Annotated in this window: 71 protein-coding genes and 2 other annotated features (1 of these 73 only partly in view); all 71 genes read left to right on the forward strand. The window is 41.8% G+C overall.

The window, feature by feature from the left end; genetic code table 11:
- Positions 1-532 precede the first annotated feature (532 nt).
- Positions 533-994 (forward strand): CtsR family transcriptional regulator, encoded by a 462-nt coding sequence (locus Q1B03_RS20305; RefSeq protein ID WP_148971217.1) that lies wholly within the window; start codon positions 533-535, stop codon positions 992-994.
- Between the two features lie 19 nt (positions 995-1,013).
- The gene (locus tag Q1B03_RS20310; RefSeq protein ID WP_299746067.1) at positions 1,014-1,562 is read left to right on the forward strand and encodes a UvrB/UvrC motif-containing protein; all 549 of its coding nucleotides are present in this window, start codon (positions 1,014-1,016) and stop codon (positions 1,560-1,562) included.
- On the forward strand, positions 1,559-2,641 hold the full coding sequence (locus Q1B03_RS20315) for a protein arginine kinase (protein ID WP_299746070.1): 1,083 nt from the start codon (positions 1,559-1,561) through the stop codon (positions 2,639-2,641). The genes Q1B03_RS20310 and Q1B03_RS20315 overlap by 4 nt, the downstream gene beginning before the upstream one ends.
- A gap of 1 nt (position 2,642) precedes the next feature.
- A complete protein-coding gene (gene clpC / locus Q1B03_RS20320; RefSeq protein ID WP_299746073.1) occupies positions 2,643-5,090 on the forward strand; it encodes an ATP-dependent protease ATP-binding subunit ClpC in 2,448 nt (815 codons plus the stop codon).
- Between the two features lie 480 nt (positions 5,091-5,570).
- A complete protein-coding gene (gene radA / locus Q1B03_RS20325) occupies positions 5,571-6,947 on the forward strand; it encodes a DNA repair protein RadA (RefSeq protein WP_044340501.1) in 1,377 nt (458 codons plus the stop codon).
- Positions 6,948-6,950: 3 nt separating this feature from the next.
- Positions 6,951-8,024 carry a DNA integrity scanning diadenylate cyclase DisA gene (gene disA, locus Q1B03_RS20330; RefSeq protein WP_113970866.1) on the forward strand — a complete coding sequence of 358 codons (1,074 nt, stop codon included), beginning with the start codon at positions 6,951-6,953 and terminating at the stop codon, positions 8,022-8,024.
- A gap of 214 nt (positions 8,025-8,238) precedes the next feature.
- Positions 8,239-9,330, forward strand: a complete 1,092-nt coding sequence (locus Q1B03_RS20335) for a PIN/TRAM domain-containing protein (protein ID WP_299746078.1) — start codon at positions 8,239-8,241, stop codon at positions 9,328-9,330.
- 76 nt (positions 9,331-9,406) lie between these two features.
- The gene (gene ispD, locus Q1B03_RS20340) at positions 9,407-10,111 is read left to right on the forward strand and encodes a 2-C-methyl-D-erythritol 4-phosphate cytidylyltransferase (protein WP_299746080.1); all 705 of its coding nucleotides are present in this window, start codon (positions 9,407-9,409) and stop codon (positions 10,109-10,111) included.
- Positions 10,104-10,580 (forward strand): 2-C-methyl-D-erythritol 2,4-cyclodiphosphate synthase, encoded by a 477-nt coding sequence (gene ispF / locus Q1B03_RS20345; RefSeq protein WP_299746083.1) that lies wholly within the window; start codon positions 10,104-10,106, stop codon positions 10,578-10,580. Before ispD ends, ispF begins: the two co-directional genes overlap by 8 nt.
- Before the next feature lie 87 nt (positions 10,581-10,667).
- A complete protein-coding gene (gene gltX / locus Q1B03_RS20350; RefSeq protein WP_299746086.1) occupies positions 10,668-12,125 on the forward strand; it encodes a glutamate--tRNA ligase in 1,458 nt (485 codons plus the stop codon).
- 43 nt (positions 12,126-12,168) lie between these two features.
- Positions 12,169-12,390, forward strand: a binding site (T-box leader).
- Between the two features lie 72 nt (positions 12,391-12,462).
- Positions 12,463-13,113, forward strand: a complete 651-nt coding sequence (cysE, locus tag Q1B03_RS20355; protein WP_148971226.1) for a serine O-acetyltransferase — start codon at positions 12,463-12,465, stop codon at positions 13,111-13,113.
- Complete coding sequence (gene cysS / locus Q1B03_RS20360) at positions 13,110-14,510, forward strand: cysteine--tRNA ligase (RefSeq protein WP_299746090.1); 1,401 nt, start codon at positions 13,110-13,112, stop codon at positions 14,508-14,510. The genes cysE and cysS overlap by 4 nt, the downstream gene beginning before the upstream one ends.
- A complete protein-coding gene (locus Q1B03_RS20365) occupies positions 14,510-14,929 on the forward strand; it encodes a Mini-ribonuclease 3 (RefSeq protein ID WP_113970873.1) in 420 nt (139 codons plus the stop codon). Before cysS ends, Q1B03_RS20365 begins: the two co-directional genes overlap by 1 nt.
- A 2-nt stretch (positions 14,930-14,931) precedes the next feature.
- Positions 14,932-15,675 (forward strand): 23S rRNA (guanosine(2251)-2'-O)-methyltransferase RlmB, encoded by a 744-nt coding sequence (rlmB, locus tag Q1B03_RS20370; RefSeq protein ID WP_148971229.1) that lies wholly within the window; start codon positions 14,932-14,934, stop codon positions 15,673-15,675.
- A gap of 6 nt (positions 15,676-15,681) precedes the next feature.
- Positions 15,682-16,191, forward strand: a complete 510-nt coding sequence (locus Q1B03_RS20375; protein WP_299746109.1) for an NYN domain-containing protein — start codon at positions 15,682-15,684, stop codon at positions 16,189-16,191.
- A 116-nt stretch (positions 16,192-16,307) separates the two neighbouring features.
- On the forward strand, positions 16,308-16,913 hold the full coding sequence (gene sigH, locus Q1B03_RS20380; protein ID WP_229597131.1) for an RNA polymerase sporulation sigma factor SigH: 606 nt from the start codon (positions 16,308-16,310) through the stop codon (positions 16,911-16,913).
- A gap of 72 nt (positions 16,914-16,985) precedes the next feature.
- Positions 16,986-17,132, forward strand: coding sequence for a 50S ribosomal protein L33 (gene rpmG, locus Q1B03_RS20385; protein WP_079534455.1), 147 nt, complete (start codon positions 16,986-16,988; stop codon positions 17,130-17,132).
- Positions 17,133-17,180: 48 nt separating this feature from the next.
- Entirely contained in the window at positions 17,181-17,360 is a 180-nt protein-coding gene (gene secE / locus Q1B03_RS20390) for a preprotein translocase subunit SecE (RefSeq protein ID WP_044340513.1), read from the forward strand.
- A gap of 171 nt (positions 17,361-17,531) precedes the next feature.
- Positions 17,532-18,065, forward strand: coding sequence for a transcription termination/antitermination protein NusG (nusG, locus tag Q1B03_RS20395; protein ID WP_098353402.1), 534 nt, complete (start codon positions 17,532-17,534; stop codon positions 18,063-18,065).
- A 175-nt stretch (positions 18,066-18,240) separates the two neighbouring features.
- The gene (gene rplK, locus Q1B03_RS20400; RefSeq protein WP_032085258.1) at positions 18,241-18,666 is read left to right on the forward strand and encodes a 50S ribosomal protein L11; all 426 of its coding nucleotides are present in this window, start codon (positions 18,241-18,243) and stop codon (positions 18,664-18,666) included.
- A gap of 74 nt (positions 18,667-18,740) precedes the next feature.
- A complete protein-coding gene (rplA, locus tag Q1B03_RS20405) occupies positions 18,741-19,487 on the forward strand; it encodes a 50S ribosomal protein L1 (RefSeq protein ID WP_299746265.1) in 747 nt (248 codons plus the stop codon).
- 50 nt (positions 19,488-19,537) lie between these two features.
- Positions 19,538-19,682 (forward strand) — a sequence feature (ribosomal protein L10 leader region).
- 42 nt (positions 19,683-19,724) lie between these two features.
- The gene (gene rplJ / locus Q1B03_RS20410) at positions 19,725-20,225 is read left to right on the forward strand and encodes a 50S ribosomal protein L10 (RefSeq protein WP_299746133.1); all 501 of its coding nucleotides are present in this window, start codon (positions 19,725-19,727) and stop codon (positions 20,223-20,225) included.
- A gap of 57 nt (positions 20,226-20,282) precedes the next feature.
- Entirely contained in the window at positions 20,283-20,642 is a 360-nt protein-coding gene (rplL, locus tag Q1B03_RS20415; protein WP_299746135.1) for a 50S ribosomal protein L7/L12, read from the forward strand.
- A 157-nt stretch (positions 20,643-20,799) separates the two neighbouring features.
- Positions 20,800-21,408: a class I SAM-dependent methyltransferase gene (locus Q1B03_RS20420; RefSeq protein WP_299746137.1), complete on the forward strand. Its 609-nt coding sequence runs from the start codon at positions 20,800-20,802 to the stop codon at positions 21,406-21,408.
- A gap of 232 nt (positions 21,409-21,640) precedes the next feature.
- Positions 21,641-25,198 carry a DNA-directed RNA polymerase subunit beta gene (gene rpoB / locus Q1B03_RS20425; protein ID WP_299746140.1) on the forward strand — a complete coding sequence of 1,186 codons (3,558 nt, stop codon included), beginning with the start codon at positions 21,641-21,643 and terminating at the stop codon, positions 25,196-25,198.
- 51 nt (positions 25,199-25,249) lie between these two features.
- A complete protein-coding gene (rpoC, locus tag Q1B03_RS20430) occupies positions 25,250-28,849 on the forward strand; it encodes a DNA-directed RNA polymerase subunit beta' (protein ID WP_219166393.1) in 3,600 nt (1,199 codons plus the stop codon).
- Positions 28,850-29,009: 160 nt separating this feature from the next.
- Positions 29,010-29,258 carry a 50S ribosomal protein L7ae-like protein gene (locus tag Q1B03_RS20435; protein WP_148971237.1) on the forward strand — a complete coding sequence of 83 codons (249 nt, stop codon included), beginning with the start codon at positions 29,010-29,012 and terminating at the stop codon, positions 29,256-29,258.
- A gap of 99 nt (positions 29,259-29,357) precedes the next feature.
- Positions 29,358-29,780 carry a 30S ribosomal protein S12 gene (rpsL, locus tag Q1B03_RS20440; RefSeq protein ID WP_032085266.1) on the forward strand — a complete coding sequence of 141 codons (423 nt, stop codon included), beginning with the start codon at positions 29,358-29,360 and terminating at the stop codon, positions 29,778-29,780.
- A gap of 44 nt (positions 29,781-29,824) precedes the next feature.
- Complete coding sequence (gene rpsG, locus Q1B03_RS20445; protein ID WP_034765993.1) at positions 29,825-30,295, forward strand: 30S ribosomal protein S7; 471 nt, start codon at positions 29,825-29,827, stop codon at positions 30,293-30,295.
- A 51-nt stretch (positions 30,296-30,346) separates the two neighbouring features.
- Positions 30,347-32,425, forward strand: coding sequence for an elongation factor G (gene fusA, locus Q1B03_RS20450; RefSeq protein ID WP_299746152.1), 2,079 nt, complete (start codon positions 30,347-30,349; stop codon positions 32,423-32,425).
- 130 nt (positions 32,426-32,555) lie between these two features.
- Positions 32,556-33,746 carry an elongation factor Tu gene (gene tuf / locus Q1B03_RS20455; protein ID WP_299746155.1) on the forward strand — a complete coding sequence of 397 codons (1,191 nt, stop codon included), beginning with the start codon at positions 32,556-32,558 and terminating at the stop codon, positions 33,744-33,746.
- Positions 33,747-34,478: 732 nt separating this feature from the next.
- On the forward strand, positions 34,479-34,787 hold the full coding sequence (gene rpsJ / locus Q1B03_RS20460; protein ID WP_007085291.1) for a 30S ribosomal protein S10: 309 nt from the start codon (positions 34,479-34,481) through the stop codon (positions 34,785-34,787).
- Positions 34,788-34,822: 35 nt separating this feature from the next.
- Positions 34,823-35,452 carry a 50S ribosomal protein L3 gene (rplC, locus tag Q1B03_RS20465; RefSeq protein WP_044340523.1) on the forward strand — a complete coding sequence of 210 codons (630 nt, stop codon included), beginning with the start codon at positions 34,823-34,825 and terminating at the stop codon, positions 35,450-35,452.
- 30 nt (positions 35,453-35,482) lie between these two features.
- Complete coding sequence (gene rplD, locus Q1B03_RS20470) at positions 35,483-36,106, forward strand: 50S ribosomal protein L4 (protein ID WP_299746166.1); 624 nt, start codon at positions 35,483-35,485, stop codon at positions 36,104-36,106.
- Positions 36,106-36,390 carry a 50S ribosomal protein L23 gene (rplW, locus tag Q1B03_RS20475; protein ID WP_098353388.1) on the forward strand — a complete coding sequence of 95 codons (285 nt, stop codon included), beginning with the start codon at positions 36,106-36,108 and terminating at the stop codon, positions 36,388-36,390. The genes rplD and rplW overlap by 1 nt, the downstream gene beginning before the upstream one ends.
- Positions 36,391-36,421: 31 nt before the next feature.
- Complete coding sequence (rplB, locus tag Q1B03_RS20480; protein ID WP_044340525.1) at positions 36,422-37,252, forward strand: 50S ribosomal protein L2; 831 nt, start codon at positions 36,422-36,424, stop codon at positions 37,250-37,252.
- A 60-nt stretch (positions 37,253-37,312) separates the two neighbouring features.
- Positions 37,313-37,591, forward strand: coding sequence for a 30S ribosomal protein S19 (gene rpsS, locus Q1B03_RS20485; protein WP_044340526.1), 279 nt, complete (start codon positions 37,313-37,315; stop codon positions 37,589-37,591).
- 19 nt (positions 37,592-37,610) lie between these two features.
- Positions 37,611-37,952: a 50S ribosomal protein L22 gene (rplV, locus tag Q1B03_RS20490; protein WP_034765976.1), complete on the forward strand. Its 342-nt coding sequence runs from the start codon at positions 37,611-37,613 to the stop codon at positions 37,950-37,952.
- Positions 37,953-37,955: 3 nt separating this feature from the next.
- Positions 37,956-38,612 (forward strand): 30S ribosomal protein S3, encoded by a 657-nt coding sequence (gene rpsC, locus Q1B03_RS20495; RefSeq protein WP_034765973.1) that lies wholly within the window; start codon positions 37,956-37,958, stop codon positions 38,610-38,612.
- A 2-nt stretch (positions 38,613-38,614) separates the two neighbouring features.
- Positions 38,615-39,049, forward strand: coding sequence for a 50S ribosomal protein L16 (rplP, locus tag Q1B03_RS20500; RefSeq protein ID WP_044340527.1), 435 nt, complete (start codon positions 38,615-38,617; stop codon positions 39,047-39,049).
- On the forward strand, positions 39,039-39,242 hold the full coding sequence (rpmC, locus tag Q1B03_RS20505; RefSeq protein WP_032085278.1) for a 50S ribosomal protein L29: 204 nt from the start codon (positions 39,039-39,041) through the stop codon (positions 39,240-39,242). Before rplP ends, rpmC begins: the two co-directional genes overlap by 11 nt.
- A gap of 20 nt (positions 39,243-39,262) precedes the next feature.
- Positions 39,263-39,526 (forward strand): 30S ribosomal protein S17, encoded by a 264-nt coding sequence (gene rpsQ, locus Q1B03_RS20510; protein ID WP_032085279.1) that lies wholly within the window; start codon positions 39,263-39,265, stop codon positions 39,524-39,526.
- A gap of 44 nt (positions 39,527-39,570) precedes the next feature.
- Positions 39,571-39,939, forward strand: coding sequence for a 50S ribosomal protein L14 (gene rplN, locus Q1B03_RS20515; protein WP_032085280.1), 369 nt, complete (start codon positions 39,571-39,573; stop codon positions 39,937-39,939).
- A 39-nt stretch (positions 39,940-39,978) separates the two neighbouring features.
- Positions 39,979-40,290 (forward strand): 50S ribosomal protein L24, encoded by a 312-nt coding sequence (gene rplX, locus Q1B03_RS20520; RefSeq protein WP_034765969.1) that lies wholly within the window; start codon positions 39,979-39,981, stop codon positions 40,288-40,290.
- Positions 40,291-40,316: 26 nt separating this feature from the next.
- Positions 40,317-40,856 (forward strand): 50S ribosomal protein L5, encoded by a 540-nt coding sequence (gene rplE / locus Q1B03_RS20525; RefSeq protein ID WP_034765967.1) that lies wholly within the window; start codon positions 40,317-40,319, stop codon positions 40,854-40,856.
- 24 nt (positions 40,857-40,880) lie between these two features.
- Positions 40,881-41,066, forward strand: a complete 186-nt coding sequence (locus tag Q1B03_RS20530) for a type Z 30S ribosomal protein S14 (protein ID WP_044340528.1) — start codon at positions 40,881-40,883, stop codon at positions 41,064-41,066.
- Between the two features lie 30 nt (positions 41,067-41,096).
- Positions 41,097-41,495: a 30S ribosomal protein S8 gene (rpsH, locus tag Q1B03_RS20535; RefSeq protein WP_299746197.1), complete on the forward strand. Its 399-nt coding sequence runs from the start codon at positions 41,097-41,099 to the stop codon at positions 41,493-41,495.
- A gap of 30 nt (positions 41,496-41,525) precedes the next feature.
- Entirely contained in the window at positions 41,526-42,065 is a 540-nt protein-coding gene (rplF, locus tag Q1B03_RS20540; protein ID WP_044340529.1) for a 50S ribosomal protein L6, read from the forward strand.
- A gap of 33 nt (positions 42,066-42,098) precedes the next feature.
- Complete coding sequence (gene rplR, locus Q1B03_RS20545) at positions 42,099-42,461, forward strand: 50S ribosomal protein L18 (protein ID WP_044340530.1); 363 nt, start codon at positions 42,099-42,101, stop codon at positions 42,459-42,461.
- Positions 42,462-42,484: 23 nt separating this feature from the next.
- Positions 42,485-42,985 carry a 30S ribosomal protein S5 gene (gene rpsE, locus Q1B03_RS20550; protein WP_044340531.1) on the forward strand — a complete coding sequence of 167 codons (501 nt, stop codon included), beginning with the start codon at positions 42,485-42,487 and terminating at the stop codon, positions 42,983-42,985.
- 13 nt (positions 42,986-42,998) lie between these two features.
- Positions 42,999-43,181: a 50S ribosomal protein L30 gene (gene rpmD, locus Q1B03_RS20555; RefSeq protein ID WP_044340532.1), complete on the forward strand. Its 183-nt coding sequence runs from the start codon at positions 42,999-43,001 to the stop codon at positions 43,179-43,181.
- 32 nt (positions 43,182-43,213) lie between these two features.
- Entirely contained in the window at positions 43,214-43,654 is a 441-nt protein-coding gene (rplO, locus tag Q1B03_RS20560; protein ID WP_113970897.1) for a 50S ribosomal protein L15, read from the forward strand.
- The gene (gene secY / locus Q1B03_RS20565; RefSeq protein WP_044340534.1) at positions 43,654-44,946 is read left to right on the forward strand and encodes a preprotein translocase subunit SecY; all 1,293 of its coding nucleotides are present in this window, start codon (positions 43,654-43,656) and stop codon (positions 44,944-44,946) included. The genes rplO and secY overlap by 1 nt, the downstream gene beginning before the upstream one ends.
- Before the next feature lie 61 nt (positions 44,947-45,007).
- On the forward strand, positions 45,008-45,658 hold the full coding sequence (locus Q1B03_RS20570; protein WP_299746202.1) for an adenylate kinase: 651 nt from the start codon (positions 45,008-45,010) through the stop codon (positions 45,656-45,658).
- Entirely contained in the window at positions 45,658-46,404 is a 747-nt protein-coding gene (gene map / locus Q1B03_RS20575; RefSeq protein ID WP_044340536.1) for a type I methionyl aminopeptidase, read from the forward strand. The genes Q1B03_RS20570 and map overlap by 1 nt, the downstream gene beginning before the upstream one ends.
- 15 nt (positions 46,405-46,419) lie before the next feature.
- Entirely contained in the window at positions 46,420-46,743 is a 324-nt protein-coding gene (locus tag Q1B03_RS20580; RefSeq protein WP_201716425.1) for a KOW domain-containing RNA-binding protein, read from the forward strand.
- A complete protein-coding gene (infA, locus tag Q1B03_RS20585; RefSeq protein WP_034765945.1) occupies positions 46,736-46,954 on the forward strand; it encodes a translation initiation factor IF-1 in 219 nt (72 codons plus the stop codon). Before Q1B03_RS20580 ends, infA begins: the two co-directional genes overlap by 8 nt.
- Before the next feature lie 38 nt (positions 46,955-46,992).
- Positions 46,993-47,106 carry a 50S ribosomal protein L36 gene (rpmJ, locus tag Q1B03_RS20590; RefSeq protein WP_003156543.1) on the forward strand — a complete coding sequence of 38 codons (114 nt, stop codon included), beginning with the start codon at positions 46,993-46,995 and terminating at the stop codon, positions 47,104-47,106.
- A gap of 24 nt (positions 47,107-47,130) precedes the next feature.
- The gene (gene rpsM, locus Q1B03_RS20595; protein WP_034765943.1) at positions 47,131-47,496 is read left to right on the forward strand and encodes a 30S ribosomal protein S13; all 366 of its coding nucleotides are present in this window, start codon (positions 47,131-47,133) and stop codon (positions 47,494-47,496) included.
- Positions 47,497-47,521: 25 nt separating this feature from the next.
- Positions 47,522-47,911 carry a 30S ribosomal protein S11 gene (gene rpsK / locus Q1B03_RS20600; RefSeq protein ID WP_032085294.1) on the forward strand — a complete coding sequence of 130 codons (390 nt, stop codon included), beginning with the start codon at positions 47,522-47,524 and terminating at the stop codon, positions 47,909-47,911.
- A 171-nt stretch (positions 47,912-48,082) separates the two neighbouring features.
- A complete protein-coding gene (locus Q1B03_RS20605; RefSeq protein ID WP_034765941.1) occupies positions 48,083-49,027 on the forward strand; it encodes a DNA-directed RNA polymerase subunit alpha in 945 nt (314 codons plus the stop codon).
- 46 nt (positions 49,028-49,073) lie between these two features.
- Complete coding sequence (gene rplQ, locus Q1B03_RS20610; protein ID WP_299746220.1) at positions 49,074-49,436, forward strand: 50S ribosomal protein L17; 363 nt, start codon at positions 49,074-49,076, stop codon at positions 49,434-49,436.
- Positions 49,437-49,721: 285 nt separating this feature from the next.
- Positions 49,722-50,558 carry an energy-coupling factor ABC transporter ATP-binding protein gene (locus tag Q1B03_RS20615; protein ID WP_299746223.1) on the forward strand — a complete coding sequence of 279 codons (837 nt, stop codon included), beginning with the start codon at positions 49,722-49,724 and terminating at the stop codon, positions 50,556-50,558.
- Positions 50,534-51,403, forward strand: coding sequence for an energy-coupling factor ABC transporter ATP-binding protein (locus tag Q1B03_RS20620; RefSeq protein ID WP_299746225.1), 870 nt, complete (start codon positions 50,534-50,536; stop codon positions 51,401-51,403). Before Q1B03_RS20615 ends, Q1B03_RS20620 begins: the two co-directional genes overlap by 25 nt.
- A complete protein-coding gene (locus Q1B03_RS20625) occupies positions 51,400-52,197 on the forward strand; it encodes an energy-coupling factor transporter transmembrane protein EcfT (protein ID WP_299746228.1) in 798 nt (265 codons plus the stop codon). Before Q1B03_RS20620 ends, Q1B03_RS20625 begins: the two co-directional genes overlap by 4 nt.
- A gap of 14 nt (positions 52,198-52,211) precedes the next feature.
- Positions 52,212-52,964, forward strand: coding sequence for a tRNA pseudouridine(38-40) synthase TruA (gene truA, locus Q1B03_RS20630; RefSeq protein ID WP_299746231.1), 753 nt, complete (start codon positions 52,212-52,214; stop codon positions 52,962-52,964).
- Positions 52,965-53,146: 182 nt separating this feature from the next.
- Positions 53,147-53,584 carry a 50S ribosomal protein L13 gene (gene rplM, locus Q1B03_RS20635; RefSeq protein ID WP_113970906.1) on the forward strand — a complete coding sequence of 146 codons (438 nt, stop codon included), beginning with the start codon at positions 53,147-53,149 and terminating at the stop codon, positions 53,582-53,584.
- A gap of 22 nt (positions 53,585-53,606) precedes the next feature.
- Entirely contained in the window at positions 53,607-53,999 is a 393-nt protein-coding gene (gene rpsI, locus Q1B03_RS20640) for a 30S ribosomal protein S9 (RefSeq protein WP_034765933.1), read from the forward strand.
- Positions 54,000-54,207: 208 nt separating this feature from the next.
- Complete coding sequence (locus tag Q1B03_RS20645; RefSeq protein ID WP_299746240.1) at positions 54,208-54,654, forward strand: DUF2521 family protein; 447 nt, start codon at positions 54,208-54,210, stop codon at positions 54,652-54,654.
- Between the two features lie 106 nt (positions 54,655-54,760).
- On the forward strand, positions 54,761-55,489 hold the full coding sequence (cwlD, locus tag Q1B03_RS20650; RefSeq protein WP_299746243.1) for an N-acetylmuramoyl-L-alanine amidase CwlD: 729 nt from the start codon (positions 54,761-54,763) through the stop codon (positions 55,487-55,489).
- A gap of 391 nt (positions 55,490-55,880) precedes the next feature.
- Positions 55,881-56,832, forward strand: partial view of a P-loop NTPase gene (locus tag Q1B03_RS20655; protein ID WP_299746245.1) — the 5' portion only. It continues 98 nt past the right edge of the window; 952 of the gene's 1,050 nt are visible here — the first part of the coding sequence; its start codon is at positions 55,881-55,883; its stop codon lies off the right edge, out of view.

A 56,832-nucleotide genomic window follows, 5' to 3' on the forward strand; every position in this document is an offset into this window, starting at 1 on the left:
CACGGAAGTTAAGCTCTTCAGCGCCGATGGTAGTTGGGGGATCTCCCCCTGTGAGAGTAGGACGTCGCCAGGCAAATATGAAAAAGAGTAGCTCTTAGGAGCTGCTTTTTTTGTCGTTTGAATTTTTGAGATTGTGGATTGAACATCACTCCTCTATACAGCTGAAAAGATAAACTAATGCCCAATAAATCCAACTTTTTAGTGTAAGTAATCCATCCAAATTACTAACTTTCACTCTTCCTCAATCACACCAATAGACCATTCACCATTCCATCACATCACAGGTCGACCATCCTTCCACCCCTCTCCAAAAATCAACTCCCGACCCTTATCACTGCCCTCCCCGTATAAAAAAACACTCCCTCTCAATGCCCCATTTCCTAAAATCTATCCAACAAACTCACATTTTCACGTTTAAAACCTTCCTAAAACAGGAAAACTTCTAAGGTCAAACTTCATAATTGCAAAGTTTAAAACACGGTTGTATAATTATAGTCAAATATAGTCAAAGTCAAAATGAGGAGGAGGTTTGATGAGGAACATATCCGACATCATTGAACGTTATTTAAAGAATGTTTTAGAACTGAGTGAAAGTGAGATAGTCGAGATTAAAAGAAGCGAGATCGCTGATAAGTTTCAATGTGTTCCTTCTCAAATTAATTATGTGATCAATACCCGGTTCACGATAGAAAGAGGGTATGTAGTAGAGAGTAAACGAGGTGGCGGGGGCTATATCAGAATTATGAAAGTAAAGGCCCACGATCAAGTTCATCTAATTGACCAGCTGGTAGCACTCATTACTCAGACGATCAGCCAGAATACGGCAGCTGATATTGTGTTTCGATTAGTAGAAGAGGATATTATCTCTGAACGGGAAGCAAAGATCATGCTGAGCGTAATGGACCGTTCGGTGATCATGGTCGATTTACCTGAACGGGACGTATTGAGGGGAAGAATGCTCAGGGCCATGCTGGATACATTGAAGTACGAGTAAGTTTTGAGAGGTGAGTAGGATGATTTGTCAAGAGTGTAATGAAAGACCTGCAACCCTTCATTTTACCAAGGTGATAAATGGGGAAAAGACAGAGGTTCATTTATGCGAGCAATGCGCTCAGGATAAGGGTGAAATGTTTATGTTTGATTCTTCTTCCGGCTTCTCAGTGAACAATCTATTGGCAGGTCTTCTTAATATAGCCCCTGCATTTAAGCAGGCAAAGGAAGCGGAAATACCCAAGACAGAGGTTTTACAGTGTGAAAAGTGTAAAATGACCTTGCAGCAATTCATTAATGTGGGAAGATTTGGGTGTGCTCATTGTTATGAGACGTTCAAAGATGAGCTGACTCCTCTATTAAAACGTGTTCATAGTGGAAATGTGGAGCATCACGGGAAGGTTCCGGAACGCATGGGCGGGGCCATTCATGTGAAGAAAAAAATTCAGCAGTTGAAGTCAGAACTGCAAACGATGATTGCGGATGAAGAGTTTGAAAAAGCAGCAGAGATACGAGACGAAATTCGCTCCCTGGAGAAAGATGTTAAAAAAGAGGGAGGAGATAAAGGATGAGTCTAGAGAGATTTTTACAAAATGCTGTTAGTTCTTGGATGAATGAAGAGGGACCGAATTCGGATATTGTTCTCAGCTCACGGGTTCGCCTCGCGAGGAACCTGACAGACTTTCGATTCTCTACTCTTTATTCTTCTGAGGAAGCAAAAGAAATTGTGGATCGCGTGAAGGATAAGCTCTCTTTATACCCGAAGAAATTAGGTGAATTAGAATTTTTACCTACAAGTGAGATTCAGCCACTCCAAAAGAGGGTATTGATGGAGAAACACCTTATTAGCCCTAACTTGGCAGAGGACACGAACTATGGGGCTGTCCTTTTATCCAGTGAAGAAGATATTAGCATAATGGTAAACGAAGAGGATCATATTCGAATACAGTGTTTATATCCAGGTTTACAATTGAAGGAAGCTTTACAGAGAGCGAATCAGATTGATGATTGGTTTGAAAGCGAATTTGATTTTGCTTTTGATGAGAAACATGGATATTTAACGACTTGTCCTACCAATGTAGGAACGGGGCTTAGAGCTTCTGTCATGATGCACTTGCCTGGTCTGGTCCTGACCCAGCAGTTAAATCGTATCATTCCTGCCATTAACCAATTAGGTCTGGTGGTAAGAGGGATTTATGGAGAAGGCAGCGAGGCGTTGGGAAACATCTTCCAGATTTCGAATCAAACGACACTCGGTAAGTCAGAGGAAGATATTGTGGAAGATTTGTTAAGTGTTGTGAAACAGATCATCGATAAAGAACAATCGGCAAGGGACGCATTAGTTAAAACGTCTAACATACAATTAGAAGATAGGATCTTTCGTTCACTTGGTGTGTTGGAGCACAGTCGAATTATTGAGTCCAAGGAAGCAGCTAAGTGTTTATCGGATGTCAGGCTTGGGATTGATTTAGGATACATCAAAGTCATATCTAAGAATATATTGAATGAACTAATGATTTTAACCCAACCGGGATTTTTACAACAATATTCTGGAGGTCCATTGAGACCAAATGAAAGAGATATAAGAAGGTCTTCTTTGATTCGAGAGCGAATTAAGTTAGATAAGGATACATGTGAGGAGGAAAAATAATATGATGTTTGGTCGATTTACAGAAAGAGCACAAAAGGTATTAGCGTTAGCTCAAGAAGAAGCGATTCGTTTGGCGCACAGTAATATTGGTACTGAACATATTTTATTGGGACTTGTCCGCGAGGGTGAAGGAATTGCCGCTAAAGCACTTACGGCGTTGGGACTGAGCCCTGAAAAGATTCAGAAAGAAGTGGAGGGGTTGATCGGGAAAGGAACCGAGAAATCTCAAACGATTCATTATACACCCAGAGCGAAGAAAGTGATTGAGCTTTCTATGGATGAGGCTCGTAAACTGGGACACTCATATGTAGGAACAGAACATATTTTATTAGGGTTAATTCGTGAAGGTGAAGGAGTAGCCGCTCGTGTACTCGGAAATCTTGGTGTCAGCTTAAATAAAGCAAGACAGCAAGTATTGCAGTTACTAGGAAGTAATGACTCAAGCAACCACCAGGGCGCGGGCAATGCCAATGCCAATACGCCTACCCTTGATAGCTTAGCCCGGGACTTAACGGCAATCGCCCGTGAAGGAAGCTTAGATCCGGTTATCGGACGAAGCAAAGAAATTCAGCGTGTCATTGAAGTTTTAAGTCGCCGTACGAAGAATAACCCGGTGTTAATCGGTGAGCCTGGTGTAGGTAAGACAGCGATTGCCGAGGGCCTTGCACAACAGATCATTGCAAATGAAGTGCCTGAAATCCTTCGGGATAAACGCGTAATGACCCTGGATATGGGTACAGTGGTAGCCGGTACGAAATACCGCGGTGAATTCGAGGATCGATTAAAGAAAGTAATGGATGAAATTCGTCAGGCAGGTAATATCATCCTGTTCATCGATGAGCTTCATACGTTAATCGGAGCAGGCGGAGCTGAAGGCGCCATCGATGCATCGAACATTTTAAAACCATCTCTTGCTCGTGGAGAGTTACAATGTATCGGTGCGACAACATTAGATGAGTACCGTAAATATATTGAAAAGGATGCTGCGCTGGAGCGTCGTTTCCAACCAATTCAAGTCAATGAGCCAACGGCAGAAGAGTCTATTCAGATTCTCAAGGGCTTACGCGATCGTTATGAAGCCCATCACCGCGTATCGATCACAGATGAAGCGATTGATGCGGCAGTGAAACTGTCTGATCGCTACATTTCAGACCGCTTCTTACCGGATAAGGCAATTGATTTAATTGATGAAGCTGGGTCTAAGGTGCGCTTACGTTCTTATACAACGCCGCCAAACCTGAAAGAGCTTGAAGCAAAGCTGGAAGAAATCCGTAAAGAGAAGGATGCAGCGGTTCAAAGCCAAGAGTTTGAAAAAGCAGCTTCTCTAAGAGATTCAGAGCAAAAGCTTCGTGAAGAGCTGGAAGAAACGAAGAACACATGGAAAGAAAAGCAAGGTCAGGAAAATACGGAAGTGACGGTAGAAGATATTGCGAAGGTTGTATCGAACTGGACGGGAGTGCCGGTATCGAAACTTGCCCAGACTGAGACGGATCGATTACTTAAGTTAGAAGAGATCCTTCATTCCAGAGTCATTGGTCAATCTGAAGCAGTCGTAGCAGTATCGAAAGCGGTCCGTCGTGCAAGAGCAGGGCTGAAAGATCCGAAGCGTCCGATTGGTTCCTTTATTTTCTTAGGACCGACAGGAGTAGGGAAAACGGAACTTGCCCGTGCATTAGCGGAATCTATGTTCGGTGACGAGGATGCCATGATCCGCATCGATATGTCTGAGTACATGGAGAAGCATTCGACTTCACGTTTAGTAGGTTCTCCTCCAGGGTATGTAGGATATGAAGAAGGCGGTCAGTTAACAGAAAAAGTTCGCCGTAAGCCATATTCCGTCGTACTTTTAGATGAAATTGAAAAGGCACATCCTGATGTATTTAACATCCTCCTTCAAGTCTTGGAAGATGGTCGTTTGACAGACTCAAAAGGAAGAACGGTAGACTTCAGAAACACGGTGTTGATCATGACATCCAACGTTGGCGCCCAGTCCCTTAAGAGCAACAAATATGTTGGGTTCAATATTCAAGATGGAAAGCAGGATTATAAGGATATGAAAGGTAAGGTAATGGAAGAGCTGAAACGTGCGTTCCGACCAGAGTTCCTTAACCGTATCGATGAAATCATTGTCTTCCACTCACTTGAAAAAGATCACCTGAAAGAGATTGTGACACTAATGTCAAACCAACTGACAAGTCGCTTGAAAGAGCAGGATATTCATTTAGAGCTATCTGCTGCTGCTAAAGAAAAAATAGCAGATGAAGGATTCGATCCTGAATACGGTGCGCGCCCACTGCGTCGGGCCATTCAGAAACATGTAGAGGATAAACTGTCAGAGGAGTTATTAAGAGGCAAGGTGCTGACAGGTCAGAATATTGTTATTGATGTAGAAGATAGTGAGTTTGTTGTAAAGGTAAAAGAAGAAGAAGCAGCTAATACTCCTACTTAATACAAAGGTGAAAAAAGAGGTACACGTTTATGTTTTTCGTGTACCTCTTTTATAATAATGGATACCTTTGATGAGCTCTGGAAAAGCTTGTCGCCTCTGGGCAAGCCACCTGCGCTTTTCTTATTGTCTGGCTCCGCCGGCTAGGCCCTCGAGGTCATAAGTCAATCTCGCCAAAAAGGCAAAGACCGCCTTTTCAGCAAGCTCGACTTATGCTTGTCGGGCCTGAACGAGCCGGCTGCGCTTTTCATATTGTCTAGCTCCGGTGGCTAGAGGCTCGAGGTCATAAGCCAAGTTAACCAAAAAGGCAAAAAACGCCTTTCCGGTTAACTCGTCTTATGCTTGTCGCCTCTAAGCAAGCCACCTGCGCTTTTCGAAGGGTCCTAAATTGAATACAGTACATAAAACCGATACAATCATTTCGAATGGGTATTGTCATGAAATGTAAAAAGAACAAATAGAGTGAAAGAGGAGAAGAATAGATTGGCAAAGAAAAAGACAAAGTTTGTATGTTCATCATGTGGTTATGAGTCTGCTAAATGGATGGGCAAATGTCCAGGTTGTAACGAGTGGAACACGATGGTGGAAGAAGTTGAGATGACGGGGAAAAAGCCTCGAGGATCATTTATGCATTCTGAAAATAGCGGGCCCACTAAAGCAGAAAAGCTTATCTCAATCGAAACAAAGCAAGAACCAAGAGTATTGACTGAATCGAAAGAGCTGAATCGGGTGTTAGGTGGAGGAGTAGTTCCGGGTTCACTTGTGTTGATCGGTGGAGATCCCGGGATCGGGAAATCTACTTTATTGCTTCAGGTATCTTCCCAGCTTGCCGATCAAAAGCAGAAGGTGCTATATATATCCGGAGAAGAATCGATCAAGCAAACAAAACTTCGGGCAGATCGATTAAGTATTAAGTCGGATGATTTATATATATTTGCGGAAACGAATCTTGAATTGATCCATCAAACGATTGAACAAATCTCTCCTGATTTTGTCATCATCGACTCGATTCAAACGATTTTTCATCCTGAAGTGACGTCTGCTCCCGGTAGTGTTTCCCAGGTGAGGGAGTGTACAGCTGAATTAATGAGAATAGGAAAAACAAAAGGCATTGCCATCTTCATAGTAGGGCATGTTACAAAGGAAGGATCCATTGCCGGACCTCGTTTGCTGGAGCATATGGTAGATACCGTACTGTACTTTGAAGGGGAGCGCCATCATTCATATCGTATTTTAAGAGCCGTGAAGAATCGCTTCGGTTCCACGAATGAGATGGGGATTTTTGAAATGAAAGAGCTTGGTCTGGAGGAAGTCGCAAATCCTTCTGAGATATTCCTGGAGGAGCGCTCACAAGGCGCGGCAGGCTCAACGGTCGTTGCATCCATGGAAGGTACAAGACCTGTTCTGGTGGAGATACAAGCCCTTGTCACCCCGACCAGCTTCAATAACCCTAGACGAATGGCGACGGGGATCGATCATAGCCGTGTTTCACTCATTATGGCCGTGTTGGAGAAACGCGCAGGAATGCTATTGCAGCAGCAGGATGCTTATTTAAAAGTGGCAGGAGGGGTCAAACTGGATGAACCTGCGATTGATTTGGCTGTTGCCGCGAGTATTGCGTCCAGCTTCCGTGATAAAGCGTCCAGTGCTCATGATTGTATTATCGGAGAGGTCGGATTAACGGGTGAAATAAGAAGGGTGTCAAGAATTGAGCAACGTGTTCAAGAAGCGGCTAAACTAGGCTTTAGACGTGTGATTATTCCCCAAAATAACTTAAGTGGATGGCAGCCGCCTTCGGATATAGAGGTCACAGGAGTGTCAAATATAAACGAAGCGCTGGCTATTATTTTAGGAGGATAAGAAATGGAAGATAAGAAGGCAAGAGAAAAGTCCATGTCGGATATATTGCAATTTGTTGCTCCAGGTGCTCCGATAAGAGATGGCATCGATAATGTTCTGAGAGCCAATACGGGCGGCCTTATTGTCGTTGGTTACAATGATAAGGTGAAATCTGTACTGGATGGCGGATTTCATATCAATTGTGCTTTTTCACCAAGCTATCTGTATGAGCTTGCCAAGATGGATGGGGCCATCATCCTGAATGAAGCGGGTACGAAGATCATTTTGGCAAACGCTCAGTTGGCTCCCGATGTGTACGTTCCCTCTACCGAAACGGGAATGAGACACCGCACGGCAGAGCGGGTTGCCAGGCAGACCAATGCCCTTGTCATCGCTATTTCGCAACGTAGAAACGTGATCACGTTGTATCAAGGGAATTTTCGATATGCTTTAAAGGATATCTCTGTCATCTTAACGAAGGCCAACCAGGCGATTCAAACTCTGGAGAAGTATAAGGTGGTTCTCGATCAGAGTATCTCTAATCTATCGGTTCTGGAGTTTGAGGAGCTTGTGACACAAAGCGACCTACTGCAAGTTCTTCACAGATTCGAAATGGTATTAAGGATTAAAAACGAGTTATTGACCTATTTAAGCGAGCTGGGTGTCGAAGGAAGATTGATACGCCTTCAGATGAATGAGCTATTGGCAGATATTGAAGATGAGGCGATGCTCATTATTAGGGATTATTCTCAGGAAAGAAATATAAAGCCGTTCGAACTACTCTATAAATTTCAGGAGCTTGTCCATTCAGAAGTATTAGAGGATAATGTCCTATTAAAATTATTAGGCTATCATGGGTATGTTCATCACGATGATGCCATCTATCCAAGAGGATATCGCGTGTTGAATAAGATCCCACGGTTACCAATTGTGATCATCGAAAACCTTATTACCAGGTTCGAAACCCTTCCCCATGTAGTGAGTGCTTCAGTGGATGATTTGGATGAAGTGGAAGGAATAGGAGAGGTCAGGGCACGGAAAATCAAAGAGGGATTAAAACTGATCAAAGAACAAACGTTTGCCGATCGACAGTTATAGGTATGTGGTCCTGTATTTGCCATACAGGGGATAATTGAAGTATTTTCAAAAAATTGACAGTCTTTAAGAGACATGTTAGCCTTCACTTAAGGAAGCTAGTAAAATGGGATAAGTATATCAAAATGGTTTCCAAAGTATTAAATTTAAAATTTTCAAGGGCTAAGACGTTTCAAAAATAGCAAATTGTTTATAATGAATAGGAGGAGGTGAGGGAATGTTAAAAAGAATCGTTCAAGCGTGCTTCCTTATAGTCGGGGGAACACTGGGGATATTTCTGCTTCCCGAATTATTTACCGTCATAAATTTATCAGACATTCCTTTAATTAATAACCCTTATATGACTGCTATATTTGGTGCCATTATTTTTTATATTCTTTCGTTTTGGGCAGTCGAGTATGTCGTCAATTTCGTCAAGTGGTTTGAAGATAGTTTAGTAAAAGCTCCAGTAACGGATCTGTTATTTGGCAGTTTAGGACTTATTATCGGTCTTTTTGTTGCGTATCTGTTTGGGATTCCTTTCAATCAAATGGAGATCCCGATTGTCAACACAGTGGTTCCGATTCTATTAACGCTGATTCTTGGTTATTTAGGCTTTCAAGTTGGCTTTAAGAAAAGGGATGAGCTGGTCGGTCTGTTTGGTACTACAAATAAAGGCAAGAAAAAAGGGACTGACGAAGATTCTGATGAAGCGGGTGTGAAAACGCTGAAGATACTGGATACGAGTGTGATTATCGATGGTCGTATCGCAGATATCTGTCAAACTGGATTTTTAGAAGGAATTGTCGTCATTCCACAGTTTGTGCTGGAAGAGCTTCAGCATATTGCGGATTCTTCAGATGTGTTGAAACGAAACCGTGGCAGGCGTGGACTTGATATCCTGAATCGAATTCAAAAGGAGCTCCCTGTAGAGGTTCAGATTTATGAAGGTGACTTTGAGGAAATTCAGGAAGTTGATTCGAAGCTTGTGAAATTAGCGAAGCTTACGAATGGGATCGTTGTCACGAATGATTTCAACTTGAATAAAGTATGCGATCTTCAAGGTGTACAAGTATTAAATATCAATGACTTGGCCAATGCCGTTAAGCCAGTTGTATTACCTGGAGAAGAATTGAAGGTTCAGGTAATCAAAGACGGTAAAGAACATAATCAAGGAATCGCCTATCTCGATGATGGTACGATGATTGTAGTGGAAGAGGGACGCAATTATATCGGCAAGTATATCGATGTACTTGTGACGTCTGTTCTTCAAACCTCTGCGGGTCGAATGATCTTTGCGAAGCCGAAGCAATTAGAAAAAGCTTTATAAGTAATCTTTGCCCTGACTCTATTGATTCAGTGAGGTATAATAAATAGTATTACTCGAGTGTTAAAGGAGTTATCGTATGGAATATGAAGTTGTCATTCCGGCTGCAGGGCAAGGGAAACGAATGAAAGCAGGCAAGAATAAACTGCTCCTCGAGCTGAATAGCTGTCCAGTCATTATTCATACACTGCGCGTTTTTGAACTTGACTCCCATTGTCAGGGTATCTATTTAGCGATTCATCCATCGGAGCGAGATGAGTTCAAAAGTTTATTAGACCGCTTTGGTATTAAAAAGGTCGTTAAGCTTGTAGATGGCGGGGAAGAAAGACAGCATAGTGTATACAACGCATTGCTTGAGGTTGATCATGAAATTGTTCTTGTACACGACGGGGCAAGACCTTTTATTAAAGAATCCACGATTCACCAATTAGTAGAAAAAACTCAATCAACAGGAGCCGCCATTGCCGCTGTTCCTGTTAAAGATACGATCAAAAAAGTGATGGATGGAGAAGTCGAGGAAACGATTGAACGCTCAAGCTTGTGGATGGTTCAAACTCCACAAGCTTTTCGTGTTTCATTGTTGAAAAGAGCGCACGGGGAAGCGGAGCAAGATGGTTTCCTTGGCACAGACGATGCTTCTCTAGTAGAAAGAATGGATGTTATGGTTGCTGTTGTGGAGAGTGATTATGACAATATTAAACTGACAACACCTGAGGACTTATATTTTGCTGAGGCCATTTTGAAGAAGCAAGAGGAAATGAGTGGAGGAGACAACCATGTTTAGGATCGGACAAGGATTTGATGTTCATCAATTAGTAGAAGACAGACCCCTTATTATGGGAGGCATAACCATACCATATGAAAAAGGGTTATTAGGTCATTCAGATGCAGATGTACTATTACATGCTGTAGCGGATGCATGTTTGGGGGCGATTGCCGCTGGGGATATCGGAAAACACTTTCCAGACACAGATCCTGAATTCAAGGATGCAGATTCAGCTAAGCTTCTCGAGCATGTATGGGCTCTTGTGAAAGAGGAAGGCTATGAATTAGGGAATATCGATTGCACGATCATTGCTCAGAAACCAAAGATGGCTCCTTATATCGACGAAATGAGACAAAGCATCGCAACCCTATTAGAAGCGGATAGTACGCAAGTGAACGTGAAAGCCACAACCTCAGAGAAGCTTGGTTTTACTGGAAGAGGCGAAGGGATCGCAGCGCAAACCACCGTGTTGATCAAAAAGAAGTAAGGGGACAAATTCGCTTTATTCCCTTTCATAACGGTGTTAAAATAGGTCAGAGACTTTAATGCAGGAATACAAAGAGGAGGAAATCAAATGACAAAAGAAGTACGCGTCCGTTATGCTCCAAGTCCAACGGGTCATTTACATATTGGGAATGCAAGAACCGCTTTATTTAATTACTTATACGCTCGCAGTGTAGGTGGAAAGTTCATCATCCGTATTGAAGACACGGATAAGAAACGTAATATTGAAGGCGGAGAAGAAAGTCAGCTTAAATATCTTCAATGGCTTGGAATTGATTGGGACGAAAGCGTAGATAAGCCTGGTGACTATGGCCCTTATCGCCAATCAGAGCGTAATCATATTTATGAGCAATATTTAAATGAGCTGTTAGAAAGCGGACAAGCTTATAAATGCTACTGTACGGAAGAAGAGCTGGAAGCGGAACGCGAAGCTCAATCAGCATCAGGCCAAATGCCCCGCTATTCCGGTAAATGCCGTAACCTGACAAAAGAAGATCAAGAGAGATTAGCTGCAGAAGGACGTCAACCAAGTATTCGTTTCCGTGTGCCTGCAGGGAAAGTATATTCTTTCAATGATATTGTGAAAGAAGATGTGGCATTTGAATCAGACGGAATCGGTGATTTTGTCATTGCGAAAAAAGACGGTACACCTACATATAACTTTGCCGTTGCAGTAGACGATTACCTGATGAAAATTTCACACGTTCTACGTGGAGAAGATCATATTTCCAATACACCAAAGCAATTAATGATTTTTGAAGCTCTTGGATGGGAAGCTCCTGTTTACGGGCATATGACATTAATCGTTAATGAAAGCCGTAAGAAACTGAGTAAGCGTGATGAAAGTATCATTCAGTTCATCGAACAATACGAAGCATTGGGTTATTTACCAGAAGCTTTATTCAACTTCATAGCGCTACTCGGCTGGTCTCCTAAAGGAGAAGAAGAGATATTTTCTAAAGATGAGTTTATTGAAATCTTTGATCCGGCGCGTCTATCTACTTCTTCTGCCCTGTTCGATAACCAGAAGCTAACATGGATGAACAATCAATACATGAAGAATTTAGAATTAGAGCAAGTGGTGGAGTTATCCCTTCCTCACTTAATCAGCGCTGGTAAATTAGAAGAGAATATGTCTGACGAGCAGCGTGAATGGACGAGTCGCGTCATTTCTTTATACCAGGAGCAAATGAGCTTCGGTGCTGAAATCGTGGAGCTGTCTGAAATGTTCTTCAAAACAGATCTTGAATATGATGAAGAGGCGAAAGCGGTGTTGGAAGAGGAGCAGGTCCCTGAAGTACTTCAAGCTTTCTTGAACGAGATTGAAGCTCTTGAAAATTATGAAGCAGCAGAAATCAAATCGTCTATCAAAGCGGTGCAAAAGTCGACTGGTCATAAAGGGAAGAAGCTGTTTATGCCGATCCGTGTAGCGGTAACAGGACAGACACATGGTCCTGAATTACCGAATGCGATTGAGCTTTTAGGGAAAGATACCGTTAAACATCGTCTTCAAAGTCTTTTAGGTTAACATTTTGGATGTTATGTAATATAGTAAGAGTATCACAATAAATGATATCGCGTTGATGAGGAGAAGTAAGAAAAGGATGCTTAGTAGAGAGAACCATCACCGGCTGAAAGTGGTTTAAGCCCCTCCGATTCTGAAATGCACCTCTGAGCCCGTTACTGAAATATAGTAGGTAAAGGCGGCTTCCTACCGTTAACAGGATTCGAGTTGGAGAAGGGTATTTTTCTTCTCAATCAGAGTGGAACCGCGCTACCTAAGCGTCTCTGTCAGTTTATTGACAGAGGCGTTTTTTTATTGTTAAGTGCTTATATTTTTAAAAAAGGAAGGGGGATGGATCCGAATGTTTAAGTCATTTAGGGAAGATATAGAAGTAGTGTTTGATCAGGATCCGGCTGCCAGGAATTATCTCGAGGTCATCCTTACGTATTCGGGTCTTCATGCCATATGGGCCCATCGCATAGCCCATGCTTTTTTCAAAAGGAAATTCTTTTTTATCGCTCGCGTTATTTCGCAGGTAAGCCGCTTTTTCACCGGGGTTGAGATTCACCCAGGGGCAAAAATCGGCCGCCGATTTTTCATTGATCATGGTATGGGAGTCGTGATTGGTGAAACGTGTGAAATCGGAGATAATGTTACGCTCTTTCAAGGGGTGACCCTTGGTGGAACAGGCAAAGAAAAAGGGAAGCGGCATCCTACGATTCAGGATAATGCTCTTATCGCCACGGGAGCGAAAGTATTAGGATCGATTGTAGTTGGGGAAAATTCTAAGGTAGGGGCTGGATCGGTCGTGCTGAAAGATGTTCCCCCAAATTCAACCGTCGTCGGTATTCCGGGGAAGGTCGTCATTCAGGATGGCGTCAAGATACAGAAGGATCTGAATCACTGTGATCTCCCCGATCCGATGAATGATCGTATGAAGCAACTGGAAATGGAATTGAACGAGGTAAAATCATTATTAAGGGAATATGAAGGAAGGAGTCGATCATATTGACGATTCGTTTATATAACACATTGACAAGAAAAAAAGAGGAATTTATACCCCTGGAAGAGGGTAAAGTCAAAATGTATGTGTGCGGGCCGACGGTTTATAACTATATTCATATAGGAAATGCACGCCCGGCCATTGTCTTCGATACGGTGAGACGCTATTTGGAATACAGAGGCTTTGATGTTCACTTTGTCTCTAACTTCACAGATGTGGATGATAAATTGATTCGTGCGGCAAATGAGCTGGGAGTGGATGTTCCGACGGTTGCCCAGCGCTTTATCCAGGCGTACTTTGAAGATACCGGAGCACTTGGATGCAAGAAAGCGGATGTTCATCCGACTGTAACAGACAATATTGATGCCATCATTGATTTTATCTCTGCTCTTGTGGAGAAAGGGTTTGCTTACGAATCACAAGGTGACGTTTATTATCGTACAAGAAAGTTTGATGGATACGGTAAGCTTTCTCATCAGCCGATCGATGAGCTTAAAGCAGGCGCCCGCATAGATGTAGGGGATAAAAAAGAAGATGCTCTTGATTTCGTATTATGGAAAGCGGCGAAAGAAGGGGAAATTTCTTGGGAAAGCCCTTGGGGTGAAGGCCGTCCCGGCTGGCATATTGAGTGCTCTGCCATGGCAAAGCGCTACTTGGGGGATACCATCGATATTCACGCCGGGGGCCAGGATTTAACCTTCCCTCATCACGAGAATGAAATCGCACAATCAGAAGCACTTACAGGAAAGCCATTCGCAAAGTACTGGATGCACAATGGATATATTAATATTGATAATGAGAAAATGTCTAAATCACTTGGGAATTTTGTATTGGTTCATGACATCATTAAAGAACAGGATCCACAAGTCCTTCGTTTCTTTATGCTATCTGTTCATTATCGTCATCCTATCAACTACAATTTAGAGCTTCTTCAAAATGCAGAGTCCGCTTTAGATAGAATTAAGACAGCTTATGAGAACTTGAAGCACCGTAAGGAATCGAGTACAGACCTGACGGATAACAACCGGGAATGGCTGGACAAAATCGCTGAATTAAAAGCGCAGTTCATCTCTGAAATGGATGATGATTTTAACACAGCCAACGGAATTTCCGTCTTATTCGAATTATCCAAGCAAGCCAATTATTATTTAATGGAGAAAAATACAGCTACAGAAGTGATTGATATGTTCTTGAGCCAATTCGAAGACTTCTTCTCTGTCCTGGGGCTAAGCCTTCAGGAAGCAGAACTGTTGGACGAAGAAGTGGAAGAACTGATCGAGAAACGCGTTCAGGCACGTAAAGATCGGAACTTCCAATTAGCAGATGAAATTCGTGACACATTAAAAGAGATGAATATCATCTTGGAAGATACTCCTCAAGGCATTCGCTGGAAAAGAGGGTCTTAATGCTTCACGAGATAAATGAACAAATCGATGCGAAACAAATCAATGCACTTGCACTGGCTTATATGGGGGATGCTGTATATGAAACGTATGTACGGCAGCTCCTCTTAACAAAAGGAAAAATCAAGCCGAATCAGCTTCACAGAGCGGCGACGAAGTATGTGTCTGCTAAAGCTCAAGCGGCTATTCTCAGAACGTTGTTCGATCAGGACGTCTTAACGGAAGAAGAGATATCGATTGTCAAGCGCGGCCGGAATGCGAAATCCGGAACAACGCCAAAAAATACGGATGTACAAACGTATAAACACAGCACTGCTTTTGAGGCGCTTATTGGATATTTGTTTTTACTTAATCGGACAGAGCGATTAGAGGAACTGTTGAAGATGATATTTGAACAAGCCCAGGCAGGAAAGGAGGAGTAGAAATGAGTAAAGATTTTATCGGAGGAAGAAATCCGGTTATGGAAGCATTGAAGTCGGGAAGGGATATCAATAAGATTTGGATTGCAGAAGGTTCCCAGAAAGGCTCCATCCAGCAAATTGTTGGACTTGCCAAAGAATCGAATGTGATGGTTCAATACGTTCCGAAGAAGAAGATAGAACAAATGGTAGCGGAAAATCATCAAGGGGTCGTGGCCTCTGTAGCTGCTTATCAGTATGCGGAAATTGATGATTTGTTTCATAGGGCCGAACAAAAAGGGGAAGATCCATTCATACTGATCCTGGATGAATTAGAGGATCCTCATAACCTGGGTTCGATCATGAGAACAGCGGATGCTGCTGGTGCCCATGGAATCATCATCCCGAAGAGGAGAGCAGTGGGGCTGACGTCAACGGTAGCGAAAGCTTCAACGGGTGCCATTGAGCACATTCCGGTTGCACGTGTAACCAACCTGTCCAGAGCGGTTGATGAACTGAAAGAACGTGGTGTATGGGTGGCAGGAACGGATGCGAAAGGAAAGCAGGATTTCCGCCAATTGGATGGTACGCTGCCTATCGGCTTGATTATCGGAAGTGAAGGTAAAGGGATGAGCCGAATACTTAGAGATAAATGTGATTTCCTTGTTCAGTTGCCAATGGTCGGTCATGTAACATCATTAAACGCTTCGGTGGCAGCTAGTATTTTAATGTATGAGGTCTATCGTAAACGCCACCCGTTGGGAGAATAGAGAGACATGGATATTCTCCTTGTGGACGGCTATAACATAATCGGTGCCTGGTCAGAGCTGAATGAGTTGAAACATAAGGATTTGGCCGCAGCGAGAGATCGCCTTGTAGAACTAATGGCTGAATATCAAGGATATACCGGCTACCGGGTCATTGTCGTTTTTGATGCTTATTACGTTCAGGGAATTGCCCGTAAATATAGAAATTATAAGGTGGAAGTCATTTTCACGAAAGAAAATGAAACAGCGGATGAACGAATTGAAAAATTAGCCATTGAGTTAAGTAATATTAAAACTCAAATTCATGTAGCCACTTCTGATTTCACGGAGCAATGGGCGATCTTTGGCCAGGGAGCCCTCCGTAAATCAGCAAGGGAGCTGCACACAGAAGTAAAAGTCATCGAAAAAAAGATTGAAAGAAAAGTACGGAATTCAAGTGATAAAAGGCCGGCTTCCAAGATCCAATTATCAGATGAAGTTGCTGAAATTTTCGAAAAATGGCGCCGCGGGGAACAATGAGAGGTTGACGATTGAATTTTCTGTAATGTATAATATTTCTATCTATTGTTTTGCGCGGGGGGATGTGTGTGAGCAATATCACCAGGACAGAAGCATTTGATAATCGATTAGAAGGCATGGATGATGAAGAGATCATAGAAGCCGTCCATCAGGGTCACAGCGAAGCGTTAGATTTCTTAATCAGGAAATATCGTAATTTTGTAAGAGCGAAAGCCCGCTCGTATTTCTTAATTGGGGCAGATAAGGAAGATATCGTCCAGGAGGGTATGATTGGATTATACAAGGCGATCCGTGATTATAAAGAGGACAAGCTGACTTCTTTTAAAGCGTTTGCAGAGCTTTGTATCACAAGACAAATCATTACAGCCATTAAGACAGCCACGAGACAGAAGCATATACCATTGAATTCGTATGTTTCATTGGACAAGCCCATTTATGACGACGAGTCAGACCGAACGCTCTTAGATGTTATTTCAGGTGCGAAAGTAATGGATCCGGAAGCGCTGATAATCAATCGTGAAGAATTCGATAATATGGAAGACAAGATGGCTCAGTTATTAAGTGATCTTGAGAGGAAAGTACTGGCTCTCTATTTAGACGGTCAATCCTATCAGGAGATCTCTGAAGAACTGAACCGCCATGTGAAATCCATCGACAATGCCTTGCAGCGAGTGAAAAGAAAGCTCGAACGATACTTGGAAGTTCGCGAAATAACGATGTAAAGTCATATTGACACAAATTGGTGGTCGTGTTATTTTTGATAGGACTTACTATGGATAGTATAGGTGGAATATATGACTACTAAATTAATACTTGCTTGTACGGTGTGTGGTTCCAGGAATTATAGTGTACCGGGTAATCGTAATCAAGCAGTTCGATTAGAATTGAAGAAATTCTGTAATACATGTAATGCTCACACCCTACACAAAGAAACAAAATAGTGGAGCACCAAGTCTTGCGTATTGATATTAGTTGGAGGTTACAAACGGATGTTTAAATTCTTTCGCAATGTTGCATCAGAAATGAGAAAGGTCAGCTGGCCTAAACGTAAAGAGTTAACACGCTATACGATTACCGTTATTACGACAGTGGTATTTGTTGCCCTTTTCTTTGCTGTCATTGACCTGGGCATCTCAGAACTTATGCGATTGATCATTGGTTCTAAGTAAGAGAAACATAGAATTAGTTGTATATATACCGTGAAATCATGGTATAATGAATGTTAATAGAGTACATGACCTTAGAGCCCGTTATCTTTTTACGGGTTTTTTCATTTGGAGAAAAAAAGGCGGATAAGTATTCTTAAACAGCGAGGAGGGACGGACGTTTAGTCCTATTAAATGGAGAAAAATTGGTATGTAGTTCATACTTATTCAGGATATGAGAACAAGGTTAAAGCGAACCTTGAGAAACGTGTTGAAACGATGGGGATGCAAGACAAAATCTTCCGCGTGATCGTACCTGAAGAAGAAGAGACAGATTTCAAGAACGGTAAGAAGAAAGTCGTTAAGAAGAAGGTCTTCCCTGGTTATGTGATCGTGGAAATCGTCATGACGGATGATTCCTGGTACGTTGTTCGTAACACGCCTGGAGTTACCGGGTTTGTCGGTTCATCAGGTTCAGGTTCAAAGCCTACTCCTTTATTACCCGAAGAAGTGACAAATCTTCTGAAGCAAATGGGTATGACAGAGAAAAAGGTAGAGATCGACTTCGAATTAGGAGAAACAGTAAAAGTAAACGAAGGTCCGTTTGCGAACTTTACCGGCTCAATCGAAGAGATTGATAATGCGAAAGCAAAAGTGAAAGTTCATGTTAATATGTTTGGCAGAGATACCCCGGTAGAACTGGATTTCTCCCAAATTGATAAATTATAATGGAAAAGAACTTGAAATCATTCTGAAAAAATGGTACTATTTCATAAGTCAGTGCGTCTCCGCAAAGAGATACTGAAACTAATAGACGTTCTTTATGTTGATAAAGACATTTTTTACATGAGTGGGAGGGTGAAAAACCCAATAACCACATCACGGACTTAAGGAGGTGTGTCTCGTGGCTAAAAAAGTTATTAAAATGGTTAAATTGCAGATTCCTGCCGGTAAAGCTAATCCAGCTCCACCAGTTGGTCCTGCACTAGGTCAAGCAGGTGTTAACATCATGGGATTCTGTAAGGAATTCAATGCTCGTACAGCAGATCAAGCTGGCTTAATCATTCCTGTTGAAATTACGGTATTTGAAGACCGTTCATTTACATTCATCACAAAAACTCCACCCGCTGCAGTTTTACTTAAAAAAGCAGCTGGTATCGAGTCTGGTTCAGGCGAACCAAACAGCAAGAAAGTGGCAACACTTAAACGCGACAAAGTACGTGAAATTGCTGAAACAAAAATGCCTGACTTAAATGCAGCTAGTGTTGAATCAGCTATGCGCATGGTAGAAGGAACTGCGCGCAGCATGGGTATCGTCATCGAAGACTAATCCCTGCTTCGTTAAAGGTCCTGTTGAACGAGGTTGCGATGATGAAATGTACGTTTCACTCGCAACCTTATTTCGTGGGAGGTTATTCCGCTAAAACCACATATAGGAGGAAATTTAAAATGGCAAAAAAAGGCAAAAAGTTTCTTGAAGCTCAAAAGCTTGTAGATCGTACTACAGCTTACTCAGTTGAAGAAGCAATCGAATTAGTAAAGAAAACAAACTTCGCTAAGTTTGACGCAACGATCGAAGTAGCGTTCCGCTTAGGTGTAGATACTCGTAAGAATGACCAGCAAATCCGTGGAGCAGTTGTACTTCCACACGGAACTGGTAAAACTCAAAAAGTTCTTGTGTTCGCTAAAGGCGATAAAGCAAAAGAAGCAGAAGCTGCTGGCGCTGATTTCGTAGGTGATGCAGAACTAATCAACAAAATCAACCAAGGTTGGTTCGAGTTCGATGTTATCGTAGCCACTCCTGACATGATGGGTGAAGTTGGTAAGCTTGGTCGTGTATTAGGACCTAAAGGTTTAATGCCAAACCCTAAAACTGGAACAGTTACATTCGACGTGACTAAAGCTGTCAATGAAATCAAAGCTGGTAAAGTTGAATACCGTGCTGACAAATCAGGTAACGTACACGTTCCTGTTGGAAAGATTTCTTTCGACAACGAAAAGCTTGTTGAAAACTTTGCTACAATGTATGAAACAATGCTTAAAGTTAAACCTGCAGCTGCAAAAGGAACTTACATGAAAAACGTTTCTGTAACTTCTACAATGGGACCTGGCGTTAAAGTCGATCCTTCAACTTTCGCAGTTAAGGCATAATTTGGTATTGACTTACCTTGAGCTAATGATTATAATTAGTTCTGTTGTTAAAAACGAATACATTTGTACCGTAGACAGTAGGTGCTCATTCAGAGCTTAATGTCCTGCCGAGGTAATTGCGATAAAATAACCGCTTATAGCGTGTTTGCAATGCCCTTATGTCTACCTTGATATAAGGGCATTTTTTATTGGATGACGGTATAAATGTTCATCAGTCAATCTACAGGAGGTGTAATGATGAGCAGCATTCTAGAACAAAAGAAACATATCGTTGGAGAAATCTCTGACAAGCTAAAAAACAGTGTATCTACAATCATTGTAGATTACCGTGGTCTGGATGTTTCCGAAGTAACTGAGCTTCGTAAACAACTTCGTGAAGCTGGCATCGACTTCAAAGTGTACAAAAACACTATGGTTCGTCGTGCGGCAGAAGAAGCTGGTCTTGAAGGGTTAAACGAATTCTTAACGGGTCCTAACGCGATCGCGTTCAGTACTGAAGAAGTAGTTGCACCTGCAAAGATTCTTAACAGCTTTGCTAAAGAACACGAAGCACTTGAAATCAAGACGGGTGTCATTGAAGGAACAATCACTTCAGTTGAGGATGTTAAAGCAATCGCTGAACTTCCAAACCGTGAAGGACTTCTTTCTATGCTACTCAGCGTGCTTCAAGCTCCAATGCGCAACTTTGCATTGGCGACAAAAGCCGTTGCAGATCAAAAAGAAGAGCAAGGCGCGTAAGTTAAAGCAAGTCGTTTAAATAAAAATTAAGCAAACATTACAAGGAGGAAATTTAAAATGAGTAAAGAGCAAATCATTGACGCGATTAAAGAAATGTCAGTTCTTGAATTAAATGATCTAGTTAAAGCAATCGAAGAAGAATTCGGAGTAACTGCTGCTGCACCTGTAGCTGTAGCTGCTGGTGGCGGAGACGCTGCTGCAGAAAAAACTGAATTCGACGTAATCCTTGAGAGCGCTGGGTCTCAAAAAATCAAAGTTATCAAAGTTGTTCGTGAAATCACAGGTCTTGGCCTTAAAGAAGCGAAAGAAATGGTTGATAACACTCCAAAAGCTCTTAAAGAAGGTATTTCTAAAGAGGAAGCTGAAGAACTTAAAGCTAAACTTGAAGAAGTTGGAGCTGGCGTAGAAGTTAAGTAATGATTGTATAGATGAAAAGCTCGCTATATTTGGCGGGCTTTTTTCTTGTCTGGCACCTAACAGTAAGTAAACAATTGCGTTTATCGTCCGTGACCTTCATTTCCTTTTGGGAAAGATGGTTAATAGACTTGATGTACCAAAGGATGGAGATGATATAATGACCGATCACTATTATTCTCATAACCCTGATGTAGAGAGTAACCCCCAAACGATCGCCTTTGAATTGAGAGGACATGCGTTCCGTTTTAAAACGGATCAAGGTGTTTTTTCGAAGAAGGAAGTTGACTTTGGTTCAAGAGCTTTGATTGAAACGTTTAAATTACCAGACGTAACGGGTCCGTTACTGGATGTCGGTTGCGGGTATGGTCCAATCGGTTTGTCTTTAGCGAAAGAAAATGATAATCGTATGGTTCATATGATTGATGTAAACGAGAGAGCGTTGTCTTTAGCAAAAGAAAATGCTAGAGAGAATAAAGTTCAAAACGTGAGCATCTACCAAAGTGACCGATTTACGAATGTCGTTGAAACGGAATTTGCGGCCATTTTAACAAACCCGCCGATAAGAGCAGGGAAAGAAACGGTTCATTCGATTCTTGAAACTAGTTATGACTACCTGAAGGAGAATGGTGAATTGTGGGCCGTTATACAGAAGAAACAAGGCGCTCCATCTGCCATGGATAAAATGGAAGAATTGTTTACAAATGTAGAAATTGTCGCCAGGAAAAAGGGTTACTACATCTTGAAATCGGTAAAAGAAATCCGTTGACGTAGCTTTACTGCTATGATAACATTATAAAATGCAAAAATATTATTTTCCGGTATTATGTCCATATGTATACATATTGGATAAATTGGAAAAGATTATAAAATAATAGTTCGTAATATGAAAATGAGGTTTTATCATTAAAACCCTTTTTCTTTTTGTCTTGTGTAGAGTAGCATTCCTACTTGAAGGCATATAGACACAACCAAAACGCTTGATTTGAGGGGTGAATCAGTTGACAGGTCAACTAGTTCAGTATGGACGACACCGCCAACGCAGAAGTTTTGCGCGTATCAGTGAAGTTTTAGAATTACCGAATTTAATCGAAATTCAAACTTCCTCGTATCAATGGTTTCTTGATGAGGGGTTAAGAGAAATGTTCCGTGACATTTCTCCGATTGAGGACTTCACTGGTAATCTCTCTTTAGAATTTATTGATTATAGTCTGGGAGAGCCAAAGTACTCGGTGGAAGAATCAAAGGAAAGAGATGTTACTTACTCTGCACCGCTTAGAGTGAAAGTCCGTCTTGTGAACAAGGAAACAGGAGAAGTAAAAGATCAAGACGTATTTATGGGTGATTTCCCATTAATGACAGACACAGGTACTTTTGTCATTAATGGTGCTGAGCGCGTTATCGTATCTCAGTTAGTACGTTCACCTAGTGTTTACTTTAGCGGAAAAGTAGATAAGAACGGAAAGAAAGGGTTTACTGCTACCGTTATACCAAACCGCGGAGCTTGGCTTGAGTATGAAACAGATGCGAAAGATGTTGTATATGTGCGAATTGATCGAACTCGCAAACTACCGGTAACGGTTCTTTTACGTGCCCTTGGGTTTGGCTCTGATCAAGAAATCATCGATTTGATCGGTGATAATGAGTACATTCGTAACACGCTCGAGAAAGACAACACGGAAGGTATCGACAAGGCATTGCTCGAGATTTACGAGCGTCTGCGTCCGGGAGAGCCTCCTACAGTAGAAAATGCTAAAAGTTTACTCGTTTCTCGTTTCTTTGATCCTAAGCGTTATGACTTAGCAAACGTTGGACGTTACAAAATGAACAAAAAGCTTCACATTAAGAACCGTTTATTCGGTCAAACTCTAGCAGAAACTCTAGCAGATCCGGAAACGGGTGAGATTCTGGCGGAGAAAGGCACGGTTCTTGATCGCCGCGCTCTTGATAAGGTCATTCCTTATTTAGAAAATGGCATCGGGTTTAAGAACTACCAACAGTCAGGTGGCGTGTTAGAAGAAGACGTCGTTCTTCAATCTATCAAAATCTATTCTCCTAACGAAGAGGGAGAATTTGAGATTAATGTCATCAGCAATGCGTATGTTGAAGAAGAGGTTAAGTACATTACACCTGCAGATATCATCTCTTCTATTTCTTACTTCTTTAACTTATTACACGGAGTAGGACTAACGGATGATATTGACCATTTAGGAAACCGTCGTTTACGTTCGGTAGGTGAATTGCTTCAAAACCAATTCCGCATCGGTTTATCACGTATGGAGCGTGTCGTTCGTGAAAGAATGTCCATTCAGGATACGAACACGATCACGCCTCAACAACTGATCAACATTCGTCCTGTTATCGCATCAATTAAAGAGTTCTTTGGAAGCTCTCAATTGTCTCAATTTATGGATCAAACGAATCCTCTTGCAGAGTTAACGCACAAACGTCGTCTTTCTGCTTTAGGACCTGGTGGATTAACGCGTGAACGTGCAGGATTCGAAGTGCGTGACGTACATTACTCCCACTATGGTCGTATGTGTCCGATTGAAACGCCTGAGGGACCAAACATCGGACTGATCAACTCACTTTCTTCATTTGCGAAAGTGAATAAATTCGGCTTTATCGAAACGCCGTATCGTCGTGTTGACCCTGATACCGGGAAAGTAACCGATCGTATCGATTACTTGACAGCAGACGAAGAAGATAACTATGTAGTGGCACAAGCAAACGCACGTCTAGGTGATGACGGTGCATTCCTTGATGAAGAAGTCATTGCTCGTTTCCGTGGTGAAAACACGGTCATCAAGCGTGAACGTCTGGACTACATGGATGTATCTCCTAAACAAGTAGTATCAGCTGCGACAGCATGTATTCCTTTCTTAGAGAACGATGACTCCAACCGTGCTCTTATGGGAGCGAACATGCAGCGTCAAGCAGTACCTTTAATGAATCCAGAATCACCGATCGTCGGAACAGGTATGGAACACGTATCAGCCAAAGACTCTGGTGCCGCCGTGATTTGTAAATATGAAGGTATTGTAGAAAAGGTTGAAGCGAAACAAGTTTGGGTGCGTCGTGTGAAAGAAATCGACGGTCAAGAAGTAAAAGGTGACCTCGATAAATATCGTATGCAAAAATTCATCCGTTCAAACCAGGGAACATGTTACAACCAGCGTCCAATCGTAAGTGAAGGCGACCGTGTCGTAAAAGGAGAAATCCTTGCTGATGGTCCTTCAATGGAAAAGGGAGAACTCGCCTTAGGACGTAACGTAATGGTTGGATTCATGACTTGGGACGGTTACAACTATGAAGATGCGATCATCATGAGTGAACGTCTTGTAAAGGACGATGTATATACTTCTATTCATATTGAAGAATATGAGTCTGAATCCCGTGATACGAAATTAGGACCAGAAGAAATCACTCGTGATATTCCAAACGTTGGTGAAGATGCACTTCGCAATCTTGATGAACGTGGAATCATCCGCATCGGTGCTGAAGTGAAAGACGGCGACCTACTTGTTGGTAAAGTAACGCCTAAAGGTGTAACAGAGTTGACTGCTGAAGAACGCTTATTACATGCAATCTTCGGTGAGAAAGCTCGCGAAGTGCGGGATACATCTCTTCGTGTACCACATGGTGGCGGGGGAATCATCCTCGATGTTAAAGTCTTCAATCGTGAAGACGGCGACGAATTGCCTCCAGGTGTAAACCAGCTTGTCCGTGTATACATCGTTCAGAAACGTAAGATTTCTGAAGGTGACAAAATGGCTGGTCGTCACGGTAACAAGGGTGTTATTTCAAGAATTCTTCCTGAAGAAGACATGCCGTTCTTACCAGACGGTACACCGATCGATATCATGTTAAACCCGTTAGGGGTACCATCTCGTATGAATATCGGACAGGTGCTGGAGCTTCACTTAGGTATGGCAGCAAGATATCTTGGTGTTCATGTCGCTTCACCGGTATTTGATGGAGCGCGTGAGGAAGACGTATGGGCAACCATTGAAGAAGCAGGTATGGCACGTGATGCGAAAACCGTTCTTTATGATGGTAGAACAGGTGAACCGTTTGATAACCGTGTATCAGTTGGTATCATGTATATGATCAAGCTTGCTCACATGGTTGATGACAAACTTCACGCTCGTTCAACTGGTCCTTATTCACTTGTTACGCAGCAGCCACTTGGAGGTAAAGCTCAATTCGGTGGACAGCGTTTCGGTGAGATGGAGGTATGGGCACTTGAAGCTTATGGTGCTGCTTACACTCTACAAGAAATTCTAACGGTTAAGTCAGATGATGTTGTGGGTCGTGTGAAAACATACGAAGCCATTGTCAAAGGTGAAAACGTTCCTGAACCAGGAGTTCCGGAATCATTCAAAGTTCTGATCAAAGAGCTTCAAAGTTTAGGTATGGATGTTAAGATCCTCTCTAGTACCGAAGAAGAAATCGAAATGCGTGACTTAGAGGATGAAGAAGAAGTACAACAAGCAGACACGCTAAATATCTCTGAATCTAATGCACAAGAATCCGAGACAGTAGGGTCTAAAGAATAAATTTAGAGCAATTAGGGTTAGAGCCTGTAGATTAAAAGGGAGGTAGGCCCCTTGCTAGATGTAAATAATTTTGAGTATATGAAAATTGGTTTAGCTTCCCCCGATAAGATCCGTTCGTGGTCTTTCGGGGAAGTCAAAAAGCCCGAAACGATTAACTATCGTACGTTAAAACCAGAAAAAGATGGTTTGTTCTGTGAACGTATCTTCGGTCCTACGAAGGACTGGGAATGTCACTGTGGTAAATACAAACGTGTACGCTATAAAGGCGTCGTTTGTGACCGCTGTGGTGTAGAAGTAACAAAGGCTAAAGTTCGCCGTGAACGTATGGGTCACATTGAACTGGCTGCTCCTGTATCTCATATTTGGTACTTCAAAGGAATCCCAAGCCGTATGGGACTTGTTTTAGACATGTCTCCCCGTGCTTTAGAAGAAGTGATCTACTTCGCTTCCTATGTTGTAACAGAACCAGGTGACACGGCTCTGGAAAGAAAGCAACTTCTTTCTGAGAAAGAGTACCGTGCCTACCGTGAGAAATACGGAGTCAAATTCCAAGCTGCAATGGGAGCTGAAGCGATTAAAAAGCTTCTTCAAGACATTGACCTGGATAAAGAAGCTGATTTCCTTAAAGAAGAACTGAAAACAGCTCAAGGTCAACGCCGTACCCGTGCAATTAAACGTTTAGAAGTAGTGGAATCTTTCAGAAACTCAGGTAATGATCCGGATTGGATGATTCTTGATGTATTACCTGTCATTCCTCCAGAGCTTCGCCCGATGGTTCAGCTTGACGGTGGACGCTTTGCGACTTCTGACTTAAATGATTTATATCGTCGTGTTATTAACCGTAATAACCGTTTGAAACGTTTATTGGACCTTGGTGCTCCAAGTATCATCGTTCAAAACGAGAAGCGTATGCTTCAAGAAGCGGTCGACGCTTTAATTGACAATGGTCGTCGCGGCCGTCCTGTTACAGGACCGGGTAACCGCCCATTAAAATCCCTTTCACATATGCTTAAAGGGAAGCAGGGGCGTTTCCGTCAAAACCTTCTCGGTAAACGTGTTGACTATTCCGGTCGTTCTGTAATCGTTGTTGGACCTAACCTTAAGATGTATCAATGTGGTCTTCCTAAAGAAATGGCACTTGAGTTATTCAAACCATTTGTAATGAAAGAGCTCGTTGAAAAAGGATTGGCTCACAACATTAAGAGTGCTAAGCGCAAGATTGAACGCGTTCAGCCGGAAGTATGGGATGTATTAGAAGGGGTTATTAAAGAACATCCAGTTCTTTTAAACCGTGCACCTACTCTTCACAGACTTGGTATTCAAGCATTTGAACCAACTCTAGTCGAAGGTAGAGCGATCCGTCTTCACCCACTTGTATGTACGGCATACAACGCGGATTTTGATGGTGACCAAATGGCGGTTCACGTACCTCTATCTTCTGAAGCACAAGCTGAAGCTCGCATGCTGATGCTTGCTGCCCAAAACATCCTAAATCCGAAAGACGGTAAGCCAGTTGTTACTCCGTCCCAGGATATGGTATTAGGTAACTATTACCTGACACTTGAGCGTGAAAATGCTGTTGGTGAAGGTATGATCTTCAATGATGCAAATGAAGTTATCCTTGCATATCAAAATGGTTATGTACACTTGCATACCCGTATTGCGATCCATGCCAGCACCATCAACAACAAAACGTTCACCGATAAGCAAAATAAACAATTATTATTAACAACGGTAGGTAAAGTAATCTTTAACGAGATCTTACCTGATACATTCCCGTTCATTAACGAACCAACAAGAACGAACTTGGAAGTAGCTACTCCTGAGAACTACTTTGTTGATCCGTCAACGGACGTTAAAGAAGTATTCCAAAATCGTGAGTTAATCAACCCATTTAAAAAAGGTTTCTTAGGGAATATCATTGCAGAAGTATTCAAGAAGTTTGCTATCACTGAGACGTCTCGTATGCTTGATAAAATGAAAGACTTAGGATTCAAATACTCTACTAAAGCCGGTATTACGGTTGGTATCGCAGATATCGTCGTACTAGCGGAAAAAGAAGAAATCTTAATCGAAGCACAAAGTAAAGTAGACAACGTATTAAAACAATTTAAACGTGGTCTTATTACAGAAGATGAAAGATACGATCGTGTTATCTCAATCTGGAGTGCTGCGAAAGATACCATTCAAGGTAAATTAATGGCGACACTGGATAAACGCAACCCGATCTTCATGATGAGTGATTCAGGTGCCCGTGGTAACGCATCTAACTTTACTCAGCTTGCTGGTATGCGTGGACTGATGGCCAACCCGGCTGGTCGTATCATTGAGTTACCGATCAAATCAAGTTTCCGTGAAGGATTAACGGTCCTTGAGTACTTTATTTCTACACATGGTGCCCGTAAAGGTCTTGCCGATACAGCACTGAAAACAGCTGACTCAGGTTACCTGACACGTCGTCTTGTTGATGTGGCCCAGGATGTAATCGTTCGTGAAGAAGACTGTGGAACGGACAGAGGACTACTTGTAGGATCCATTAAAGAGGGTACAGAAATCATCGAGCCTCTTGAAGAACGTTTACTTGGTCGTTATTCACGTAAAACATTACGTCATCCTGAGACAGATGAAATCATCATCACAGAAAATCAGCTGATCACAGAAGACTTAGCTAAGACGATCATTGATGCTGGTGTCGAACATGTTTCGATCCGTTCTGCTTTCACATGTAACACTAGACATGGTGTTTGTGAGAAATGTTACGGTACGAACTTGGCAACAGGACAAAAAGTCGAAGTAGGGGAAGCTGTTGGGATCATCGCTGCTCAATCCATCGGGGAACCGGGTACACAGTTAACGATGCGTACCTTCCATACTGGTGGGGTTGCAGGAGACGATATCACTCAAGGTTTACCGCGTATCCAAGAGATCTTCGAAGCGCGTAATCCTAAAGGTCAAGCCGTTATTTCTGAAATCGATGGTGTCATTACTTCCATCAGTGAAGGAAAAGATCGTCAGTACGAAATTACCGTTCAAGGTGATGTGGAAACGAGAAGTTACACAGCTCCATACACAGCTCGCCTGAAATTCGCTGTGAACGATAAAGTAGCACGCGGTCAGGAGATCACAGAAGGTTCAATCGATCCAAAAGAACTTCTTAAAGTGCGTGATGTGTCAGCCGTTCAGGAATACTTGCTGCGTGAGGTACAAAAAGTATACCGTATGCAAGGGGTTGAAATCGGCGACAAACACGTTGAGGTTATGGTTCGTCAAATGTTACGCAAGGTTCGTGTTATTGATGCAGGTGAATCTGAGGTACTACCAGGTACTCTTATGGACATCCATCAATTCAGGGATGCGAACGAAAAAGCTCTATTTGGCGGTAAGCTTCCGGCAACAGGACGCCCTGTATTGCTCGGGATCACCAAAGCTTCACTTGAAACAGATTCCTTCTTATCCGCAGCATCGTTCCAGGAAACAACTCGTGTGTTAACGGACGCTGCCATAAAAGGAAAACGTGATGAGTTACTTGGACTGAAAGAAAATGTTATCATCGGTAAATTGGTTCCTGCCGGTACGGGTATGCAACGTTACCGCAAGGCAGAGCCGGTATTGGCAGAAGATACTAGTGAAGAAACAGTAACAGTAGAGTAATCTATTTAGGCTAACTCTTAGGCGCGTTTGATTGCTCAATCATAAGCTCTAAGAGTTAGCTTTTATAAATCTTTTAAATCTATGTTGACATAGAGATTTTAAGATGATAATATATTCAAGGTTGCTCCTATTAATAACCTGTTACTTTGGAGGATATGAAATGTCTTATGAAAAAGTAGCGCAGGCTAAAGAAATTATTGTAGGAACAAAGCAAGCAGTGAAAGCTCTGAAAACAGGTCATGTACTAGAAGTTGTTATTGCGGAGGATGCTGATCCCAAAGTTACAGCAAAAGTAGTCCAGGCCGCTATTGATCTTAAAGTACCGGTTAACAAAGTGGATTCAATGAAGAAACTTGGTAAATCGTGCGGAATAGATGTTGGAGCAGCAGCTGTTGCGATTATACAGTAAAATAGTTTTTGTAGAAGCTATCTGCAAAAACTTTACTTTTACCCAAAAAAGAACCACCTGGATGTGTGGGCTTACCAAATAAGAAGGGAGGAAAACAAAATGCCAACTATTAACCAATTAGTTCGCAAGCCTCGTCAGTCTAAATCAACTAAATCAAAGTCACCTGCACTTAACAAAGGTTATAACAGCTTTAAGAAAGTGCACACGAACTTGTCATCTCCACAAAAACGTGGTGTATGTACTCGTGTTGGTACAATGACTCCAAAGAAACCGAACTCGGCGCTACGTAAATATGCTCGTGTTCGTTTAACGAATGGAATCGAGGTTACTGCTTACATTCCTGGTATCGGACATAACCTTCAAGAGCACAGTGTTGTTCTTATCCGTGGAGGACGTGTAAAGGATTTACCAGGGGTACGTTATCACATCGTACGTGGTGCGCTTGATACAGCTGGAGTTGAAGGCCGTATGCAAGGACGTTCTAAATACGGAACTAAGCGCCCTAAAGCAGCTAAAAAATAATTTAAAAATCATAAATTCATTTCTCGTTGAAAGGAGGAAATCACATGCCACGTAAAGGTCCTGTAGCAAAAAGAGACGTTTTACCTGATCCAATGTACAATTCAAAATTAGTTACTCGTTTAATCAACAAAATCATGATTGACGGTAAAAGAGGTAAAGCTCAAAAGAAACTATACGCTGCGTTTGATATCATTAGCGAGCGTTCAGGTAAAGATGCAATGGAAGTATTCGATGCAGCTCTAAAAAATATCATGCCGGTATTAGAAGTTAAAGCTCGTCGTGTTGGTGGTTCAAACTATCAAGTACCTGTAGAGGTACGTCCAGAGCGTCGTACTACATTAGGTCTTCGTTGGTTAGTAAACTACTCTCGTCTTCGCGGTGAGAAGACAATGGAAGAGCGTTTAGCTAACGAAATCCTTGATGCAGCTAATAACACTGGAGCTTCTGTTAAGAAGCGTGAAGATACACACAAGATGGCTGAAGCGAACAAAGCGTTTGCTCACTATCGTTGGTAATCTGATCTTAAACAAACAAATCATTCTCATATAAGGAAGGAGAAAGACCGCATGCCTAGAGAGTTCTCCTTAGAAAACACTCGTAATATCGGTATCATGGCTCACATCGATGCTGGTAAAACAACTGCAACTGAGCGTATCCTATTTTATACAGGTCGTATCCATAAAATTGGAGAAACTCACGAAGGTGCTTCTCAAATGGACTGGATGGAGCAAGAGCAAGAACGTGGTATCACTATCACTTCTGCTGCGACAACAGCTCAATGGAAAGGCCATCGTATTAACATCATCGATACACCGGGACACGTAGACTTCACTGTTGAAGTTGAGCGTTCATTACGTGTACTTGATGGTGCAGTAGCAGTACTTGATGCTCAATCTGGTGTTGAGCCTCAAACTGAAACAGTATGGCGCCAAGCAACAACTTACGGGGTTCCCCGTGTTGTGTTCGTTAACAAAATGGACAAAATCGGTGCTGACTTCCTTTATTCTGTTGGGACACTTCATGAACGTTTACAAGCGAATGCGCATCCTATTCAGCTTCCAATCGGTGCTGAGGATGACTTCGAAGGTATCATCGACTTAGTAGAAATGAAAGCTTACTTCTATGAAGATGACCTTGGAACGCGTGCAGAAGCTCGTGACATTCCTGAAGAGTACAAAGATCAAGCTGATGAATACCGCGGAAAGTTAATTGAAGCAGTATCTGAACTTGATGAAGAGCTTATGATGAAATACCTAGAAGGCGAAGAGCTTACAAATGATGAGCTTAAAGCGGCTATCCGTACAGCAACTCTAACTGTAGAGTTCTACCCGGTAGTTTGTGGATCTGCCTTCAAAAACAAAGGGGTTCAATTATTAATTGACTCAGTTATCGACTATCTTCCAGCGCCAACAGACGTTGAAGATATCAAAGGTTTTGTACCTGAAACAGAAGAAGAAGTAACTCGTCCATCTTCAGACGAAGCGCCATTCTCTGCTTTAGCGTTCAAAGTTGCAACTGACCCTTATGTTGGTAAGTTAACTTTCTTCCGTGTATACTCTGGTGTTCTTGAGTCAGGTTCATACGTAAGAAACTCTTCAAAAGGGAAACGTGAACGTGTGGGTCGTATCCTGCAAATGCACGCAAACTCCCGTGAAGAAATCTCTAAAGTATATGCTGGAGACATTGCAGCAGCAGTTGGTCTGAAAGATACATCTACTGGAGATACGCTATGTGATGAAAAGAGTCTAGTTATTCTTGAATCTATGGTATTCCCAGAGCCTGTTATCTCTCTATCTGTTGAGCCTAAATCAAAAGCCGACCAAGATAAAATGACTACTGCACTACAAAAACTTCAAGAGGAAGATCCAACATTCCGTGCGCATACTGACCAGGAAACAGGTCAAGTTATCATCGCGGGTATGGGTGAGCTTCACTTAGATATCATCGTTGACCGTATGAAACGTGAATTCAAAGTAGAAGCTAACGTAGGTGCTCCTCAAGTATCTTACCGTGAGACTTTCCGTGATACGGCTAAAGTTGAAGGTAAGTTCGCCCGTCAATCTGGTGGACGTGGACAATTCGGACACGTATGGATCGAATTCTCACCTAACGAAGAAGGTAAAGGATTCGAATTCGAGAACGGTATCGTCGGTGGTGTAGTTCCTCGTGAATACATCCCTGCAGTACAAGCCGGTCTATCTGACGCTTTAGAAAATGGTGTCTTAGCTGGTTTCCCACTAGTTGATGTTAAAGCAAGATTATTCGATGGTTCATACCATGATGTTGACTCCTCTGAAATGGCGTTTAAAATCGCTGCTTCTATGGCACTTAAGAATGCCGCTTCTAAATGTAAGCCGGTAATCTTAGAGCCAATGATGAAGGTTGAGGTTGTTATCCCTGAGGAATACCTTGGAGATATCATGGGTGATGTAACTTCTCGTCGTGGACGTGTAGAAGGTATGGAAGCACGCGGTAACGCTCAAGTCGTTAAAGCGTTCGTACCTCTATCAGAAATGTTTGGATATGCAACTTCCCTTCGTTCTAACACACAAGGACGTGGAACATACTCCATGCACTTCGATCACTATGAAGAAGTACCTAAATCGATTTCTGAAGAAATCATCAAAAAAAATAAAGGTGAATAATTGATTTATTCCCTTTAATAAAGTATAAATACTATTGTAAGCATTACTGGTTCAGGGGTGGACATAAACTGCCTCTGGATTAGCCTAACTAATATACTTATTTTCTTTAAAATTAAAGGAGGATTTTCAAATGGGTAAGGAAAAATTTGATCGTTCCAAGCAACATGCGAATATCGGTACAATCGGTCACGTTGACCATGGTAAAACAACTCTAACAGCTGCAATCACAACTACACTTCACAAGAAGTATGGTCGTGGAACTGCAATGGCATATGACCAAATTGACGGTGCTCCAGAAGAAAGAGAGCGTGGAATCACAATCTCTACAGCACACGTTGAGTATGAAACTGATACTCGTCACTATGCACACGTTGACTGCCCAGGACATGCTGACTATGTTAAAAACATGATCACTGGTGCTGCACAAATGGATGGTGGGATCCTAGTAGTATCTGCTGCTGACGGCCCAATGCCACAAACTCGTGAGCACATCCTTCTTTCTCGTCAAGTAGGTGTACCTTACCTAGTTGTATTCATGAACAAATGTGACATGGTAGACGACGAAGAGCTACTTGAATTAGTAGAAATGGAAGTACGTGACCTTCTTTCTGAGTACGATTTCCCTGGTGATGACGTACCAGTAATCAAAGGTTCTGCTCTTAAAGCTCTTGAGGGAGATCCTGAGTGGGAAGAGAAAATCTTCGAACTTATGGAAGCTGTAGATAGCTACATCCCAACTCCAGAGCGTGACACTGAAAAACCATTCATGATGCCTGTTGAGGACGTATTCTCAATCACAGGTCGTGGTACAGTTGCTACTGGTCGTGTTGAGCGTGGACAAGTTAAAGTTGGAGACACTATCGACATCATCGGTCTTTCTGAAGAACCAAAATCTACTACTGTAACAGGTGTAGAAATGTTCCGTAAGCTTCTTGACTATGCTGAAGCTGGAGACAACATCGGTGCACTACTTCGTGGTGTAGCTCGTGAAGATATCCAACGTGGACAAGTACTTGCTAAGCCAGGTACAATCACTCCACACACAAAGTTCAAAGCAGAAGTTTATGTTCTTTCTAAAGAAGAGGGTGGACGTCACACTCCATTCTTCACTAACTACCGCCCACAGTTCTACTTCCGTACAACTGACGTAACTGGTATCTGTAACCTTCCTGAAGGTGTAGAAATGGTTATGCCTGGCGATAACATCGAAATGACTGTTGAGCTTATCGCTCCAATCGCTATCGAAGAAGGTACTAAGTTCTCTATCCGTGAGGGTGGACGTACTGTAGGTGCTGGAGTAGTAGCTACAATCACTGAGTAATCATTGATATCAAAAACAGATGGACACCATGTCCATCTGTTTTTTTGTGTTTAAATTGCTATACCACTTGGACGTACTACCACGATTATGATAATGGTGTTGTCGAGTTTCTTCTATATAGTATAGTACTTGTATATTTATGTTGATCAACCTCCAGTATGAATTATAAAAAGTTGAAAAATGTCGATTATGACTCACCCTTCATATTAATTATATTTCTTCATGAATAAATAATTGAAACACTAAGTTGATTGGAGCGGAAGGATGTTCGACTCCTGCGGGAATAGCGGGACAGGTGAGACCCCGCAGGCGAAGCAGAGGAGGCTCACCGCCCGCCCCGCGGAAAGCGAACATCCTGGAGCGTAAATCAACAAGCACTCACTCTTTAGGAGGTAGTAGAAATAAGTTCTAATATAGAATGAATACTAGTTCCCTTTGAATTAATGTTTTCTTTAATTCACTATAACCGTTATATTAAATATTGTGAAAATACCACAAAACCTTGAAAACAACACGGTTCGTTTGTATAATAGAGAAAGTGTGCAAAACATAAAGAATTTGCAAGAAACAGTTGCATCTTCTAGGTGTTTTAGTTATAATAGACAATGTTGGTCTTTGACTGCGATGAAACAGAAGGTTGCTGACACACACGGCCGCTTTGCCATGGCGAGTGTGTGGGAAATTTCTGTGGAGAATGTCTATTCAAAAATAGGCGATAAAGGAGGGAAAATAATGGCAAAACAAAAGATTCGTATCCGTTTAAAGGCTTATGATCACAGAATTCTTGATCAATCAGCTGAGAAAATTGTTGAAACAGCAAAACGTTCTGGTGCGGCGGTTTCTGGACCGATCCCACTACCAACAGAAAAGTCTGTTTACACAATCTTACGTGCTGTGCACAAATACAAAGATTCTCGTGAGCAATTCGAAATGCGTACTCATAAACGCTTAATCGACATTGTAAACCCAACACCTCAAACAGTTGATGCGCTTATGCGTTTAGACTTACCATCAGGTGTAGATATCGAAATCAAACTTTAATTCATAAAAACCATAATTATTAGGAGGTGTGACTTATGACCAAAGGAATCTTAGGAAGAAAGATCGGTATGACTCAAGTTTTCGCTGAAAACGGTGATCTTATCCCTGTAACTGTTATCGAAGCTGCTCAAAACGTGGTACTTCAAAAGAAATCTATCGATGTTGATGGCTACGAAGCTATCCAAGTAGGTTTTGAAGACAAACGTGAAAAGCTTTCTAACAAACCAGAGAGAGGCCACGTTGCTAAAGCTGAAACTGCTCCTAAGCGCTTCATCCGTGAAATCCGCGGTGTAAACGTAGAAGAGTACGAAGTTGGTCAAGAAGTCAAAGTTGATATTTTCGCAGCAGGCGAAATCGTAGATGTAACAGGAGTATCAAAAGGTAAAGGATTCCAAGGTGCTATCAAGCGTCATAACCAATCTCGCGGACCTATGTCCCATGGTTCTCGTTACCACCGTCGTCCTGGTTCAATGGGTCCTGTTGATCCAAACCGTGTATTCAAGGGTAAATTACTACCTGGACGTATGGGCGGAGAGCAAATTACAATTCAGAACCTTGAAATTGTAAAAGTTGATGCTGAACGTAACCTTATCTTAGTTAAAGGTAATGTACCTGGACCTAAGAAACAACTAATCAAAGTAAAGTCAGCTATTAAAGCAAACTAATAGAACTTTTCAAGAAAGGAGGAAACAAGAATGCCGAAAGTAGCATTATTTAACCAAAGCGGTTCTAAAGTTGGTGATATCGAACTTAATGACACTGTTTTTGGTATTGAACCAAACAAACATGTAATGTTTGAAGCAGTATTGATGCAAAGAGCTTCTTTACGTCAAGGTAATCACAAAGTAAAAAATCGTTCTGAAGTACGTGGCGGTGGGCGTAAGCCTTGGCGTCAAAAAGGAACAGGTCGTGCTCGTCAAGGGTCAATCCGTTCTCCACAATGGCGCGGTGGTGGTACTGTATTTGGACCAGTTCCACGCAGCTACAGCTACAAACTTCCTAAGAAGGTTCGTCGCTTAGCGATTAAATCTGCTCTTTCTTCTAAAGTAGTAGAAGAAAACATTTTAGTATTAGAAGCATTATCATTCGATGCTCCTAAAACAAAAGAATTTGCTAACGTTCTTAAAGGTCTTTCAGTTAACTCTAAAACATTAGTAATCACTGATGGTCTTGACGAAAACGTAGCACTTTCAGCTCGTAACATCCCTGGTGTAACTGTTGTTCCTGCTGATGGAATTAGCGTTCTGGACGTATTAGGACATGACAAACTAGTGATGACTAAATCAGCTGTTGAAAAAGTAGAGGAGGTGCTTGCATAATGGATGTACGTGAAATCATTAAGCGCCCCGTAATTACTGAGGCTTCAACTGATCTTATGTCTGAGAAAAAATATACTTTCGAAGTTGATACTAGAGCGAACAAAACTCAAGTAAAAGACGCTGTTCAAGAAATCTTTGACGTGAAAGTAGAAAAAGTTAACATCATGAACTACAAAGGTAAGTTCAAACGCATGGGTAAACACGCTGGTTACACTAACAAGCGTCGTAAAGCAATCGTTAAACTTACTGCAGATAGTAAAGAAATCGAATTCTTTGAAGTATAAAATCTTTTAATTAAGAAGAGGAGGGAAAAACATGGCGATTAAAAAGTATAAACCTACCTCTAATGGTCGTCGCGGCATGACTAGTTCTGATTTCGCTGAAATCACTACGGATTCTCCGGAAAAGTCACTTTTAGCACCCCTACACAAAAAGGGTGGCCGTAACAACCAAGGTAAGTTAACAGTTCGTCATCAAGGTGGCGGTCACAAGCGCCAATACCGTATCATCGACTTCAAACGTGAAAAAGATGGTATACCTGGACGCGTTGCTACGATCGAATACGATCCAAACCGCTCAGCAAACATTGCACTAATTAACTACGCTGATGGGGAAAAACGTTACATTCTTGCACCGAAAACAATCGAAGTAGGTATGGAAGTAATGTCTGGACCTGAAGCAGATATTAAAGTGGGTAACGCATTACCACTTATCAACATCCCTGTTGGTACAATCGTACACAATATCGAACTTAAACCAGGTAAGGGTGGCCAGTTAGTACGTTCTGCTGGAACATCTGCTCAAGTACTTGGTAAAGAAGGTAAATATGTACTTGTACGTCTTAACTCTGGTGAAACTCGTATGATCCTTTCTGCTTGTCGTGCTACTGTAGGTCAAGTTGGAAATGAACAACACGAATTAATCAACATTGGTAAAGCCGGACGTTCTCGTTGGTTAGGTAAACGCCCAACAGTTCGTGGTTCTGTAATGAACCCTAACGATCACCCACACGGTGGTGGTGAAGGACGCGCTCCAATCGGACGTAAATCACCAATGTCTCCATGGGGTAAACCTACTCTTGGATACAAGACACGTAAGAAAAACAACAAATCTGATAAATTTATTGTGCGTCGTCGCAAAAAATAACGGGATTGTACTACGGTTCCTGAAAAGAGCCGTAGATCAATCACGAAGGGAGGTTCAAACATGGGTCGTAGCTTAAAAAAAGGACCTTTTGTTGATGATCATTTAATGAATAAGATCGAGAAATTGAACGAAACTGAAGGCAAACAAGTTGTTAAAACTTGGTCTCGTCGCTCAACGATCTTCCCAGCATTCATCGGTCACACTATCGCAGTTTACGATGGTCGTAAACATGTACCTGTATACGTCACTGAAGACATGGTAGGACACAAGCTTGGTGAATTCGCACCATCTCGTACTTACAAAGGTCATGCAAGTGATGATAAGAAAACAAGACGCTAATTGAGAGGAGGGTATCCTAATGCAAGCAAAAGCTGTTGCAAGAACAGTACGTATTGCTCCTCGTAAAGTACGTTTAGTCGTTGATCTAATCCGAGGTAAGCAAGTTGGAGAAGCGGTTGCTATCTTAAAGCACACACCTAAAGCTGCTTCACCAGTAATCGAAAAAGTACTTAAGTCTGCTATTGCGAACGCAGAGCACAACTTTGATATGGATATTAATAGCCTAGTGGTAACTGAGGCTTATGTAAATGAAGGACCAACACTTAAACGTTTCCGTCCTCGTGCGATGGGACGTGCAAGTCAAATTAACAAACGTACAAGTCACATTACACTTGTCGTATCAGAAAAGAAGGAGGGATAAGCTGTGGGTCAAAAAGTACATCCGGTCGGACTTCGTGTCGGTATAATCCGTGATTGGGAATCTAAATGGTACGCAGATAAAGATTACGCTAATCTATTACACGAAGACATTAAAGTACGTGAATATATTGCAAAACGTTTAGTAGACGCTTCCGTTTCTAAAGTAGAAATCGAGCGCGCTGCAAATCGTATTAACATTACTGTTCATACAGCTAAGCCTGGTATGGTTATCGGTAAAGGTGGTACAGAAGTTGAAGCACTTCGTAAAGCTTTAAACGAGTTAACTTCAAAGCGTGTACACATCAACATCGTTGAAATTAAAAGAGCAGACGTTGATGCTAAATTAGTAGCTGAAAACATCGCTCGTCAATTAGAAAACCGTGTTTCTTTCCGTCGTGCTCAAAAGCAATCGATCCAACGCGCTATGCGTGCTGGTGCAAAAGGAATCAAAACACAAGTATCTGGTCGTTTAGGCGGAGCAGATATCGCTCGTGCAGAACATTACAGTGAAGGTACTGTTCCACTTCATACTCTACGCGCTGACATTGACTATGCTCATGCAGAAGCTGACACAACTTATGGTAAGCTTGGCGTTAAAGTATGGATCTACCGTGGAGAAGTTCTTCCTACAAGAAAGAAATCTGAGGAAGGAGGCAAATAATTATGTTATTACCTAAACGCGTTAAACATCGTCGCGAACACCGCGGAAAAATGCGTGGACGTGCTAAAGGCGGTCAAGAGGTAGCGTTCGGTGAATACGGTTTACAAGCAGTGGAAGCTTCTTGGATCACAAACCGTCAAATCGAAGCAGCTCGTATCGCTATGACTCGTTACATGAAACGTGGCGGTAAAGTATGGATTAAAATCTTCCCTCATAAACCTTACACTGCAAAACCTTTAGAAGTACGTATGGGTTCAGGTAAAGGTGCTCCAGAAGGTTGGGTAGCAGTAGTTAAGCCTGGAAAAATCATGTTTGAAATCGCTGGTGTATCTGAAGAGGTAGCTCGTGAAGCACTTCGTTTAGCATCACACAAACTTCCAATCAAAACGAAGTTTGTAAAACGTGAGGAAATTGGTGGTGAATCAAATGAAAACTAATGAAATTCGTGACCTAACCACTGCTGAAATTGAACAAAAAGTAAAAACTCTGAAAGAAGAGTTATTTAACCTTCGCTTCCAACTTGCGACTGGGCAATTAGAAAACACAGCTCGCATCCGTGAAGTCCGCAAAGGGATCGCTCGTATGAAAACTGTAATCCGTGAAAGAGAGATCGGGGTTAACAATCGATAAATGAGAGGAGGTTTGCTTAAATGAGTGACCGCAACCAACGTAAGGTATACACTGGCCGTGTTGTTTCCGACAAAATGGATAAAACAGTAACGGTTATGGTAGAAACTTATAAAAAGCATTCTCTATACGGCAAGCGCGTTAAGTACTCTAAGAAGTTTAAAACTCATGATGAGAACAACGAAGCAAAAGTAGGCGATATCGTACGTATCATGGAGACTCGTCCACTATCTGCTACAAAACGTTTCCGTTTAGTAGAAGTTGTTGAAAAAGCAGTTATTATCTAATATATTTGTTCGGATATTTTATATTCCGAAGGGAGGTTACCTACATGATTCAACAAGAATCACGTTTAAAAGTTGCTGACAACTCTGGTGCTCGTGAAGTATTAACTATCAAAGTACTTGGTGGTTCTGGACGCAAAACAGCTAACATCGGTGATGTTATCGTGTGTACAGTAAAACAAGCAACACCAGGTGGCGTTGTTAAAAAAGGTGACGTAGTAAAAGCGGTTGTTGTACGTACTAAATCTGGTGTACGTCGTCAAGACGGTACTTACATTAAGTTCGACGAGAACGCTTGTGTAATTATCCGTGACGATAAGGGACCACGTGGAACTCGTATCTTCGGACCTGTTGCTCGTGAACTACGTGACAGCAACTTTATGAAAATTGTATCTTTAGCTCCAGAAGTTCTTTAATAGATATTAGCATTGGGCCATTCAAGGAGGTGCGATGAAATGCATGTAAAAAAAGGCGATAAAGTAATGGTCATTACTGGGAAAGATAAAGGCAAAACAGGTGTTGTTCTTGCTTCATTCCCTAAGAAAGACCGAGTGCTAGTTGAAGGAATCAACGTTGTAAAAAAACACGCTAAGCCTTCACAGATGAACCCGCAAGGCGGAATCATCAGCCAAGAAGCATCTATCCATGTATCAAATGTTATGCTTCTAGATCCGAAATCTAACGAGCCAACTCGTGTAGGTTATAAGACAGAAGACGGCAAGAAAGTACGTGTAGCAAAAAAATCAGGTGAAGTTCTAGATAAATAGTACGATTAAGAAGGGAGGTATTCTGAATGAACCGCCTAAAAGAAAAATTTCAACAAGAAATCAGTCCAGCTCTAGTGAGCAAATTCAATTACAAATCAGTAATGGAAGTACCTAAAGTTGAAAAGATCGTTGTCAACATGGGTATCGGTGATGCTGTTCAAAACTCAAAAGCTCTTGATGTAGCTGTTGATGAATTAACTCAAATCACTGGTCAAAAGCCAGTTGTAACTAAAGCTAAAAAATCTATCGCAGGCTTCCGTCTACGTGAAGGTATGCCAATCGGTGCAAAAGTTACTCTACGCGGAGAGCGTATGTACCAATTCTTAGATAAATTAATTTCTGTTTCACTTCCACGTGTACGTGACTTCCGTGGTGTTTCTAAAAAAGCATTCGACGGTCGCGGTAACTATACATTAGGAGTTAAAGAGCAATTGATTTTCCCTGAGATTGACTATGATAAAGTGTCTAAAGTACGTGGTATGGATATCGTAATCGTAACAACTGCGAACACAGACGAAGAAGCTCGTGAATTATTGACACAAATCGGAATGCCATTCCAAAAGTAATCGCTATATAAGGGAGGCGAAAATGTGGCTAAAAAATCTATGATTGCGAAACAAAAACGCGCGCCAAAGCATAATGTTCAAGCGTACACACGTTGCGAACGTTGCGGACGTCCTCATTCAGTAATCCGTAAATTCAAGCTTTGCCGTATTTGTTTCCGTGAACTTGCATACAAGGGTCAGATTCCTGGCGTTAAGAAAGCTAGTTGGTAATACCCTATATTGGGAAGGAGGTAAATTATTATGACAATGACAGATCCAATTGCAGATTTGCTAACTCGCATCCGTAATGCGAACATGGTTCGTCACGAAAGATTAGAAGTTCCTGCTTCTAACATCAAGAAAGAAATTGCAGAAATCCTTAAACGTGAAGGTTTCGTACGTGACGTAGAATATGTAGAAGATAACAAGCAAGGTGTTATCCGCATTTTCTTAAAATATGGAGCAAACAACGAACGCGTAATTACTGGATTAAAGCGTATCTCTAAACCTGGTTTACGTGTATATGCAAAATCAACTGAAGTACCTAAAGTATTAAACGGATTAGGTATCGCACTTGTTTCAACTTCTTCAGGTGTTTTAACTGATAAAGAAGCTCGTGCTCAACAAGTAGGCGGAGAAGTACTAGCTTACGTTTGGTAATATTTTTTATATGAATGGAGGTGCAACAGGATGTCACGTGTAGGAAAACTACCAATCGAAATTCCATCTGACGTTACTCTAACAGTAGGTGAAAACAACACTGTAACTGTAAAAGGACCTAAAGGGGAACTTTCTCGTACATTCAATTCTGATATTAAAGTAGAATTAGAAGGAAACGTAGCAACAGTTACTCGTCCTTCTGATGCAAAAGAACACCGCGCGTTACACGGTACAACTCGTGCCCTAATCGCGAACATGGTTGAAGGTGTATCTAAAGGATTCCAAAGAAATCTTGAGCTAGTCGGTGTTGGTTACCGTGCTCAAAAACAAGGTACTAAGCTTGTACTTAACGTTGGTTACTCTCACCCAGTTGAGATCGAACCAGAACAAGGTATTGAGATCGAAGTACCGGCAAACACAAAGATATCTATCAAAGGTATCGACAAAGAACGTGTTGGAGCATTAGCTGCTAACATTCGTGCTGTACGCTCTCCTGAGCCTTACAAAGGAAAAGGTATTCGCTACGAAGGTGAATATGTTCGTCGTAAAGAAGGTAAAACAGGTAAATAATGCCGCGTAGGCAAAAGAAAGGAGTGACCGTAGGTGATTACTAAGCCAGATAAGAACAAAACACGTAAGAAGAGACATGCTCGTGTCCGTTCAAAAATTACTGGAACTGAAACTCGTCCTCGTTTGAACGTTTTCCGTTCTAACAAAAATATCTACGCTCAACTTATCGATGATATGAACGGTGTTACTCTAGTAAGTGCATCTTCTCAAGATAAAGATTTCGATCTAGACTCAGCTGCTACTATCGATGCAGCAGCAAAAGTTGGAGAACTAGTTGCGAAACGTGCAGTAGAAAAAGGATTAAAATCTGTAGTATTTGACCGTGGTGGATATTTATATCATGGCCGTATCAAAGCTTTGGCTGAAGCAGCTCGTGAAAACGGCTTAGAATTTTAATAAAAAAAGGAGGGACAATCCAGATGCGTCGTATTGATCCAAGTAAACTAGAATTTGAAGAACGCGTAGTTACAATCAATCGTGTTGCGAAAGTTGTAAAAGGTGGACGTCGTTTCCGTTTCGCTGCTCTTGTAGTAGTAGGCGACAAAAACGGTCACGTTGGTTTCGGAACTGGTAAAGCTCAGGAAGTACCTGATGCAATCCGTAAAGCGATTGAAGATGCGAAGAAAAATCTAATTGAAGTTCCTATGGTTGAAGGTACAACTCCTCACCTGGTAACTGGACGATTTGGTGCTGGTCAAATTCTTATCAAACCTGCTTCTGCGGGTACAGGAATTATTGCTGGTGGACCTGTTCGTGCCGTACTTGAATTAGCTGGTGTTCAAGACATCCTATCTAAATCTTTAGGATCTAACACTCCAATTAACATGGTTCGCGCTACTATCGAAGGTTTAAAACAATTAAAGCGTGCTGAAGACGTTGCAAAACTACGTGGTAAATCAGTAGAAGAGATATTAGGATAAGGGAGGGATAACGATGGCTAACAAACTAGAAATTACCCTCACTCGCAGTACAATTGGTCGTCCACAAGATCAACGTAAAACTGTTGAAGCTTTAGGACTTCGCAAAATGCATCAAACTGTTGAACAACAAGATAATGCTGCTATCCGCGGTATGATCAATAAAGTTGCTCACCTTGTAACGGTTACAGAAAAATAATCGATTTCTTTCGAAAAAAAGGAGGTGCCGACATGAAATTACATGAGTTAAAACCTACAGAAGGTTCACGTAAAGTCCGCAATCGTGTAGGACGTGGTATTGGTTCAGGTAATGGAAAGACTTCTGGTAAAGGTCATAAAGGACAAAACGCTCGTTCAGGTGGCGGAACTCGTCCTGGCTTTGAGGGTGGTCAAACACCATTGTTCCAACGTCTACCGAAACGTGGATTCACGAACATCAACCGTAAAGAATACGCAATCGTCAATCTTGACGCATTGAATCGCTTCGAAGATGGTACAGAAGTTACTCCAGCGCTACTTGTAGAAACTGGCGTTGTAAGTAACGAAAAAGCAGGAATTAAGATTCTTGGTAAAGGTTCAATCGAGAAAAAGCTTACTGTAAAAGCACAGAAATTCTCAACCACTGCTAAAGAAGCTATCGAAGCTGCTGGCGGTACATCCGAGGTGATCTAATGTTTCAAACTGTCTCCAATTTTATGCGCGTGGGTGATATAAGAAATAAAATTATTTTCACCCTTCTAATGTTAATAGTCTTCCGTCTTGGTACCTTTATTCCGGTGCCAAACGTAGACGCTAATGTGTTGAAAATGCAAGACCAGGCAGGAATTCTTGGATTCCTGAATACATTTGGTGGCGGTGCTCTTCAAAACTTCTCCATCTTTGCGATGGGTATCATGCCTTACATTACCGCTTCAATCATCGTACAGCTCCTTCAAATGGATGTTGTTCCGAAGTTTACAGAGTGGTCTAAGCAAGGTGAAGTCGGACGCCGTAAATTAGCTCAGTTTACACGTTATTTCACCATCGTTCTAGGGTTTATCCAAGCTTTAGGTATGTCCTATGGTTTCAACAGAATATATGGTGGAATGCTTATCCAAAGCCCTGGAGTTAGTACGTACCTACTAATAGCGTTAGTTCTGACAGCTGGTACGGCTTTTCTTATGTGGTTAGGTGAACAAATCACGGCTAAAGGTGTGGGGAATGGTATCTCGATCCTGATCTTTGCAGGTATCGTTGCCGCTATCCCTAACACAGTAAACCAAATCTATGCTCAACAAATTGAAGGAGCAGGCGAACAGCTCTTCCTTCGAATTGTGGTTCTTGCACTTCTTGTTTTAGCAGTTATTGCAATCGTAGTTGGTGTTGTGTTTATTCAGCAAGCACTTCGTAAAATTCCGATTCAATATGCAAAACGTTTAGTGGGGCGTAGTCCGGTTGGTGGACAATCAACACATCTACCATTAAAGGTGAATGCTGCGGGTGTTATTCCAGTTATCTTTGCGATTTCTTTCATTATCACGCCACAGACCATTTCATCCTTCTTTGGAGAAAATGATGTGACTAGTACAATACAGTACATTTTTGATTACACTAAACCAGTTGGTATGATCATCTATGTAGCTCTGATCGTTGCCTTTACGTATTTCTATGCTTTCATTCAAGTGAATCCAGAACAAATGGCTGAAAACTTGAAGAAGCAAGGTGGATATATCCCTGGTATTCGTCCAGGTAAAACCACACAAGAGTATCTCACTCGCGTTCTGTATCGTCTAACATTTGTTGGGGCAATCTTCTTAGCTGTTATCTCAATTCTTCCTGTTTTCTTCATTAACTTTGCAGGATTACCTCCTGCAGCTCAAATCGGTGGAACAAGCTTACTAATCGTAGTGGGTGTTGCACTTGAGACAATGAAGCAACTTGAAGCACAGTTAGTGAAACGTCACTACAAAGGATTTATTAAATAAGAGGGTTTTCGGGAACATTTTGTTCCTGAGACCATTTTATAGACAATTAGGGGGAGTTCGAGTGAATATAGTTCTTATGGGCTTACCAGGCGCAGGAAAAGGCACTCAAGCTGAAAAGATCGTAGAAAAATATGGTATCCCCCATATCTCTACAGGAGACATGTTCCGTGCAGCTATCAAAGGCGGTACTGAGCTAGGCTTGAAGGCTAAATCATTCATGGATAATGGCGATCTTGTTCCTGATGAAGTAACAATCGGTATTGTTCGTGAACGTTTAAGCAAAGAGGACTGTGAAAAGGGCTTCTTACTGGATGGGTTTCCAAGAACGGTTGCTCAGGCAGAAGCACTTGAAAACATCCTGGCTGATCTTGGTAAAAAAATGAATTATGTCATTAATATAAATGTAGATAAGGACATCCTGATGGAGCGCTTGACAGGTCGCAGGATCTGTAAAGAGTGCGGCGCTACTTATCATCTTGTCTTTAATCCGCCAACAGAAGAGGGCGTTTGTGATCGCTGCGGCGGCGAGTTATATCAACGCGCAGATGACAACGAAGAAACGGTACAAAATCGTTTAGACGTAAACATTAAACAAACTCAACCACTATTGGCTTACTACGAAGACAAAGGCTATCTGAAAAACATTGACGGTCAACAAGACATCCATAGAGTGTTTGATGACATTGATGAACTACTTGGAGGCCTTTCATAATGATCATTTCTAAAACTCCGAGAGAGATTGAGATTATGCGGCAGGCTGGAAAGATTGTGGCATTAACTCATGCGGAATTGCGAAAGTATATTTCTCCGGGAATATCGACGAAGGAATTGGATGCAATTGCTGAAAAATTCATTCGTAAACATGATGCAATTCCATCTTTTAAAGGGTATAATGGGTTTCGTGGCAGCATCTGTGCTTCAGTCAACAATGAGTTGGTTCATGGAATTCCAGGCGATCGGGTATTGAAGGATGGCGATATAATCAGTATCGATATCGGTGCTAAATATAACGGTTATCACGGTGACTCCGCTTGGACGTATCCAGTTGGAACAATAGATGATGAAACCCAGAAGCTTCTCGATGTTACAGAAGAATCATTATTTCTGGGGCTTAAAGAAGCTAAACCAGGCGAGCGTCTGTCGAATATCTCTCATAGTATACAAACTTTTGTTGAGGCTAATGGCTTTTCTATCGTTCGAGAGTATGTGGGACACGGAGTTGGTCAAGACTTACATGAGGATCCTCAAATTCCTCATTATGGACCACCCAACAAAGGTCCTCGTTTAAAGCCTGGCATGGTACTGGCTATTGAACCAATGGTTAATGCAGGAAGTCGATATGTTAGAACGTTATCAGATAACTGGACAGTCGTCACAGTAGATGATAAAATGTGTGCGCACTTTGAACACACCATTGCAATTACTGAAGACGGCTATGAGATATTGACGAAAGCCTAAGTGAAGGTGATTGGATTGATCGAGTCAGATTCGACGATACCGAGGATTGGTCAGATTGTTCAAACCCTTAAAGGGAGAGAAACAGGAAGCTACTCGGTCGTTGTTCAGCAATTGGATGAACGTTTTGTACTCATAGCAGATGGGGATAGACGAAAGTTTGATCGCGCCAAGCGAAAGAACATCGCTCATCTTCACTTGTGTGACTATGTTTCTCCAGAAGTTCAAAACAGTATTATTGAATCAGGCAGAGTAACGAACGGTAAACTGCGTTATGCTGTTTCAAAGTTTGTTAACGAAGTTTTAAATGATGAGAAGAAGGGAGACATGTTCGATGGCTAAGGATGATGTAATTGAAGTTGAAGGTAAGGTCGCTGAGACTTTGCCCAATGCGATGTTTAAGGTAGAATTAGAAAATGGTCATACAGTACTGGCACATGTTTCAGGAAAGATCCGTATGCATTTCATTCGTATCCTACCTGGTGACAAGGTAACAGTAGAATTATCACCGTATGACTTAACTCGTGGTAGAATCACTTATCGTTATAAATAATCTATTGCACTCCGTACTATTAAGGAGGTTAGAATAAGATGAAAGTTAGACCATCTGTTAAACCAATCTGCGAAAAATGTAAAGTTATTCGTAGAAAAGGTAAAGTTATGGTTATCTGTGAAAACCCTAAACATAAACAAAAACAAGGCTAATCTTAAAGGAGGTGCGCTATCACTATGGCACGTATTGCTGGTGTAGACATTCCACGTGACAAACGTGTTGTCATTTCATTAACATACATCTACGGTATTGGTAAAAATACTGCAGCGAAAATCTTATCTGAAGCTGGTGTATCTGAGGATACTCGCGTTCGCGATCTTACTGACGACGAACTAGGAAAGATTCGTGATATCGTTGATAAATTAAAAGTAGAAGGTGATCTTCGTCGTGAAGTATCACTAAACATCAAACGTCTTATGGAAATCGGTTCATACCGCGGTCTTCGTCACCGTCGTGGACTACCTGTTCGTGGACAACATACGAAGAACAATGCTCGTACACGTAAAGGTCCTCGTAAGACTGTAGCTAACAAGAAAAAATAATAGGTAAAGGAGGTTACTTCTTAGTATGGCACGTAAAACAAACACTCGTAAACGTCGTGTGAAAAAGAATATCGAAGCTGGTATTGCACACATTCGTTCTACATTCAATAACACAATCGTAACTATTACTGATGTTCACGGAAATGCTGTTGCTTGGTCAAGTGCAGGTTCACTAGGATTCAGAGGTTCTCGTAAATCCACTCCATTCGCAGCGCAAATGGCAGCTGAAACTGCAGCGAAAGCTTCTCAAGAACATGGTTTAAAAACTCTTGAAGTAACAGTTAAAGGTCCTGGTGCTGGTCGTGAAGCAGCTATCCGTGCTCTTCAAGCAGCAGGTCTAGAAGTTACTGCAATCAGAGACGTTACTCCAGTTCCTCATAATGGATGCCGTCCACCAAAACGTCGCCGCGTTTAATTTTTCTGTATAAATTTTGTATCGTTGTCTATAATGGGATATGATACAAGATACGTTCATTCAGAAAAGTAACCAGTTGTTGGTGCACAATAGGGAACGTAAACATGGGGAATTTCGGACTTTAACTTATTTAGCCCGGAGTTTCGACGTTTTGAAGGAGGGTAAATATTAATGATCGAAATTGAAAAGCCAAAAATTGAAACGGTTGAGATCAGCGATGATGCCACATATGGAAAGTTCGTCGTAGAACCACTTGAGCGTGGATATGGTACAACTTTGGGTAACTCCTTACGTCGTATCCTACTATCGTCACTCCCAGGTGCTGCTGTCACATCTATTCAAATAGATGGAGTACTGCATGAGTTTTCAACAATTGAAGGCGTCGTAGAGGATGTCACATCCATCATTTTGAATATCAAGAAGCTAGCGTTAAAGATCTACTCTGATGAAGAGAAAACGCTAGAAATTGATGTACAGGGCGAAGGAGTTGTAACGGCTGCTGATATTACTCATGATAGTGATGTAGAAGTGTTAAATCCTGATTTGCACATCGCAACATTATCTAAGAGTGGACACTTCCGTGTGCGTTTAAGCGCATCACGTGGACGTGGATACAGACCAGCAGACCAGAACAAACGTGAGGATCTTCCTATTGGCGTGATCCCAATCGATTCTATTTACACTCCAGTTTCACGCGTTAACTATCAAATAGAAAATACTCGTGTTGGTCAAATGACGAACTACGATAAACTTTCTCTTGATGTATGGACTGATGGAAGTATTGGACCAAAAGAAGCGATTTCTTTAGGTGCTAAGATTCTAACAGAACACTTAAATATTTTCGTTGGCCTTACAGATGAAGCGCAGAATGCTGAAATCATGGTAGAAAAAGAAGAAGACCAAAAAGAGAAAGTTCTTGAGATGACGATCGAAGAATTAGATCTTTCTGTTCGTTCTTATAACTGCCTGAAGCGTGCTGGAATCAATACTGTTCAAGAGCTTGCTAACAAGACAGAAGAAGATATGATGAAAGTGCGTAACTTAGGACGTAAATCACTTGAAGAGGTTAAAGTTAAACTTGAAGACCTTGGACTTGGCTTACGTAAAGACGACTGATAACATCTTCTTTCATATATAGATTCAACAAAGGAGGGAACCCTTAATGGCTTACAGAAAGTTAGGACGTACCAGTGCTCAACGTAAAGCAATGCTACGTGATTTAGCTACAGACCTAATCATTAACGAGCGCATCGAAACAACTGAAACTCGTGCGAAAGAGCTTCGTTCAGTTGTGGAAAAAATGATCACTTTAGGTAAACGTGGTGACGTTCATGCTCGTCGTCAAGCTGGTGCATACATTCGTAAAGAAGTTGCAAACGCTGAAAACAACCAAGATGCTTTACAAAAGTTATTCTCTGACATCGCTCCTCGTTACACAGAGCGTCAAGGCGGATATACTCGCATTATGAAGGTTGGTCCTCGCCGTGGTGACGGTGCTCCAATGGCAATCATCGAATTAGTTTAATAATTCGTGACTACTAACATTAAGGGCGGGACAGTTAATCCTTAACTGCTTCTTTGCCCTTTTTGTATAAGTGCATGTTGATGAAAAGCAGAGCGTTACGATGAGCAGCGCTGTCTGACTCGTCTAGCTCGTGCACCCCTTCCAACTTCTATATTCATAGAAGCTGTTCAATGGTTGAACAAGAAAAGATGCTCTTTTCTTTGGTCGGGGTGCAGGCTTTTTTTTATATGCAGAGATTTTTATAGCAGAGCTGAGTATGGAAGAGCGTAGAGGAGGTTACAGAAATTGAAGGAAATCATTAAAGTAGACGATGTGCATTTCAGATACCCTGATCAGAATACCTACGCCCTTAAAGGCATTAGTCTGACTGTCAATCAAGGTGAATGGCTGGCGATTGTCGGACATAACGGTTCCGGTAAGTCGACGCTTGCCAAAATGTTGAATGGGCTTCATTTTCCTGAGAAGGGGAGTGTAACGGTTGATGGGATTGTTCTTTCAGAAGGATCTATATGGGACATCCGTTCAAAGCTGGGTATGGTTTTTCAAAATCCCGATAATCAGTTTGTTGGTGCTACAGTAGAAGATGATGTGGCTTTTGGGTTAGAAAACCATGGGGTACCGTATGAAACAATGGTACAGAGAGTCACTGATGCTTTAAAAAGTGTCCATATGGAAGATTTTCTTGTTCAAGAGCCGCACCATTTGTCAGGTGGTCAAAAACAGCGTGTAGCGATCGCCGGGGTCGTAGCCCTGCAGCCATCGATCATCATCTTAGATGAAGCTACATCCATGCTTGATCCAAAAGGAAGAAAAGAAGTTCTTGAAACGGTTCGTAAGCTGAAAGAGGAAGAAAACTTAACGGTGATCTCCATTACCCATGACCTGGAAGAAGCAACAAAGGCAGATCGAATGATTGTATTAAATCAAGGGGGGGTTTTTAAGGAGGGTATCCCGGAAGATATTTTTCTATTAGAGGACAAGTTAATCGGACTGGGACTGGACTCCCCTTTTACGATTAAGCTTGCCGGAGCCCTTAAAGAAGCAGGGATTCCCCTGTCTAAAACCTATTTTACAGAAGAAGAGTTGGTGGATGAGTTATGCAAATCACATTTCAACAGGTAGAATACCGATATTCATTCAACACTCCATTCGAAAAACTTGCCCTTCAAGATATCAATCTTTCCATCCCGACAGGTCAGTTTCTCGCGGTTATCGGTCACACCGGTTCGGGAAAGTCAACACTCCTCCAGCATTTAAACGGATTGTTAAAGCCTACGGAAGGTCTTGTCCAGGTAGGAGAATATCAAATAAAAGCGAAGCAAAAGGCAAAAAGTTTAAAGCCGGTAAGACAGAAAGTAGGCATCGTCTTTCAATTTCCTGAGCATCAGCTGTTTGAAGAAACCGTGCTCAAGGATATTTGCTACGGTCCAATGAACTTTGGCGTATCGGAGGAAGAAGCGATACGAAGAGCGAAAGAGTTGATCGTAAAGGTGGGTCTCTCTGAAGAGGTATTACAAAAATCTCCATTTGATTTATCAGGGGGACAAATGAGACGGGTAGCCATTGCAGGTGTACTTGCTATGAATCCGGAGGTCATTGTCTTAGACGAACCTACGGCAGGACTCGATCCCAGAGGTCAACGTGAGATCATGGACATGTTCTATGCTCTTCATAAAGAAAAGGGACTGACGACCATTCTCGTTACCCATAGCATGGAAGACGCAGCTCATTACGCAGAAGAGATTGTGATTATGCAGAAGGGCCGCCTAAAGAGAAAGGGAAGTCCTGAAGAGATTTTCTCCCAGGCAGATGAACTGTTTGAGATGGGATTAGACGTTCCAGACGTCGTTCGTTTTCAATATCAATTTGAACAGAAAACGGGGAAGAAGCTCCCGAAAACCTGTTTAACGATAGAGGAATTAGCTTCAGCCATCCGTTCACTTCGAGATGGAGGTGAAGCCCCATGATGGAGAAAATGATCTTTGGCCGATATGTACCCGCTAAATCCATTCTTCATCAGATGGATCCAAGGGCAAAGCTCTTATTTATTTTTGGGTTTATATGTGTCGTCTTTTTAGCAAATAATTTTGTTACGTATGCACTGCTCGGCCTATTTACGTTTAGCGCACTTATTCTTTCTAATCTTTCGCTGCGTTTTATTATCGGTGGATTGAAGCCTATCCTATGGTTAATCTTATTTACATTCTTCTTACATGTGTTTTTTACCAAGGAAGGCCCTGTCATTCTGGACATGGGAATATTGTCTGTTCATGAAGAGGGGTTAAGGCAGGGGATCTTTATTTCTTTACGATTCTTTTATCTGATTCTCGTAACGTCTTTATTAACCCTGACGACTTCCCCTATCACGATTACAGACGGTCTTGAGACGCTTCTGAATCCATTAAGAAAAGTAAAGTTTCCAGTTCATGAGCTGGCTCTTATGATGTCGATTTCTTTACGTTTCATTCCGACCTTGATGGAGGAAACAGATAAAATCATGAAAGCCCAAATCGCAAGGGGGGCTGAGTTTTCTTCCGGTCCCGTGAAAGACCGGATTAAAGCCATCATTCCTTTACTGATCCCTCTCTTTGTCAGCGCCTTTAAACGTGCTGAGGATCTGGCAACAGCCATGGAGGCAAGAGGGTATCAAGGTGGAGAAGGCAGAACGAAATACCGACTGTTATCCTGGCACAAGAAGGATACGGGAGCTTTAGTGGTACTGGCCCTTTTAACAGTTGTATTGATTATTTTTAGAGGATAACGGGAGTGTCGTGTATGCAGAGAGTGAAGTGTACCATCGCCTACGATGGGACTAATTTTCATGGTTATCAGGTTCAACCCAGTCAGCGAACCGTCCAGGGGCTCATCGAAGATATTCTATCCACTATCCATAAAGGGGAAAGAATCCGTATCAGTGGGTCGGGACGTACGGACGCTGGTGTCCATGCGAATGGTCAGGTTTTTCATTTTGATACATCATTGGCCATCCCTGAAGAGAAATGGCCGGTGGTACTGAACACCCGCTTACCGGATGAAGTAACCATTAAAGAAGCTGAGCTTGTTCCTACTGACTTCCACTCAAGGTTCTCTGTCCTACAGAAGGAATATCGATACCGTGTTTATACGGGAGAGTCGAGAAGTCCGTTTAACCGTCACTTTTCCCTTCATTATCCCTACACTTTATCTGTGACGGATATGGAGCGTGCTGCACGGCATCTGATCGGGGAGCATGACTTCACGAGTTTTTGTTCAGCGAAAACCGAAGTAGAAGATAAAGTAAGAACCATTCACCATATTGAGATTCAAGAGCATGAGGAAGAAATCATTTTTTCTTTTGTGGGAAATGGATTTCTCTATAATATGGTGAGGATATTGGTTGGTACATTATTAGAGGTAGGTTCTGGGAATATCCAAGTAGAAGAGATTCCTGGAATACTGGATGCCAGGGATCGTAATCGGGCAGGGAAGACTGCACCTCCTCATGGACTTTATCTGTGGAAGGTCGATTATGACCCTATTGTTAAATAGAAATTTATATTACTTTCAAAAAAAATACTAAAACAACTAATCCTGGTGTAACATTCTCTTGACAATAGACTGGGAACAAGATAATATAGCATATGGTATGTTATTAACCCCACGATAAGCCCCGGAAACTTATTGTGATTAGAAAATAAATACTACGGATTCATTAAATAGGAGGTTAAATCATGCGTACAACGTATATGGCAAAAGCCAACGAAATCGATCGTAAATGGTTCGTTGTAGATGCTGAAGGCAAAACTCTAGGACGTTTAGCTAGTGAAGTTGCTTCTATTCTACGCGGAAAACACAAACCAACATTCACACCACATGTAGACACTGGTGATCATGTTATCATTCTTAATGCTTCAAAAATTGAACTAACTGGTAAAAAGTTAACGGATAAGATCTACTACCGTCACACGAATCACCCAGGTGGTTTAAAGCAACGTACAGCATTAGAAATGCGTACAAACTACTCAGAGAAAATGTTAGAGCTTACTATCAAAGGTATGCTTCCAAAAGGTTCTCTAGGTCGTCAAATGTTCAAGAAATTACATGTGTATGCTGGAGCAGAGCATAAGCATCAAGCACAACAACCTGAAGTTTACGAACTTCGTGGATAATTAATAAGAGGAGGTTATTATCTTGGCTCAAGTTCAATATTACGGAACTGGTCGTCGTAAGAGCTCAGTAGCTCGTGTACGTTTAGTACCAGGTAACGGAAACATTGTTATCAATGATCGTGAAGTAGAAGTTTATATCCCATTCGCAGCACTAAGAGAAGTAATTAAGCAACCACTAGTTGCAACTGAAACTCTTGGTAACTATGACGTTTTAGTAAACGTTAATGGTGGAGGCTATGCTGGTCAAGCTGGTGCGATCCGTCACGGAATCGCTCGTGCTTTACTACAAGCAGATCCTGAGTACCGCGGAACTCTAAAACGCGCTGGATTATTAACTCGTGACTCTCGTATGAAAGAGCGTAAAAAATACGGTCTTAAAGGTGCACGTCGCGCGCCACAATTCTCTAAGCGTTAATTATTATTTCAAACAAAAGCTCAACCGATTCATTCGGTTGGGCTTTTTTTGTTGGGGAGGGACCTCCAATTTCACCACACCATGAACTTCGATCAGCTTCATGGCCGGCATTGAATCGGGAGTTCCGTCCCTCAAAAAAATTGGTAACAGTTACTCGAATGAACTGTTGTGTTAAGTAGGAAAATACGTTCAAAGGGGTGGATGATCTTTGAACGTTATTACAACTTTCAATACAAAGAGAAGAGAAAAACAAATTAAGTCGGAAAGAACGTTGCTGAAAGAGATTTCGATTAAAATGCTTCAGGAAAGTGTCCGTAAGCATTTTGGATATATAAAGGTTCAGGGCGGTGTATTTATGCAGCAGGGCTTTGATGAGGCATGCTTTGATGTGGCCATTGAAGCTTATCTGCTGGGTGGAAAGGTTAGCAAGTTTGGATATACTGGTGAACCTTCTGATGTCGTTAAAAAGCGGTGCGAGGAAGAATTAAAACACTTTATCGATACGCTTTATAATTTCTGGTTGTATTGGTCTGAGATGGGCGTTTCCAATCAAGTTGATGAGTCCTTTTATTTTTGCTGTGAGCACTTTGTGGAAACATGGTGGTCAGAAGGATATGAAAAGGGGATCAAGCGTCACAAACTGCGTTTGAATTAATCAATTCAGTTCTAAAAATCATTCTTGTCCCATATTTTTTAGTAAGGACAGCGGAGCTATAAAGAGTTTTTTCTCCGGGTTGAAACTGGGAAATAGGAGGACTGGAATGGTTCATAAACTAAAGGTCGTCGGGATAATTTCTGCACTGGTTATTTTATTATTCATTATTCAATATAAGGTTTTAGACAAGGATACATGGGATTCCTGGAACCTTCCTTTATCAGGTAAGATCATCTATATAGACCCAGGGCATGGCGGTCCAGACGGTGGAGCCGGTGATAAAGATGCCTTGGAAAAGGATATTGCTTTAAATGTGTCTTTGATGATAAGGGATTATCTCCAAGAACAAGGAGCTCTCGTCATCCTGACACGGGAAAAAGACGAGGATCTTGCTGATGAAGATACAAAGGGATACAGCCGTCGGAAAGTGGAGGATTTAAAGAACAGGCTTAGCTTAATCAATGAATCCGAAGCAGACTTATTTTTAAGTATCCATCTGAACTCCATTCCATCTGCAAAGTGGAGCGGTGCCCAAACATTCTATAATCCAAAGTATGAAGAAAATAAAGTCCTTGCCAAAGCTATTCAAGGAGAGTTGACACGTAATTTAGAAAACACGACACGAGAAGCGAAAGGTCTTCAAAACGTGTATATTTTAAAACACGCCAAAAAGTCAGGTGCCTTAGTGGAAATCGGGTTTCTATCGAATCCAGGTGAGCGGGCCAATTTGCTTAAAGAAGATTATCAGCAAAAGATTGCTGCCTCAGTGTATCAGGGAGTTCTCAATTATTTAACAATGGATGAAGAAGATAAAGAAGAAGCTGACGAGGAATAACCTCTCAGCTTTTATTTTTGGCTAATTTCGAAAAGATTGTTGTTTTAATACAGAAGAGCTCTTTGACCTGTGTCAGTGAGTGTGTAGAGAATAGCCTTTAAAGAAACATGCTTCGAAAGTTGATTGGAGCGGAAGGATGCTCTACTCCTGCGGGAAAAGCTGGACAGTACAAAAAGCGGAGGCTCACCGCCAGCCCCGTGGAAAGCGAGCATCCTGTACCGGAAATCAACTGCTGCTTTCTTATCTAAGAAAGAATCAAACGTTACGAAAAGAGCTTTTTTCATTATTCAACAAAAGCATTCAAAACCTTTTGATCATTCATTCAACTAAGAATATGTTATACTGAAAGCAGGTTGATTGAAAACGAATACATAGAAAAGGGTGGATATTCATGTTAACTGAACAACAGACACGCGAACTTTTATTTGGATTAAAAGATCCTTTTTTAAATAAAACGTTAGAAGAAACAAATGGTATCGTCGAAATTTCAATTAAGGAAGAAAAGAAGCATGTAAGCGTGAAGATCGCCATTGCCAAGACAGGTACTGGTGAACAAATGCAATTCCAGCAAAAGATCGTACAAGTCCTAAAGGATAATGGAGCTGAATCTGTCGGGATCCGCTTCACGGAGCTTCCACAGGAAGAGCTTGAAAAGCACAGAGGATCCGGTGGAGAAGGAACGGATTTATTATCACCTGCAAGTAAAACAACCTTTATCGCGATTGCGAGTGGAAAAGGCGGAGTAGGAAAGTCGACGGTTTCTGTTAACTTAGCTGTATCATTGGCCCGTCAAGGAAAAAAAGTCGGGCTGGTGGATGCTGATATTTACGGGTTCAGTGTGCCTGATATGATGGGAATCGTGAAACGACCAGTCGTTAGGGGAGAAAGAATTATTCCAGTAGAACGTTTTGGCGTAAAAGTCATTTCCATGGGCTTCTTTGTTGAGGACAATGCTCCCGTGATTTGGAGAGGTCCTATGCTTGGGAAAATGCTCAACAATTTCTTCTCAGAAGTAGAGTGGGGAGAACTGGACTATTTACTGCTGGACCTGCCACCAGGGACAGGTGACGTTGCCCTTGATCTTCACACGATGCTCCCACATTGTAAGGAGATCATCGTTACAACACCGCATCCAACAGCAGCATTCGTAGCGGCCCGTGCAGGCGCCATGGCTCTGCAAACCGACCATGACATTCTTGGTGTGGTTGAGAACATGTCCTATTTCGAAAGTAAATTAACAGGCGAAAAAGAATTCGTATTCGGGCAAGGTGGAGGAGAGAAGCTAACGGAAGAACTACGTACCGACTTATTAGGCAAGCTTCCACTTCAACAGCCTGACTGGA

The sequence above is a fragment of the uncultured Rossellomorea sp. genome (genome assembly GCF_947488365.1).
Taxonomy (GTDB): domain Bacteria; phylum Bacillota; class Bacilli; order Bacillales; family Bacillaceae_B; genus Rossellomorea.

Coding starts and splice junctions, on each gene's coding strand:
- Q1B03_RS20305 (WP_148971217.1), top strand. CDS start 533: ATGAGGAACATATCCGACATCATTGAACGTTATTTAAAGAATGTTTTA.
- Q1B03_RS20310 (WP_299746067.1), top strand. CDS start 1,014: ATGATTTGTCAAGAGTGTAATGAAAGACCTGCAACCCTTCATTTTACC.
- Q1B03_RS20315 (WP_299746070.1), top strand. CDS start 1,559: ATGAGTCTAGAGAGATTTTTACAAAATGCTGTTAGTTCTTGGATGAAT.
- clpC (WP_299746073.1), top strand. CDS start 2,643: ATGATGTTTGGTCGATTTACAGAAAGAGCACAAAAGGTATTAGCGTTA.
- disA (WP_113970866.1), top strand. CDS start 6,951: ATGGAAGATAAGAAGGCAAGAGAAAAGTCCATGTCGGATATATTGCAA.
- Q1B03_RS20335 (WP_299746078.1), top strand. CDS start 8,239: ATGTTAAAAAGAATCGTTCAAGCGTGCTTCCTTATAGTCGGGGGAACA.
- ispD (WP_299746080.1), top strand. CDS start 9,407: ATGGAATATGAAGTTGTCATTCCGGCTGCAGGGCAAGGGAAACGAATG.
- ispF (WP_299746083.1), top strand. CDS start 10,104: ATGTTTAGGATCGGACAAGGATTTGATGTTCATCAATTAGTAGAAGAC.
- gltX (WP_299746086.1), top strand. CDS start 10,668: ATGACAAAAGAAGTACGCGTCCGTTATGCTCCAAGTCCAACGGGTCAT.
- cysE (WP_148971226.1), top strand. CDS start 12,463: ATGTTTAAGTCATTTAGGGAAGATATAGAAGTAGTGTTTGATCAGGAT.
- Q1B03_RS20365 (WP_113970873.1), top strand. CDS start 14,510: ATGCTTCACGAGATAAATGAACAAATCGATGCGAAACAAATCAATGCA.
- rlmB (WP_148971229.1), top strand. CDS start 14,932: ATGAGTAAAGATTTTATCGGAGGAAGAAATCCGGTTATGGAAGCATTG.
- Q1B03_RS20375 (WP_299746109.1), top strand. CDS start 15,682: ATGGATATTCTCCTTGTGGACGGCTATAACATAATCGGTGCCTGGTCA.
- sigH (WP_229597131.1), top strand. CDS start 16,308: ATGGATGATGAAGAGATCATAGAAGCCGTCCATCAGGGTCACAGCGAA.
- rpmG (WP_079534455.1), top strand. CDS start 16,986: ATGACTACTAAATTAATACTTGCTTGTACGGTGTGTGGTTCCAGGAAT.
- secE (WP_044340513.1), top strand. CDS start 17,181: ATGTTTAAATTCTTTCGCAATGTTGCATCAGAAATGAGAAAGGTCAGC.
- nusG (WP_098353402.1), top strand. CDS start 17,532: ATGGAGAAAAATTGGTATGTAGTTCATACTTATTCAGGATATGAGAAC.
- rplJ (WP_299746133.1), top strand. CDS start 19,725: ATGAGCAGCATTCTAGAACAAAAGAAACATATCGTTGGAGAAATCTCT.
- rplL (WP_299746135.1), top strand. CDS start 20,283: ATGAGTAAAGAGCAAATCATTGACGCGATTAAAGAAATGTCAGTTCTT.
- Q1B03_RS20420 (WP_299746137.1), top strand. CDS start 20,800: ATGACCGATCACTATTATTCTCATAACCCTGATGTAGAGAGTAACCCC.
- Q1B03_RS20435 (WP_148971237.1), top strand. CDS start 29,010: ATGTCTTATGAAAAAGTAGCGCAGGCTAAAGAAATTATTGTAGGAACA.
- rpsL (WP_032085266.1), top strand. CDS start 29,358: ATGCCAACTATTAACCAATTAGTTCGCAAGCCTCGTCAGTCTAAATCA.
- rpsG (WP_034765993.1), top strand. CDS start 29,825: ATGCCACGTAAAGGTCCTGTAGCAAAAAGAGACGTTTTACCTGATCCA.
- fusA (WP_299746152.1), top strand. CDS start 30,347: ATGCCTAGAGAGTTCTCCTTAGAAAACACTCGTAATATCGGTATCATG.
- tuf (WP_299746155.1), top strand. CDS start 32,556: ATGGGTAAGGAAAAATTTGATCGTTCCAAGCAACATGCGAATATCGGT.
- rpsJ (WP_007085291.1), top strand. CDS start 34,479: ATGGCAAAACAAAAGATTCGTATCCGTTTAAAGGCTTATGATCACAGA.
- rplC (WP_044340523.1), top strand. CDS start 34,823: ATGACCAAAGGAATCTTAGGAAGAAAGATCGGTATGACTCAAGTTTTC.
- rplD (WP_299746166.1), top strand. CDS start 35,483: ATGCCGAAAGTAGCATTATTTAACCAAAGCGGTTCTAAAGTTGGTGAT.
- rplW (WP_098353388.1), top strand. CDS start 36,106: ATGGATGTACGTGAAATCATTAAGCGCCCCGTAATTACTGAGGCTTCA.
- rplB (WP_044340525.1), top strand. CDS start 36,422: ATGGCGATTAAAAAGTATAAACCTACCTCTAATGGTCGTCGCGGCATG.
- rpsS (WP_044340526.1), top strand. CDS start 37,313: ATGGGTCGTAGCTTAAAAAAAGGACCTTTTGTTGATGATCATTTAATG.
- rplV (WP_034765976.1), top strand. CDS start 37,611: ATGCAAGCAAAAGCTGTTGCAAGAACAGTACGTATTGCTCCTCGTAAA.
- rplP (WP_044340527.1), top strand. CDS start 38,615: ATGTTATTACCTAAACGCGTTAAACATCGTCGCGAACACCGCGGAAAA.
- rpmC (WP_032085278.1), top strand. CDS start 39,039: ATGAAAACTAATGAAATTCGTGACCTAACCACTGCTGAAATTGAACAA.
- rpsQ (WP_032085279.1), top strand. CDS start 39,263: ATGAGTGACCGCAACCAACGTAAGGTATACACTGGCCGTGTTGTTTCC.
- rplN (WP_032085280.1), top strand. CDS start 39,571: ATGATTCAACAAGAATCACGTTTAAAAGTTGCTGACAACTCTGGTGCT.
- rplX (WP_034765969.1), top strand. CDS start 39,979: ATGCATGTAAAAAAAGGCGATAAAGTAATGGTCATTACTGGGAAAGAT.
- rplE (WP_034765967.1), top strand. CDS start 40,317: ATGAACCGCCTAAAAGAAAAATTTCAACAAGAAATCAGTCCAGCTCTA.
- rpsH (WP_299746197.1), top strand. CDS start 41,097: ATGACAATGACAGATCCAATTGCAGATTTGCTAACTCGCATCCGTAAT.
- rplF (WP_044340529.1), top strand. CDS start 41,526: ATGTCACGTGTAGGAAAACTACCAATCGAAATTCCATCTGACGTTACT.
- rpsE (WP_044340531.1), top strand. CDS start 42,485: ATGCGTCGTATTGATCCAAGTAAACTAGAATTTGAAGAACGCGTAGTT.
- rpmD (WP_044340532.1), top strand. CDS start 42,999: ATGGCTAACAAACTAGAAATTACCCTCACTCGCAGTACAATTGGTCGT.
- rplO (WP_113970897.1), top strand. CDS start 43,214: ATGAAATTACATGAGTTAAAACCTACAGAAGGTTCACGTAAAGTCCGC.
- secY (WP_044340534.1), top strand. CDS start 43,654: ATGTTTCAAACTGTCTCCAATTTTATGCGCGTGGGTGATATAAGAAAT.
- map (WP_044340536.1), top strand. CDS start 45,658: ATGATCATTTCTAAAACTCCGAGAGAGATTGAGATTATGCGGCAGGCT.
- infA (WP_034765945.1), top strand. CDS start 46,736: ATGGCTAAGGATGATGTAATTGAAGTTGAAGGTAAGGTCGCTGAGACT.
- rpmJ (WP_003156543.1), top strand. CDS start 46,993: ATGAAAGTTAGACCATCTGTTAAACCAATCTGCGAAAAATGTAAAGTT.
- rpsM (WP_034765943.1), top strand. CDS start 47,131: ATGGCACGTATTGCTGGTGTAGACATTCCACGTGACAAACGTGTTGTC.
- rpsK (WP_032085294.1), top strand. CDS start 47,522: ATGGCACGTAAAACAAACACTCGTAAACGTCGTGTGAAAAAGAATATC.
- Q1B03_RS20605 (WP_034765941.1), top strand. CDS start 48,083: ATGATCGAAATTGAAAAGCCAAAAATTGAAACGGTTGAGATCAGCGAT.
- rplQ (WP_299746220.1), top strand. CDS start 49,074: ATGGCTTACAGAAAGTTAGGACGTACCAGTGCTCAACGTAAAGCAATG.
- Q1B03_RS20620 (WP_299746225.1), top strand. CDS start 50,534: ATGCAAATCACATTTCAACAGGTAGAATACCGATATTCATTCAACACT.
- Q1B03_RS20625 (WP_299746228.1), top strand. CDS start 51,400: ATGATGGAGAAAATGATCTTTGGCCGATATGTACCCGCTAAATCCATT.
- truA (WP_299746231.1), top strand. CDS start 52,212: ATGCAGAGAGTGAAGTGTACCATCGCCTACGATGGGACTAATTTTCAT.
- rplM (WP_113970906.1), top strand. CDS start 53,147: ATGCGTACAACGTATATGGCAAAAGCCAACGAAATCGATCGTAAATGG.
- cwlD (WP_299746243.1), top strand. CDS start 54,761: ATGGTTCATAAACTAAAGGTCGTCGGGATAATTTCTGCACTGGTTATT.